This window comes from Nonomuraea sp. NPDC003707 (assembly GCF_053587055.1).
The window spans coordinates 1-56350 of record NZ_JBSFNK010000007.1; the positions used below are offsets into that span (position 1 = coordinate 1).

General features: G+C 72.2%; 48 protein-coding genes and 2 pseudogenes (1 of these 50 cut by a window edge). 23 read left to right on the forward strand and 27 right to left on the reverse strand.

Annotation, left to right across the window (positions count from 1 at the left end; all coding sequences use genetic code 11):
• The 3 genes and pseudogenes from ACWDRB_RS19660 to ACWDRB_RS19670 all read left to right on the forward strand — a co-directional run.
• The coding region (locus tag ACWDRB_RS19660; RefSeq protein ID WP_449895625.1) for a non-reducing end alpha-L-arabinofuranosidase family hydrolase at nt 1–1934 on the forward strand (1934 nt) is incomplete at its 5' end.
• A gap of 87 nt (nt 1935–2021) precedes the next feature.
• Complete coding sequence (locus tag ACWDRB_RS19665; RefSeq protein ID WP_449895627.1) at nt 2022–3053, forward strand: LacI family DNA-binding transcriptional regulator; 1032 nt, start codon at nt 2022–2024, stop codon at nt 3051–3053.
• 215 nt (nt 3054–3268) lie between these two features.
• Nucleotides 3269–3409: pseudogene (locus ACWDRB_RS19670) on the forward strand (cellulose binding domain-containing protein); the annotation flags it as partial.
• A gap of 196 nt (nt 3410–3605) precedes the next feature.
• Here the strand turns inward: ACWDRB_RS19670 and ACWDRB_RS19675 are convergent.
• Entirely contained in the window at nt 3606–5174 is a 1569-nt protein-coding gene (locus ACWDRB_RS19675; RefSeq protein WP_449895629.1) for a M28 family metallopeptidase, read from the reverse strand.
• Nucleotides 5175–5390: 216 nt separating this feature from the next.
• On the opposite strand from ACWDRB_RS19675, the gene ACWDRB_RS19680 reads away from it, so the two are divergent.
• Entirely contained in the window at nt 5391–6896 is a 1506-nt protein-coding gene (locus tag ACWDRB_RS19680) for a CehA/McbA family metallohydrolase domain-containing protein (RefSeq protein ID WP_364250195.1), read from the forward strand.
• A gap of 96 nt (nt 6897–6992) precedes the next feature.
• Here ACWDRB_RS19680 and ACWDRB_RS19685 read toward each other — a convergent pair whose 3' ends face one another.
• The 4 genes from ACWDRB_RS19685 to ACWDRB_RS19700 form a co-directional block, all read right to left on the reverse strand.
• Nucleotides 6993–7121, reverse strand: a complete 129-nt coding sequence (locus ACWDRB_RS19685) for a hypothetical protein (RefSeq protein ID WP_449895632.1) — start codon at nt 7119–7121, stop codon at nt 6993–6995.
• 83 nt (nt 7122–7204) lie between these two features.
• Nucleotides 7205–8470, reverse strand: coding sequence for an MFS transporter (locus ACWDRB_RS19690; RefSeq protein WP_449895634.1), 1266 nt, complete (start codon nt 8468–8470; stop codon nt 7205–7207).
• Nucleotides 8467–9555 carry a PLP-dependent cysteine synthase family protein gene (locus ACWDRB_RS19695; protein WP_449895636.1) on the reverse strand — a complete coding sequence of 363 codons (1089 nt, stop codon included), beginning with the start codon at nt 9553–9555 and terminating at the stop codon, nt 8467–8469. The genes ACWDRB_RS19690 and ACWDRB_RS19695 overlap by 4 nt, the downstream gene beginning before the upstream one ends.
• A gap of 93 nt (nt 9556–9648) precedes the next feature.
• Nucleotides 9649–10047 carry a hypothetical protein gene (locus ACWDRB_RS19700; protein WP_449895638.1) on the reverse strand — a complete coding sequence of 133 codons (399 nt, stop codon included), beginning with the start codon at nt 10045–10047 and terminating at the stop codon, nt 9649–9651.
• A gap of 202 nt (nt 10048–10249) precedes the next feature.
• On the opposite strand from ACWDRB_RS19700, the gene ACWDRB_RS19705 reads away from it, so the two are divergent.
• Entirely contained in the window at nt 10250–11527 is a 1278-nt protein-coding gene (locus ACWDRB_RS19705) for an aminotransferase class V-fold PLP-dependent enzyme (protein WP_449895640.1), read from the forward strand.
• A gap of 70 nt (nt 11528–11597) precedes the next feature.
• Here ACWDRB_RS19705 and ACWDRB_RS19710 read toward each other — a convergent pair whose 3' ends face one another.
• A complete protein-coding gene (locus ACWDRB_RS19710) occupies nt 11598–12422 on the reverse strand; it encodes an alpha/beta fold hydrolase (RefSeq protein WP_449895642.1) in 825 nt (274 codons plus the stop codon).
• A 145-nt stretch (nt 12423–12567) separates the two neighbouring features.
• Between ACWDRB_RS19710 and ACWDRB_RS19715 the strand changes: the two genes are divergently transcribed.
• A complete protein-coding gene (locus tag ACWDRB_RS19715; protein WP_449895644.1) occupies nt 12568–13461 on the forward strand; it encodes an NAD(P)-dependent oxidoreductase in 894 nt (297 codons plus the stop codon).
• Between the two features lie 99 nt (nt 13462–13560).
• Here ACWDRB_RS19715 and ACWDRB_RS19720 read toward each other — a convergent pair whose 3' ends face one another.
• The 7 genes from ACWDRB_RS19720 to ACWDRB_RS19750 form a co-directional block, all read right to left on the reverse strand.
• Entirely contained in the window at nt 13561–15804 is a 2244-nt protein-coding gene (locus ACWDRB_RS19720; RefSeq protein WP_449895646.1) for a xanthine dehydrogenase family protein molybdopterin-binding subunit, read from the reverse strand.
• Nucleotides 15801–16790 (reverse strand): FAD binding domain-containing protein, encoded by a 990-nt coding sequence (locus ACWDRB_RS19725; protein ID WP_449895648.1) that lies wholly within the window; start codon nt 16788–16790, stop codon nt 15801–15803. Before ACWDRB_RS19725 ends, ACWDRB_RS19720 begins: the two co-directional genes overlap by 4 nt.
• Nucleotides 16783–17256 carry a (2Fe-2S)-binding protein gene (locus ACWDRB_RS19730; RefSeq protein ID WP_449895650.1) on the reverse strand — a complete coding sequence of 158 codons (474 nt, stop codon included), beginning with the start codon at nt 17254–17256 and terminating at the stop codon, nt 16783–16785. Before ACWDRB_RS19730 ends, ACWDRB_RS19725 begins: the two co-directional genes overlap by 8 nt.
• Nucleotides 17257–17694: 438 nt before the next feature.
• A complete protein-coding gene (locus ACWDRB_RS19735) occupies nt 17695–18702 on the reverse strand; it encodes a GDSL-type esterase/lipase family protein (RefSeq protein ID WP_449895652.1) in 1008 nt (335 codons plus the stop codon).
• Nucleotides 18703–18875: 173 nt separating this feature from the next.
• Nucleotides 18876–19652, reverse strand: a complete 777-nt coding sequence (locus ACWDRB_RS19740; protein WP_449895654.1) for an Fpg/Nei family DNA glycosylase — start codon at nt 19650–19652, stop codon at nt 18876–18878.
• 34 nt (nt 19653–19686) lie between these two features.
• Nucleotides 19687–20601: an NADP-dependent oxidoreductase gene (locus tag ACWDRB_RS19745; protein WP_449895656.1), complete on the reverse strand. Its 915-nt coding sequence runs from the start codon at nt 20599–20601 to the stop codon at nt 19687–19689.
• Nucleotides 20602–20615: 14 nt separating this feature from the next.
• The gene (locus tag ACWDRB_RS19750) at nt 20616–21101 is read right to left on the reverse strand and encodes a luciferase domain-containing protein (protein ID WP_397373786.1); all 486 of its coding nucleotides are present in this window, start codon (nt 21099–21101) and stop codon (nt 20616–20618) included.
• A 109-nt stretch (nt 21102–21210) separates the two neighbouring features.
• On the opposite strand from ACWDRB_RS19750, the gene ACWDRB_RS19755 reads away from it, so the two are divergent.
• From ACWDRB_RS19755 to ACWDRB_RS19775, 5 genes are all read left to right on the forward strand, one after another.
• Nucleotides 21211–21570 carry a winged helix-turn-helix transcriptional regulator gene (locus ACWDRB_RS19755; RefSeq protein WP_350739470.1) on the forward strand — a complete coding sequence of 120 codons (360 nt, stop codon included), beginning with the start codon at nt 21211–21213 and terminating at the stop codon, nt 21568–21570.
• Between the two features lie 91 nt (nt 21571–21661).
• Entirely contained in the window at nt 21662–22033 is a 372-nt protein-coding gene (locus ACWDRB_RS19760) for an ArsR/SmtB family transcription factor (protein WP_449895659.1), read from the forward strand.
• Entirely contained in the window at nt 22030–22707 is a 678-nt protein-coding gene (locus ACWDRB_RS19765; protein ID WP_350739464.1) for a cation transporter, read from the forward strand. Before ACWDRB_RS19760 ends, ACWDRB_RS19765 begins: the two co-directional genes overlap by 4 nt.
• A 92-nt stretch (nt 22708–22799) precedes the next feature.
• Complete coding sequence (locus ACWDRB_RS19770; RefSeq protein WP_449895662.1) at nt 22800–23264, forward strand: SPW repeat protein; 465 nt, start codon at nt 22800–22802, stop codon at nt 23262–23264.
• 207 nt (nt 23265–23471) lie between these two features.
• The gene (locus ACWDRB_RS19775) at nt 23472–25427 is read left to right on the forward strand and encodes an endo-1,3-alpha-glucanase family glycosylhydrolase (RefSeq protein ID WP_449895664.1); all 1956 of its coding nucleotides are present in this window, start codon (nt 23472–23474) and stop codon (nt 25425–25427) included.
• A gap of 58 nt (nt 25428–25485) precedes the next feature.
• Here ACWDRB_RS19775 and ACWDRB_RS19780 read toward each other — a convergent pair whose 3' ends face one another.
• From ACWDRB_RS19780 to ACWDRB_RS19795, 4 genes and pseudogenes are all read right to left on the reverse strand, one after another.
• On the reverse strand, nt 25486–26715 hold the full coding sequence (locus ACWDRB_RS19780; protein ID WP_449895666.1) for a hypothetical protein: 1230 nt from the start codon (nt 26713–26715) through the stop codon (nt 25486–25488).
• A pseudogene (locus tag ACWDRB_RS19785) lies at nt 26712–27379 on the reverse strand (ABC transporter ATP-binding protein). Before ACWDRB_RS19785 ends, ACWDRB_RS19780 begins: the two are co-directional and overlap by 4 nt.
• Nucleotides 27372–27878 carry a PadR family transcriptional regulator gene (locus ACWDRB_RS19790; protein ID WP_449895668.1) on the reverse strand — a complete coding sequence of 169 codons (507 nt, stop codon included), beginning with the start codon at nt 27876–27878 and terminating at the stop codon, nt 27372–27374. Before ACWDRB_RS19790 ends, ACWDRB_RS19785 begins: the two are co-directional and overlap by 8 nt.
• Nucleotides 27879–27940: 62 nt before the next feature.
• Nucleotides 27941–28507 (reverse strand): TetR/AcrR family transcriptional regulator, encoded by a 567-nt coding sequence (locus tag ACWDRB_RS19795; protein WP_350739447.1) that lies wholly within the window; start codon nt 28505–28507, stop codon nt 27941–27943.
• A gap of 80 nt (nt 28508–28587) precedes the next feature.
• On the opposite strand from ACWDRB_RS19795, the gene ACWDRB_RS19800 reads away from it, so the two are divergent.
• The 8 genes from ACWDRB_RS19800 to ACWDRB_RS19835 all read left to right on the forward strand — a co-directional run bounded on the left by ACWDRB_RS19800 (nt 28588) and on the right by ACWDRB_RS19835 (nt 35367).
• A complete protein-coding gene (locus ACWDRB_RS19800; RefSeq protein ID WP_449895670.1) occupies nt 28588–29319 on the forward strand; it encodes an SDR family NAD(P)-dependent oxidoreductase in 732 nt (243 codons plus the stop codon).
• Between the two features lie 106 nt (nt 29320–29425).
• A complete protein-coding gene (locus ACWDRB_RS19805) occupies nt 29426–30001 on the forward strand; it encodes a tripartite tricarboxylate transporter TctB family protein (RefSeq protein WP_449895672.1) in 576 nt (191 codons plus the stop codon).
• Nucleotides 30001–31512: a tripartite tricarboxylate transporter permease gene (locus ACWDRB_RS19810; RefSeq protein ID WP_449895674.1), complete on the forward strand. Its 1512-nt coding sequence runs from the start codon at nt 30001–30003 to the stop codon at nt 31510–31512. The genes ACWDRB_RS19805 and ACWDRB_RS19810 overlap by 1 nt, the downstream gene beginning before the upstream one ends.
• A 27-nt stretch (nt 31513–31539) precedes the next feature.
• Nucleotides 31540–32532, forward strand: a complete 993-nt coding sequence (locus ACWDRB_RS19815; protein ID WP_449895676.1) for a tripartite tricarboxylate transporter substrate binding protein — start codon at nt 31540–31542, stop codon at nt 32530–32532.
• A gap of 12 nt (nt 32533–32544) precedes the next feature.
• Nucleotides 32545–33135: an RraA family protein gene (locus ACWDRB_RS19820; protein WP_350739434.1), complete on the forward strand. Its 591-nt coding sequence runs from the start codon at nt 32545–32547 to the stop codon at nt 33133–33135.
• A gap of 37 nt (nt 33136–33172) precedes the next feature.
• Nucleotides 33173–33934 (forward strand): IclR family transcriptional regulator, encoded by a 762-nt coding sequence (locus tag ACWDRB_RS19825; protein ID WP_363972768.1) that lies wholly within the window; start codon nt 33173–33175, stop codon nt 33932–33934.
• Between the two features lie 37 nt (nt 33935–33971).
• Nucleotides 33972–34745, forward strand: a complete 774-nt coding sequence (locus tag ACWDRB_RS19830; RefSeq protein WP_449895680.1) for a DUF1932 domain-containing protein — start codon at nt 33972–33974, stop codon at nt 34743–34745.
• Between the two features lie 37 nt (nt 34746–34782).
• Nucleotides 34783–35367 carry a putative glycolipid-binding domain-containing protein gene (locus ACWDRB_RS19835; RefSeq protein WP_449895682.1) on the forward strand — a complete coding sequence of 195 codons (585 nt, stop codon included), beginning with the start codon at nt 34783–34785 and terminating at the stop codon, nt 35365–35367.
• Between the two features lie 236 nt (nt 35368–35603).
• On the opposite strand, the gene ACWDRB_RS19840 is transcribed toward ACWDRB_RS19835, so the two are convergent.
• Nucleotides 35604–36491 carry a slipin family protein gene (locus ACWDRB_RS19840; protein ID WP_449895684.1) on the reverse strand — a complete coding sequence of 296 codons (888 nt, stop codon included), beginning with the start codon at nt 36489–36491 and terminating at the stop codon, nt 35604–35606.
• Nucleotides 36492–37281: 790 nt separating this feature from the next.
• Between ACWDRB_RS19840 and ACWDRB_RS19845 the strand changes: the two genes are divergently transcribed.
• Nucleotides 37282–37623 (forward strand): histone-like nucleoid-structuring protein Lsr2, encoded by a 342-nt coding sequence (locus tag ACWDRB_RS19845; RefSeq protein ID WP_449895686.1) that lies wholly within the window; start codon nt 37282–37284, stop codon nt 37621–37623.
• 78 nt (nt 37624–37701) lie between these two features.
• On the opposite strand, the gene ACWDRB_RS19850 is transcribed toward ACWDRB_RS19845, so the two are convergent.
• Nucleotides 37702–38892 carry a serine hydrolase domain-containing protein gene (locus tag ACWDRB_RS19850; protein ID WP_449895688.1) on the reverse strand — a complete coding sequence of 397 codons (1191 nt, stop codon included), beginning with the start codon at nt 38890–38892 and terminating at the stop codon, nt 37702–37704.
• A 122-nt stretch (nt 38893–39014) separates the two neighbouring features.
• Here ACWDRB_RS19850 and ACWDRB_RS19855 point away from each other — a divergent pair, with 122 nt between their 5' ends.
• A complete protein-coding gene (locus tag ACWDRB_RS19855) occupies nt 39015–39566 on the forward strand; it encodes a TetR/AcrR family transcriptional regulator (protein WP_449895690.1) in 552 nt (183 codons plus the stop codon).
• A 206-nt stretch (nt 39567–39772) separates the two neighbouring features.
• Here the strand turns inward: ACWDRB_RS19855 and ACWDRB_RS19860 are convergent, their stop codons facing one another.
• Nucleotides 39773–40870: a hypothetical protein gene (locus tag ACWDRB_RS19860; protein WP_449895692.1), complete on the reverse strand. Its 1098-nt coding sequence runs from the start codon at nt 40868–40870 to the stop codon at nt 39773–39775.
• A 67-nt stretch (nt 40871–40937) separates the two neighbouring features.
• On the opposite strand from ACWDRB_RS19860, the gene ACWDRB_RS19865 reads away from it, so the two are divergent.
• Nucleotides 40938–43472: a LuxR C-terminal-related transcriptional regulator gene (locus ACWDRB_RS19865; protein ID WP_449895694.1), complete on the forward strand. Its 2535-nt coding sequence runs from the start codon at nt 40938–40940 to the stop codon at nt 43470–43472.
• A gap of 7 nt (nt 43473–43479) precedes the next feature.
• On the opposite strand, the gene ACWDRB_RS19870 is transcribed toward ACWDRB_RS19865, so the two are convergent.
• The 7 genes from ACWDRB_RS19870 to ACWDRB_RS19900 form a co-directional block, all read right to left on the reverse strand.
• On the reverse strand, nt 43480–44838 hold the full coding sequence (locus ACWDRB_RS19870) for a hypothetical protein (RefSeq protein WP_449895696.1): 1359 nt from the start codon (nt 44836–44838) through the stop codon (nt 43480–43482).
• A complete protein-coding gene (locus ACWDRB_RS19875) occupies nt 44838–45842 on the reverse strand; it encodes a hypothetical protein (protein WP_449895698.1) in 1005 nt (334 codons plus the stop codon). Before ACWDRB_RS19875 ends, ACWDRB_RS19870 begins: the two co-directional genes overlap by 1 nt.
• A complete protein-coding gene (locus ACWDRB_RS19880) occupies nt 45839–46816 on the reverse strand; it encodes a hypothetical protein (RefSeq protein WP_449895700.1) in 978 nt (325 codons plus the stop codon). The genes ACWDRB_RS19875 and ACWDRB_RS19880 overlap by 4 nt, the downstream gene beginning before the upstream one ends.
• On the reverse strand, nt 46806–48641 hold the full coding sequence (locus ACWDRB_RS19885; RefSeq protein ID WP_449895702.1) for a hypothetical protein: 1836 nt from the start codon (nt 48639–48641) through the stop codon (nt 46806–46808). The genes ACWDRB_RS19880 and ACWDRB_RS19885 overlap by 11 nt, the downstream gene beginning before the upstream one ends.
• A gap of 2 nt (nt 48642–48643) precedes the next feature.
• Entirely contained in the window at nt 48644–51754 is a 3111-nt protein-coding gene (locus ACWDRB_RS19890) for a tubulin-like doman-containing protein (protein ID WP_449895704.1), read from the reverse strand.
• A gap of 7 nt (nt 51755–51761) precedes the next feature.
• Nucleotides 51762–53921, reverse strand: a complete 2160-nt coding sequence (locus tag ACWDRB_RS19895; RefSeq protein ID WP_449895706.1) for a vWA domain-containing protein — start codon at nt 53919–53921, stop codon at nt 51762–51764.
• Nucleotides 53922–54223: 302 nt separating this feature from the next.
• On the reverse strand, nt 54224–54841 hold the full coding sequence (locus ACWDRB_RS19900) for a TetR/AcrR family transcriptional regulator (protein ID WP_449895708.1): 618 nt from the start codon (nt 54839–54841) through the stop codon (nt 54224–54226).
• Nucleotides 54842–54915: 74 nt separating this feature from the next.
• On the opposite strand from ACWDRB_RS19900, the gene ACWDRB_RS19905 reads away from it, so the two are divergent.
• On the forward strand, nt 54916–56350 hold the 5' portion of the coding sequence (locus ACWDRB_RS19905) for an FAD-dependent monooxygenase (RefSeq protein WP_449895710.1). The gene runs 44 nt beyond the window's last position; 1435 of the gene's 1479 nt are visible here — the first part of the coding sequence; its start codon is at nt 54916–54918; the stop codon falls past the right edge of the window.

Genomic DNA, 56350 nt, shown 5'->3' on the forward strand with positions numbered 1-56350 from the left:
AGGCCTTCGCCGACGGCAACTCCGGCGGCCGGCGCGACTCCAACCTGCAGCGCACCGGCAACGACTGGATCGAGGTCGCCTTCCGCACCGCGCGCACCGCCGACCCGGCCGCCAAGCTCTGCTACAACGACTACAACATCGACAACTGGACCTGGGCCAAGACCCAGGCCGTCTACACCATGGTCCGCGACTTCAAGCAGCGCGGCGTGCCGATCGACTGCGTCGGCCTGCAGTCGCACTTCAACAGCGGCAGCCCGTACAACAGCAACTACCGCACCACCATCTCCAGCTTCGCCGCCCTCGGCGTCGACGTGCAGATCACCGAACTGGACATCCAAGGCGCCTCCGCGCAGACCTACGCCAACGTGACCAACGACTGCCTGGCCGTGCCGCGCTGCGCCGGCATCACGGTGTGGGGCGTGCGCGACACCGACTCCTGGCGCTCTGGCGACACCCCGCTGCTGTTCGACGGCAACGGCAACAAGAAGCCCGCCTACACCTCGGTCCTCAACGCGCTCAACGCCGCCGGCCCCGGCCCCACGCCCACAGCGACCCCCACGACACCGCCCGGCGGCAACGGGCAGATCAAGGGGGTGGCTTCCGGCCGCTGCCTGGACGTGCCCAACTCCAGCACCGCCGACGGCACCCGGCTGCGGCTGTGGGACTGCTCCGGTGGCGCCAACCAGCAGTGGAGCTTGAGCTCCGCGGGTGAGTTCAAGGTGTACGGCAGCAAGTGCCTGGACGCCGGCGGCAGCGGCAACGGCGCGATCATCCAGATCTACGGCTGCTGGGGCGGCGACAACCAGAAGTGGCGGGTCAACTCCGACGGGACCATCGTCGGCGTGCAGTCCGGGCTGTGCCTGGACGCCGTCGGCGCGGGCACCGGCAACGGCACCCAGCTCCAGCTGTACTCCTGCTCGGGCGGTGGCAACCAGAAGTGGACCTGGGGCGGCGGCTCCGATCCCAACCCACCCGGGGGTACGCTGCCCGCGAGCCTGCGGTGGAGCTCCAGCGCTCAGCTGATCGCGCCGAAGCCGGACGCCACGCACAACATCGCGGGCATCAAGGACCCGTCGGTGGTTTACCACAACGGCAAGTACCACGTCTTCGCCAGCACCGCCAACGCCTCGGGCTACAACCTGGTGTACCTGAGCTTCACCGACTGGTCGCAGGCCGGCTCGGCCACGCACTACTACCTGGACCGCACTCCGATCGGCACCGGCTACCGGGCCGCGCCGCAGGTGTTCTACTTCGCGCCGCAGAACCTGTGGTACCTCGTCTACCAGACCGGTAACGCCTCGTACTCCACCAACCCCGACATCAGCAACCCGAACGGGTGGAGCGCGCCGAAGAACTTCTACTCCGCGATGCCCGACACCATCCGGCAGAACATCGGCAACGGCTACTGGGTCGACATGTGGGTGATCTGCGACGACGCCAACTGCTACCTGTTCTCCTCCGACGACAACGGCCACCTCTACCGGTCGCAGACGACGCGGGCGAGCTTCCCCAACGGCTTCACCAACACCGTCATCGCCATGCAGGACGCCAGGAACAACCTGTTCGAGGCGTCCAACGTCTACAAGGTGCAGGGCGCCAACCAGTACCTGCTGCTGGTCGAGGCGATCGGCTCGGACGGCAAGCGCTGGTTCCGGTCCTGGACCTCCAGCAGCATCGCCGGGTCCTGGACGCAGCTGGCGGCCAGCGAGAGCAACCCGTTCGCCCGGGCGAACAACGTCACCTTCAGCGGCACCGCCTGGACCCGGGACATCAGCCACGGCGAGATGATCCGCGCCGGCAACGACCAGACCCTGCCCATCAGCCCCTGCAAGATGCAGTACGTCTACCAGGGCCTGGACCCCGCCGCCGGCGGCGACTACAACTCCCTGCCCTGGCGGCTGGGCCTGCTGACCCAGACCAACTCCACCTGCTGACCCCGCTGGGGAAGGAGGCCCGCGGTGCGGCGCGACCCGCCGCGCCGCACCCCCGGGCGGCCCACGTCGATGTCCTAAACTACGGCCATGACCGCCACCGGGGAGTCGTCCGGCGCACAGCCGCTGACGTTGGCGGAGCTGGCCCAGCTCGCCGGTGTGTCCGCGGCGACCGTCTCCAAAGTGGTCAACGGCCGCTCCGCGGTGGCGCCCGAGACGCGCGCGCTGGTCGAGGGCCTCATCCGCGAGCACGGCTACCGCAGGCAGCGGCGGCGCGTCGACCCGGCCGCCGCGGTGGAGCTGGTCTTCCACGAACTCGCGGGCGAATACCCGACGGAGATCATCAGGGGAGTCGGGCAGGTGGCGCGCGAGCACCAGCTGACCGTGTCGGTCTCCGAGCTGCAGGGCAGCCACATCCCCGAGAGCGACTGGCTCGAAGGCGTGCTCAGCCACCGCCCGACCGGCGTCATCGCGGTCTTCTCCGGCCTGACCGAGCTCCAGCGGGAGCGGCTGGCCCGCCGCGAGATCCCCCTCGTCCTCCTCGATCCGACCGGCGACCCCGGTCACCGGATGCCGTCCGTGGGCGCGGGCAACTGGACCGGTGGGCTCTCGGCCACCCGGCACTTACTGGAGCTCGGACACCGCCGGATCGCCGTCATCACCGGCCCCGACCACGCCCTGTCCAGCCGGGCGCGGCTCGACGGCTACCGCGCCGCCCTGGACACCGAGCGCGTGCCCGTGGACCCGGAGCTGATCTGCCGGGGCGACTTCCAGATCGAGGACGGCCTGGCCTGCACCCATCGGCTGCTGCGCCTGCCCGACCCGCCCACCGCCATCTTCACCTGCAACGACGGCGAGGCCTTGGGCGTCTACCGCGCGGCTCACGAGCTCGGGTTGCGCATCCCGGACGACCTCAGCGTCGTGGGCTTCGACGACCTGCCCTCCATCCGCTGGGCCGTCCCGCCGCTGACCACGATCCGGCAGCCGCTCACCGAGATGGCGATGGCTGCCGCCAGAATGGTCGTGGCACTCGCCCAGGGCACACCGCTGCCGCAGCACCGCGTCGAATTCGCCACGGAGCTCATCGTCCGCGGCAGCACCGCTCCGCCGAAGCGTCGGTGACGGTCGGCGCGGGGTGAAACTTTCAGCCGCGATCACGCCCGCGTAAACGCAGATGGGAACCTCCGTCGTGAGCAGCGGCGGTAATGATCCACAAGCCGGATGCTTGACGGTGCCGAGCCGCCGTCCGACTCATTGGGTGCGCGAAAGTTACCGTCAAAACGCTCATAACTTACGTAGCGCAGCCCGTGGGGAGAAGCATGTCTTCAAAGTAGGCCATGGCCGCCGCCGCGCTGCTCGCCGCGGCGGGCCTCCTGGTCGCGCCGAACGCCCAGGCCGCGGCCGGTTGCCGGATCGACTACAGCGTGACCAACCAGTGGGCGAACGGGTTCGGCGCCAATGTGAGCGTTACCAACCTGGACGATCCGTCCCTGGGCCCGGATTCACGCTCAACAACGCCTGGCAGTTCTTCATGGGCTATCGCTTCGCCGTCTTCGACTACGCCGCCCGGGCACTGGGGGGAGCCGTCACCGTGAAGCGGTTCGAACTGGCGACACCGTGAGGCGCCGCCCCCAGGTCGGCCTCGGTCGACCTGGGGACGGCGCGCCCGTTCGCTCAGCCCTTCGACCGGCCCTGGAGGTCGGCGCCGGCGCTGGTGGCGGCGCGCTTGGTGGTGGCCGCCGCGCGGGTGTCGGGGCCGGGCAGGTCGGAGGTGAAGCCGTAGACGACGGTCGCCGTGGCGATGGCGCCGGTGTTCAGCGCGAGCGCCTTGTCGTTGATGTTGGCGATGGTGTCGCAGGCCTGGTGGTAGCAGGGGTCGTACGGTTCGCCGGCGGTGCCGCCGAACAGCGCGGCCTCTTCGGCGGTCTTGATGCCCTCGGCGCCGGTGAACAGGCCACCCGCCGGGATGCCGGTCGCGATGAACGGTCCGTAGTCGGAGCGGCCGTCGAAGTCGGTCCCGTTGTGGCCCTGGCGCAGCGTGTCGAAGTACTTCTCGAAGAGCTTCTCGATCTCGTCGGATCCGGGCGGGCCGGCGGGGGAGCCGACGGCGTCGCTGTTGTCACCGTCATAGATCTTGAACGCGTAGTTGGTGGAGCCGATCATGTCGTAGTTGAGGTACAGCTTGATCTTGGCCAAATCGGCGGCCGGCAGGGTGTCCACGTAGTCGGTGGAGCCGAGCAGGCCCAGCTCTTCGGCGCTCCACCAGGCGAAGCGCAGCTTGTTGCGGGTGGGGACCTTGCCGAGCGCCTCGGCCACCGCGAGCGTCGCGGCGCTGCCGGAGCCGTCGTCGTTGATGCCCGGCCCGGCCGGTACGGAGTCGAGGTGGGCGCCGGACATGACGACCTTGTTCGGGTCGCCCCACTTGGAGTCGGCGATCACGTTGTGGGTGGTGCGGATCTCGCTGATGGTGTCGGTCTTGAGGTGCACCACGCTGGTGGCCGAGGCGAGTTCCTGGCCGACGGCGAAGCTGGTGCCCAGGACGGGGATCGACACGGGTTCGCCGAGGTTGCCGAGCAGGGTGTCGGTACGGCCGGGCTGGCCCTCGTTGAAGATGATCGCGGCGGCGGCTCCGGCGGCCTGGGCGTTCTGCGCCTTGACGACGAAGTTGCAGGTGCCGCGCTGGAGCAGGGCGATGTTGCCGGGCGTGAAGCCGGCGAAGTCGGAGGCCTCGCAGCCGGAGCTCGAACTGCTGGGCGTCGGGCCGGGGGGCAGGACCAGGTCGACGTTCTGCAGGGTCCCGGTCACCTCACCGGAGCCGGAGTAGGTCATGGTGGAGAACTCGCCGGTGGAGGAGCCGTCGGGCGGGGTCGGGGCGAAGACCCGCGGGTTGGGGGAGGTCCGCTCCAGCAGGGCGGTCGACTTCTCCTCGAAGAAGGCGAAATCGAACGGCTGCACCGTCACGGTGTAGCCGGCCTTCTTGAGCTTGCTGACGACGTAGTCGCGCGAGGCCGCGTGCCCGCTCGTGCCGGCCGCCCGGTTGCCGCCGTTGGCGTTGGCGATCGTCTGCAGGGCCTGCAGGTGCTTCTTGACGGCGGGCGCGGTGATGGAGTCGATCAGCTTCTTCTGCGCCGTGTTCGGTCCCGGGTCCGCCTGCGCCGCGGCGGGGACGAGCGCGAGGGGTAAGGCGAGCGCCGCTGCCATGGTGAGGACGCGGTACGCACCTCGGCGCGAGGTGATGCGCATGTGAGCTCCTTTGACTCGCAGGAATCGGTGCATTCTGCCCGAATCGGCGGCATAGGAGAACGTAGACCGCCATACCCGCCCTCGGGAAGACCCGAATCGCACAGCCGCCGGTCTCCGACTGTTCTTCTCGAGGCCGAGGATCCGTTGATGGCGCGTCACGTGTGATGGATGGACTCGTGCGGACATATAGCGCCCTTTTGAGAGGAACTATCCTCGATGTCCGCTTCTCCAGAGAACGAGCTCGTGACACGACGGCGGTTGCTCGCCGTTACCGGCGGACTGGTCGGCGCGGTCGCCGTCGGCGGCCTGACCGGTCCGGCCTGGGCCGACGACCGGCGCCCCGGCGGGAGCCGCCGGCGCTGGCTGCCCGGCGACCACCATGTGCACAGCGAGTTCAGCGTGGGGTACGACAACTCCACCACCCCGCCCAAGCCGATCATCGGCGGGGACGCGATCTACCCGTTGTCGGTCAACGCCACGCACGCGCAGCAGTTCGGGCTCGCCTGGATCGTGTCGACCGACCACGGTGGCCCGCTGCACTCCAAGCTGGACGCGGAGCAGAGGTACCCGAGCCTGCTGGAGGCGCGCCGGTCCGTGCCGCGGGTGCTGCAGTTCTACGGCATGGAGCTGGACACGCCCGCGGCCGACCACTCCAGCCTGATCATCCCGAAGGTGTCCTCCGAGCGCGACATCCTGTTCCAGCTGGAGAGCCGCTTCTCCAAGCGTGACCCGTTCCCCGCGGACCCGACGTTCGACACCGAGCAGAAGATGCTGGAGGCGCTGCGCGTGATGCGGCAGCTCCCGCACAAGCCGCTGCTGTTCGCGAACCACCCCGCTCGCTCCGCCTCCGGGCTGGGCGTCTACGGCCAGGACACCCCGGCGGAGTTCCGCAACTGGAACGACACCGCGCCGGAGATCGCGCACGGCTTCGAGGGCGCCCCCGGCCACCAGGCCGGCACGCTCAGGAAGGACGGCAGCATCGACCCGGACGGCGAGCGCGGCGGCTACGGCAACTACCCCACGATGGGTGGTTTCGACCAGATGACCGCCCGGCTCGGCGGCCTGTGGGACTCGCTGCTCGGTGAGGGGCGCCGCTGGTGGATCACCTCCACGTCCGATTCCCACCGGCACTACAGCGACGGCGGCAGCGACTTCTGGCCGGGCGAGTACTCCAAGACGTACGTGCACGCCGGCTGGGACTACGCCGACATCCTCGACGGTCTGCGCAGCGGCCGGATCTTCGTCGTCATCGGCGACCTGATCGACCAGCTCGACCTCACGGTCTCCCGCGCCGGCCAGGCGCAGGGCCAGGCCGAGGGCAACACCGTCAGCGTCGGCGAGACCCTCACGCTGCGCGGCAACGACCGTGACGCCGAGGTCGAGGTCCGCTTCCGCGTGCCGCGTACCGCCAACGCCAAGGGCCAGCGGCCGCAGGTGAAGCGGGTCGACATCATCACCGGCCGGGTCACCGGCCCGGCCAAGGACCGCTCCTCCGACACCAACCCCACCACCAAGGTCGAGGCCCGCTACGGCGCCGGCCAGTGGCGGCGCGACGGTGACGAGATCGTCGTCCGTCACACGGTGCGCGACATCGACGGCCCCATGTACGTCCGCGTCCGCGGCACCAACACCGACGAGCTCGAGCCCCAGCCCGACCCGAAGGGTTCCGACCCGTGGGCCGACCTGTGGTTCTACTCCAACCCGGTGTTCATCGAGCGCTGACACCAAGCTGGGATGACCGGGCGCGGCGCGGCGCCCGGTCATCCCGCCACCGGCCTCGACCCCGTCGTCAGAGGGTGACGCGGACCGGTCAGGCGATCACGGCGCGGATCCGTTCCGCTCACCCAGCGCCTCCCGCAAGGCGGCGGCCACCTCCGGCGTCACCGTGCCGACGAAGCGCTGCACGGCCGCCGAGACGTCGCCCGCCTCGTCCAGCGCGGCCCGCATGGCCTCGGCGACGAACGCGTCCTTACCGGCGGCCGCACCGTCGCCCCCTGCCGTGTTCTGCGCCGGCTAGCAGATTACCGCCCCTATGCCGCCTGTGGCCGGTCGCCGAGCACGGCGGTCCGGCAGGCGGGGGAGAGCCGGCCGCGCCGGTCCAGCCGCCGGACGGCCGCCGCGGAGGCCAGCCCCGCGACGGCCAGGAGCAGCCACGGCAGGCCGGCCCACCCGGTGGAGCGGGCCGTGTCGACCAGAGCGCCGGCCACGAGGTTGCCGGCCAGGATCCCCAGCCCGGACAGCAGGTTGTACAGCCCGTAATAGGTGCCGATCAGCCGATCTCCCGCCATGTCGGCGATGGTGGCCATCTCGAACGGGAAGGCGACCAGCGTGCCCAGGGTGAGCAGGAGCACGCACATCACGACGGGCACCATCGCCCACGCCGGCGCGAGAGCCGGCTGGGCGAGCGCCGCGGGCGGCAGGAAAGCGACCCCCATGAGCGCCAGGCCGCGGCTGATCGCCTGGCCGCGCGTCCACCGGGCCGAGCTCCAGGCGGTCAGGCGGACCTGGCCGGCGATGCCGAGCAGCGCCGAGAGGGCGTACAGGGCCATCACCCCCGCCTCGCCGCCGCCGAGGCGCTGCACCTCGAGCGGCAGGGCCAGATACATCTGGTACGACAGCGCGTACGAGGCGATCATCGCCGCGGCGAAGGACACGAACGCCCGGTCTCCGAACGCCCGCCGCCACTCCCGCAGCACCGGCTGCCGCTCCTCCGGCACGGGAGCGCGCCGGGCCGGAAGGCACAGCCCCTGCAGGACGGTCAGCACCGCGAAGATCGCCGCGGCGGACAGGCACACGGCGGTGAACCCCGTATGCAGCAGGGCGAGGCCGGCCAGCGGTCCCAGCAGGATGCCGCCCTGGTAGAAGACGTTGAACACGGCGAAGGCGGCGACCTTGCGCTCCCCGGCGGCGCAGGCCAGATAGGCCCGCGCGGCGGGGTTGAACAGCGCGCCCGCGAAGCCCGTCACGGCGGCGGCCAGGACCAGCAGGGGCAGCGAGGTGGTCAGCCCGAACAGGGCGAATCCGACGGTCCGCAGCGCGCACCCGAGCATGATCATCGGCTTGTGGCCGAGCCGGTCGGCCAGGGTGCCGCCGATCAGGAACATGCCTTGCTGGCTCATGTTCCGCAGGCCCAGGATCAGCCCGATCGTCCAGGCGGCCAGGCCGGCGCCGGCCGAGAGGTGCTGGGCGAGGTAGGGCATGAGCATGTAGAAGCCGAGGTTGATGCCCGCCTGGTTGATCTGCAGGAGCTGGATCGGCCGGTCGAAGGAGCGGAACTGCCGCAGCGTGTCCCTCATCGCCGGCCTGCCAGGGGGTCCGTCACGGTGGCGCAGCGCGTCCAGCGGTGCACCTCCCGCTCGGCCGGCTCGCGCAGGAGGTCGGGCTCCTCGGCCGGGACCGTGCCGAGCAGGCCGTTGGCGTGGCAGTAGTCGTCGTCGAAGATGCTGTTCCAGTAGCGCCACGGCCCGTCGGGGAAGACCGCCACGACGGTCTGGTCAGGCGCGGTGCGGGCCAGCCAGCGCGCCACCAGGGTGACCGCGCCCGTGCTCCAGCCGCCCGAGACGTAGTGACCGGCGGCCAGGGCTCGGCAGGCCCAGACCGCTTCGGCCGGGCTGACCCAGTGCACCTCGCTGAAGGCGTCGTAGGCGACGTTGCGGGGATGGATGCTGGAGCCGAGCCCGCGCATCAGGCGGGGCCGGGCGGGCTGGCCGAAGATGGTCGAGCCGACGGTGTCGACGCCGACCAGCTTCAGCCGGGGGAAATGGCGGCGGAGCACGCCGTGGATGCCGGCGCTGTGCCCGCCGGTGCCGACGGAGCACACCAGCGTGTCGATGTGCGGCAACCGGCCCAGCAACTCGTGAGCGAGCCCCGCGTAGGCGTCGGCGTTGTCCGGGTTGTTGTACTGGTCGGGGCAGTAGGAGCCGGGAATGTCGGCCAGCAGGCGCCGCACCCGTTCCCGGCGGGCCTCCTGCCAGCCGCCGGCCGGGTGCGGCTCGCGGACGATCTCGAGGCGTACGCCGTAGGAGGAGAGCAGCCGGCACATGAGCGGCTCCATGCCGGGGTCGCCCACCAGCACGACCGGATGGCCGAAGACGATCCCGGCCAGGGCCAGGCCGAGCCCCAGGGTGCCGCTGGTGGACTCGATGATCGTCGCCCCCGGCCGGAGGTCCCCTCGGGCCCTGGCCTGGCGCACCATGTGCAGGGCCGGCCGGTCCTTGATGCCGCCCGGATTGAACCCTTCCAGCTTGGCCCAGAACCCTCCTCCCGGTACGAACGGCTCGGAGATGAATGCCAGCGGCGTATTGCCGACGGCGAGGGAAAGCGACGAGAAACCGGTGGGCGGCGTCTTCTGCGGGCGCGCAAAAGTAGCTTGTGATGACATTGGTGAAATCCCCGAAGTGAATGGCGTAATTCGCGGCATGACCGAATGGCCGCGAATCCGGGCGGACATGGACGGCTGATGGACGTCGCGGTCCTATATGCGCATCACGCAGAGATTTTCCAGAAACGGCGCGGCGGTCCCGGCGGCGCGCGCCGGGACTGTCGTGGCCGCCGCGGCGGCCTGCGCCGACGGGACGGACGAGGCCGTGGACATCGCCGCGAAGATCGGCGTGTCGGCCGGGTTGGTCGCCGAGCAGTCCTGCTCGGTGCCGTGCTGGTGGCGCGGCGGCAGCTCGCGGTGCAGGCATCGCGCGCTGTAGACGGCGGTGTTCTTCAGATCGACGCTGTGGGCGACCGGCTCCGACAGCTCCACGGCCGCGCACGCGCCGCCATGGGCGAACACCACGCCGATGAGCAGCACGAGCGCGAGCACCGCATGCGCCGCCGGCCGGCCGGGCGGACGGCGGGAACGGGTGGTCCGTGTCGTGAGCATCACCGGTGATAATGCCCGCGAGGCCGCCGGCCGCGCCCGGAGAATTCAAAGATTCCGGTAAAGCCGGTAGGCGCTTTATGGAGAGTGCGGGGCAATCCGCCGCACCTGCTGCCGACACGGGGAAATGAACCCGCGGTTTGCCGCGACCGACGCCACACTGGGGATTCGCGTGTCCCATTGATGTCAGGTGGTGAAGCCGTCCATGACCGTGTCGAGACGCCGGGTCGTCGCCGGACTCGGTGCGCTGGCCGCCGCTCCGGTCACCGCCGGACCGCCGGCCGTCCGGCGCGGCGTCACCGCCGAGCGGCTGGCCCGGGACGAGGATTTCTGGGCCGCCGTCGCCCGCCGGTTCCGGGTGAGCCCGGACTTCGTCAACCTGGAGAACGGCTACTACGGCGTCATGCCGGAGCCCGTACGGCAGGCGTACCACCGCAATGTGGACCTGCTCAACGAGCAGAACTCGCACCTGCTGCGCACCACGTACAAGGCCGGCGCCGACAGGATCCGCGATCGCCTCGCGGGCATGCTCGGCGTCACCAGGGACGAGATCGCGCTCACCCGGGGCGGCACCGAGGCCCTGCAGAACCTGATCTCCGGCTACCGCCGCCTGCGCCCCGGAGACCAGGTGATGTACGCCGACCTGGACTATCACAGCGGCCAGTACGCCATGAACTGGCTGAAGGACCGGCGTGGAGCCGAGGTCGCGCGGATCGTCATGCCCGAGCCCGCGACCTGCCAGGCGGTGCTGGACACCTACGAGCGCGCCCTGCGCGAGCACCCGAAGACGAAGCTGCTCCTGCTCAGCCACATGAACAACCGCACCGGCCTGGTCACGCCGGTACGCCGGATCGTCTCCATGGCCCGCGACCGGGGCGTCGACGTGATCGTGGACGCCGCGCACTCCTGGGGGCAGCTCGACTTCACCCTCCCCGACCTCGACGCCGACTTCGCCGTCTTCTCGCTGCACAAGTGGATGGGCGCGCCGCTGGGTGCCGGGTTCCTCTACGTCCGCGAGCAGCGCCTGGGCGACATCGACCCGCTCTACGCCGACGAGACCTACACCGCCACCGACATCCGCTCGCGCGTCCACTCCGGCACCATGAACGTCGCGCCCTTCCTCACCGTCGACGCCGCCCTGGACTTCCACGACGCCCTCGGGGCGCAGGTGAAGCAGGCCCGGCTGCGGTTCCTGCGCGACCGCTGGGTGCGCCCGCTCCGCGACGTCCCGAACGTGGAGATCCTCACCCCGGACGAGCCCGGCATGTACGGCGCCATCACCGCCTTCCGCCTGCGCGGGCTCACCACGGAGGCCGACAACATCGCCATCGCCGACCGCCTGATGCGCGACCATCGGATCTTCACCGTCGCCCGGACGGGCATGGCGGGCGGTGGCGGCGTCCGCGTCACGCCCGCCCTGTTCACGTCCGCGGCTGACATCGACCGGCTCACGGCCGCACTGCGCGACCTCCGCGAACCCTGACCTGCCGGCCCGCCTGTCCGATCCGAACCGGCTCGCCGGACGGCGGGCTGTGCGACGGCCGGACCCGCCGTTACGAGGAACTGCCTGACGGCTTCCGCCGGCCCTGGGCGAGGATCAGGCCGGCCACGCCGGCGGGGTCGTCGGACATGGGGACATGCCCGCTGCCGGCCAGCCTGACGTGGCGGGCGGCGGGGAGCAGCGTCCGCGCCCGGCGGGCCTGGCCGCCGATGAGCAGCAGGTCCCGGGTGCCCCAGGCGATCGTGATCGCCTCCTGATCGATGCCGCGGCCGTTGCCGAAGAGGTAGCGCCGGCTGTACGGCAGGATCGCCCGCACTCCCGGGGCGTCGGCGAAGGCGCGCATGGTGCGCAGGGTCTCGTCCGCGCTGAGCCGGAGCGGGTGGGCGAAGTACAGGCCCATCGTCGTGGCGCGTACCACGCTGCGGCGCACCAGCGCGGGCAGCAGCGGAGCGAGCAGGCGGGCCAGGCCGCGGGAGCCGCGCAGCGCCGCCACGACGTAGGCGACCTCCAGGCGCGACCAGAATCCGATCGGCGCCAGCGCGACCACGCCTCGGGCCCTGCCCCGGCGCGCCAGTTCCAGCGCGATCGCGCCGCCCAGGGAATTGCCGGCGATCAGCGGGGAATCGAGGTGGAGCTCGTCCAGCAGGCGTTCCACGCGATCGGTCAGCTCGATGACCCCGAGGGGGCCGCCGCCGGGGGAAAGCGGCGAGCCGCCGTGGCCGGGAAGGTCGGCCAGCACGAGCTCATGGTGGGGCGTCAGCCGATCCGTCACCGGATCCCAGCCGTGGCGGTCGTGCCCGATGCCGTGCAACAGCACCACCGGCGGCCCTTCCCCTCGCCGTTCGAAGGCGAGCTGTCCCGCGTGGCCGGTCGTCATGGCGCCCCTCCTGGAATGCGTTCCGCACCGTTCGAGGATCATAACCTGAACATCGATGTTCAAGTTAGCGTGCGCGCCGCCGGGAAGGGTAGCCGGGTACGGATCCTCGTCCTGAACCGGCACGACAAGAGAGAAAGGCGACGTCATGACCGACAACCTCACCGTGAGCGTTCTGGGCACCGGGATCATGGGTGCCGCGATGGCCCGCAACCTCGCCCGCGCGGGCCACGCCGTGCACGCCTGGAACCGCTCCAGGGACAAGGCCGAACCGCTGGCCGCCGAGGGGGTGCACGTCGCCGGCACCCCCGCCGAGGCTGTGCGCGACGCCGACGTCGTCCTCACCATGCTCTACGACGGTGCCGCCGTGCTGGAGGTGATGCGGCAGGCCGCGCCCGCCCTGCGCCACGGCGCCGCCTGGGTGCAGTCGACCACCGCGGGCCTCGACGCGATCGGCGAAATGGCCGCCTTCGCCCGCGAGCACGGGCTGGTCTTCTACGACGCGCCCGTCCTCGGCACCCGCCAGCCCGCGGAGGCCGGGCAACTGCTCGTCCTGGCGGCGGGACCCGGCGAGGGCCGGCAGAGCGTGACGCCGGTGTTCGACGCCGTCGGCGCCCGCACCGTGTGGACCGGCGAGGACGGCGCCGCCGCCGGCGCCACCAGGCTCAAGCTCGTGGCCAACAGCTGGGTCCTCGCCGCCACCAACGCGGCCGGCGAGGTCCTGGCCCTGGCCAAGGCGCTCGGCGTGGACCCGCAGAGCTTCTTCGACGCCATCGAGGGCGGCCCTCTGGACATGGGCTACCTGCGCATCAAGACCGGCCTGGTGCTGGAGGGCCGCCTCACGCCGCCCAGCTTCGCGGTCACCACCGCCGCCAAGGACGCCCACCTGATCGTCGAGGCGGGGGAGCAGCACGGCGTCCGCCTCGACGTCGCCGCCGCCGGCGCCGCACGCTTCGACCGTGCCGCCGCGCAGGGTCACGGCGACGAGGACATGGCCGCCGCCTACTACGCCAGCTTCGACGACGATCCCGCTACCGCCTGAGCGTCCCCGATCGCCGGCCCCGTGCGTCGGGCCCGTGCGTCGGGCCCCGGCGTCCCTGGGCAAAGATCCACACGCTCACCCCTCTCGGCGCGGACCTGCTCAGGGCCGATTCGGGCCGTCGGCCGCCGCGACAGGCTGGAGGAGCCGGTCGATCGTGATGGGCAGCGAGCGGATGCGCCTGCCGGTGGCGTGGTGGACCGCGTTGGCGATGGCGGCGCCCATGCCGACGAGGCCGATCTCGCCGACGCCTTTGACCCCGACGGGGTTGAACCTGTCGGGGCGGCCGACGAAGCTCACCTGCATGTCGGGGATGTCGGCGTTGACGGGGATCAGGTAGTCGCCGAAGGTGGCGTTGGCGATACGCCCGGATCCCGGATCGGTGACCGTCTCCTCGAACATGGCCATGCCGATGCCGCCGACCGTGCCGCCGATGATCTGACTGGTGGCTGTCTTCTCGTTCAGGATGCGGCCTGCGTCGATCACCGAGACGACCCTGGCCACCCGCAGCAGTCCGAGATCCGGGTCGACCCGCACCTCCACGAACTTCGCGCCGAAGGGTCCCGCGGGCGCCAGGCCCAGCTCCCGCGAGTCGGCCGGGGTGCTGGCGCCGTGGGCGCTGAGCTCCGTCAGCCCGTGCGCGACGAGGATGTCGGTGTATGCCTCGCCGCGCTCGGGCGATCCCGTCCGGTGGATGCGACCGCGGCCGATGCTGACCTCGTCGACGGCGCACCCCGCCAGCGGCGAGGTGGGATCGTCGCGGACGGTGTCCAGGAATGCCTGCACGAGATTGCGGCAGGCGGCGTGGATCGCGCTGCCGAGGCTGGCCGTCAGGCCCGAGCCGCCCGCCACGGCCCCCGGCGGCAGGTCGGTGTCGCCGAGTTCGAAGGTGACGCGCGGCAGGTCCAGCCCGAGCAGCTCGGCCGACAGCTGGGCCATCACGGTGTAGGTGCCGGTTCCGATGTCGGTTACCGCGCTGCGCACCAGGGCCGTCCCGTCCCTGCGCAGCGTCGCGGTCGCCTCGCACGGCTTCTGGAACCAGAAGAACGAGACGCCGGCCAGGCCGTACCCGATCAGCCAGTCGCCGTCGCGCATCGAGCGGGGCTCGGGTAGGCGGCGCGACCAGCCGAACCGTTCGGCACCGACCTCGTAGCACTCGCGCAGGGCCTTGCTCGACCACGGGAGGCCGAGTTGCGGTTGGCTCTCGGCGTAGTTGCGCAGCCGGAGCTCGAGTGGGTCGATGCCGAGCTCGTAGGCCAGCTCGTCCATGGCCGACTCCAGCGCGAAGTTGCCCTGTGCCTCGCCGGGGGCGCGCATCGAGTTGCACCAGGTGACGTTCAGCCGGACCTGCCGGTCACGCGTGGAGACGTTGGGGCAGGCGTAGGCGTATGCCGTGCCGGAGGCGCACGGTTCGAAGTTGTCCCCCTCCATCTGCAGCGTCGTGGTGCTCTCGTGGTCGATCGCGGCCAGCCGTCCGTCGCGGGTGGCGCCGATCTTGATACGCTGCTCCGTGGCCGTGCGGTGACCGACACCGGTGAACATCTCCGGGCGGGTCAGCACAAGCTTGACCGGCCGGCCCACCGTGCGCGCGGCCAGGGCCGCGAGCATGACATGCGGCCACACGCGCAGCCCCGCCCCGAAGCCGCCGCCGACGAACGGGACCAGCACCCGCACGCCGCTCTCCGGGACGCCGAACACCTGCGCGAGCGCCGTGCGCAGAGCGTCGGGCCACTGGGTGGAGTCGTGGACGGTGAGGGCCTCGCCGTCCCAGGCGGCCACGGTGGTGAAGAGGCCCAGCGGGTTGTTGGTGTTGTCGACCGTGGTGTACGTCGCCTCGAACGTCACCTCGGCCGAGGCCAGGGCGGCCCCGACGTCGCCGCGACTGGAGTCCAACTCGAACGGGTCGGTGAGCACCTCCGCCCTGGGGTCATGAAGGTCGAGGAGCGGCTCGGTCGCCTCGTACTCCGCCTCGACCCGGCGGGCCGCGGCCGTCGCCTCCTCGGCGGTGCCCGCCACGACCACGGCCACGTACTGGCCGTAGTGCAGGATCCGGTCCCCCTGCAACGGCGGCGGCGGGGCCGACAGGATCACCGTGTCGGACGCGCGCCCCAGCGAGGGCGCGTTCTGGTGGGTGATGACCGCCAGCACGCCGGGCGAGGCCTGAGCGGCGCTCGTGTCGAGCCGGCTGATCCGCCCGGCGGCCACGGTGCTGCGCACGAGCGCGGCGTGCGCCAGGTCGGGGAAGCTGAAGTCGTTGGGGTAGTGCGCGGCGCCGGTGACCTTCAAGGGACCGTCGACCCTGTCCACTCCCTCGCCGACCAGGTCGATCTGCTCGACGAGCGTCATGACGCACCTCCGGCGGCGGTTCGCAGGGCGCGCACCAGGGTGCGCTTGGCCAGCTCGACCTTGAAGGCGGTGCCCTCCACGGTGAACGGGTCCCGGACGGCGGCCTCGGCCGCCGCGGTGAAGACCTCCAGGCTCGGAGGCAGCCCCCGCAGAGCCTGCTCGGCCTCGGGCGCGTGCCAGGGAATCGTCCCGACGCCGCCCAGGGCGACGTGTGCCTCGCCGATCACGCCGCCGCCGAACCGCAGGGCCACCGCGGCGGAGGTGAGCGCGAACTCGTAGGAGACCCGGTCGCGGACCTTGAGGTACGTGGAGTGCGCGTCCGGCGGGAGCAGCGGGATGTCCACAGCGGTGATCAGCTCACCGTGGGTGAGCACGTTCTCCACGTCGGGCGTGTCCCCCGGCACGCGGTAGAACTCCGTCAGCGGGACCGAGCGCTCCCCGCCCGTCCCGCGCAGGTGCACGACCGCGTGCAGCGCCACGAGCGGCACTGCCATGTCCGAGGCGTGCACGGCGATGCAGTGCTCGCTCGCGCCCAGGATCGCGTGCATCCTGGCGGCCCCCCGCACCGCGGCACACCCGGAACCACGGTGCCGCTTGTTGCACGCGGGGACGGTGGGGTCGCGGAAGTAGCGGCAGCGGGTGCGCTGCAACAGGTTCCCGCCGATCGTCGCCATGTTCCGCAGCTGGACGGACGCACCCAGCAGCAGCGCCTCACGCAGGAACGGCAGGCGCTCGGTCACCGTGGGGTCGGCGGCCAGCTCCTCCATCGTGGTCAGCGCACCCACGCGCAGCACATCGCCGTCGCGGGTGACGCCGGCGAGCGGCAACCGGGTGATGTCGACCAGCCGGTCCGGCTCCAGGACGCCGTCCTTCATCAGGTCGATCTGAGTCGTGCCGCCGGCCAGATAGGACGCGTCGGGATCGGCGGTCACCGTCGCCACGGCCTGGCCCACCTCGCCCGCCCTGACGTACTCGAACTCACGCATCGCGGTCACCCGCCCCCATCCGGTCGCGGACCTCGCGGATCGCCTTGACGATGTTGGGGTAGGCGCCGCACCGGCACAGGTTGCCGCTCATGAACTCGCGGATCTCCGCATCCGAACCCGCGCGCCCCTCCGCCAGCAGGCACACCGCCGACATGATCTGCCCGGAGGTGCAGTAGCCGCACTGGAAGGCGTCGTGACGGACGAACGCCTCCTGCATCGGATGCAGGACGCCGTCGGCCGCGAGGCCTTCGACGGTGGTGATCGCCCGGCCCTCGCACTGCGCGGCCAATGTCAGGCAGGACAGGACCCGCTTGCCGTCCGCCATCACGGTGCACGCGCCGCAGGCGCCCTGGTCGCAGCCCTTCTTGGTGCCGGTCAGCCCCAGCCCGTCGCGCAAGGCGTCCAGCAGGGTCACGCGAGGGTCCAGGTCGAGCCGATGATCGACGCCGTTTACGGTCAAGGTCACCGCGACCCGCGCGATCGTCGGCGCGGGACTCCGGTGAGTCGTGTCATGAGCCATAACCCCTCGATTCCGGCACGGCACGAGCCGCGCCCTCACGGGGGGAGGTCCTCACCGACTATACGCCATAGAGGAATGAGTACGAACGATCGTACTATTTGTTTCGTGACCACTCGCGTAGAAGAGTCCGATCCCCACTGCCTGCCCACCGAGCGCGCCGCGGACCTGCTCGCCCGCGCGCCCTGGCGCCGCTTCGCCACCGTCGGCGACAGCCTGGCGGCGGGCACCGGCGACCCGAGCCCCGGATACGCTGGCCTGGGATGGCCCGACCCCGACGCGGCCGTCGAGGCCTCGATGGGGCGGGTGTTCGAGCCGGGCAGGCGGTGCCGGCCGCCGAGATCGTCAAGGGCCTCGCCCGCCTGCTCGGCGGGCAGGCGCCCTCCCTCAGAGCCTGGCGCTGATGATCGGCGCCAGGCGATCGGCGATGACCACGTGGCCGCTGTCGTTCGGGTGGACGTTGTCGGACATGTTGGCGCTGGTCAGCCAGCCCTCGGTGGGGACGTAGTAGACCTTGGCGTCGCCCGCGGAGTTGCGGGCGGTGACCGCGGCCCGGGTCTGCGTGGCGTACCGCTTCGTGAAGGTCTCCAGCGCGAAGATCGCCGCCCCCGGGTAGGCCGCCCGCGCCTCCTGCAGCAGGTGGGTGTAGGACGCCTGGAAAGTGGTGGTGCTCACGCCGTGCCCCACGTCGTTGGTGCCCAGGTTGATCACGACCGCGTTGGCCTGGTAGCGGGAGAAGTTCCAGTCCGGGGTGGCGGCGTTGGGGTTGAGCTTGGGGAAGCGCGCCTCCAGGCCGACGCAGCCGTCCGCGGTCGCCACCAGGCAGGCACCGCCTTGGGCGACCTGGGTGTGCCGGGCCCCGAGGCGCTCGCCGATGAGCCAGCCGTACGCGGTCAGGGCGTTCTTGGAGGTGGTCGTGCCGACGGTGATGGAGTCGCCGACGAACTCGATCAGCTTGGACGGGGGCGCGATCGCGTACGTCGTGGCCCCCGGGTCGAGCACGAGGCCCTGGAAGACGGCGTCACCGTGGTAGGACCCGGCGACGACCCGGTAGGAGACGCGTAAGGTGTGGTTCCCCGCGGCCAGGGGCGTGGGGGTGAGGTTGACCGAGCCGCGTACGTTCTGGATGTAGACCCACGCGCCGCCGTCGACGCTGTAGTACAGGTCGATGGTGTTGCGCTGGTTCAGCCTGACCGTCCTGCCGGTGAAACCGGTGGTGAGGTAGGCGCCCGCCCAGTACGGCACGTATGCGGTGGAGGCGGTGGTGTCCCACCGCCCGGTGAAGGAGATGTTGGCGTCGGTGGGGGAGCCGTCGCCCGTCGCCGCCTCGGCCCGCGGCGTGACCGCTGTGACCAGGGCGATGACGAGCGTGCTGAGCAGCAGCCGTGTCCTCATCAGAGTCCGATCCTGGGGGCGACGATGGGTGCGAGCCGGTCGGCGACCGTGATGGCCGGCAGAGGGCTTGCCCACCAGTGGACTCTCGGTCATGAACGACCGTCAACGAGATCGTTCGCGCGGCGCGTTTCCGGGCAGGTCAGTGGCGCGTACCCGGTGAAAGGTTCATGCCTTCAGAGAGGCTGGCAAACCGGGCACCAGACGGTCGTACGGCCGGCGATCCGGCAGCGGGACAGGGGTGTGCCGCAGCGCGGGCAGGGGCCGCCGGGCTCGTCGCGCACGCCGGTCAGCCAGGTGTCACGTGCGGGCACGCATCCGGCCTTGATCGACACGCGCAGGACCCGGCGCATCGCCCCGTACAAAGCGGCGCGTGCGGCCTCGTCCAGATCTGCCACGGCACGCCGGGGATCGACGCCGGCGTGCCAGCAGATCTCGTCGGCGAGCAGGTTGCCCAGGCCGGCGAGGAACGCCTGGTCGATCAGCGCCGGCTTGAGCCGTCCCCGGCGGCCCGACAGCAGTCTGGCGAAGCACGCGTACGACACCTCGCGCGCGTCCGGGCCGAGGCCGCCGAGCACCCGCTCGGCCTGGGCCTCGTCGGCGGCGAGGCGGATGCCCTGGAGTTTGCGCATGTCCCGGTAGCGCAGCTCCCCGTCGTCGAACTGCCAGACGACCCGGTCATGCCGGTGCCACGGCTCCTCGGGGGAGTGCCAGGACAGCGAGCCGGTCATGCCGAAGTGCAGCATCAGCACCGGCCCGCCGGCGGGCGCGATCAGCCACTTGCCGTGCCGCCGCGGCCGCTCGAACCGGTGTCCGCGTAGCGCGGCGGCCAGCCGCCGGGCGCCGATGCCGCGCAGGACCCCGGGGTCGCGAACGCGCACGGCCCTGATCGGCTCGCCGGTGTGCTCCGACAGCACCTGGCGGAAGCCCTCCACGTCGGGGAGTTCCGGCATGGGGAAACCCTGCCCACCAGGGCCGCCTACCTGCTCAGATCGTGACGGCGAGCTTGCCGACGGTGCCGGTGGTGAAGTCGGAGACCGCGCGCGGCGCCTCGGCCAGCGGGTAGGCGCGGGCCACCGGCACGCGCAGGCGTCCCTCGGCCGCGTCGGCGGCGAGCCGGGCCAGGGTGTCCGGGTTCGGGTCGGCCATCACCGCCGTGGCCTTGAGGTCGCGGCCGGGTTCGTCGGGCACGTAGTGCAGGGTGGAGGCCAGCCGCCCGCCGTCGGCCAGCAGGGCGGCGACCGCCGGGCCGTCGCCCGCCAGGTGCAGCGCGGCGTCGACCCCGCCCGGCGCGATCGCGCCCACCTGCGCCGGCAGATCGGCGTGGTCGACGGCCCAGGTGGCGCCCAGGCCCGTGACGAAGGCGGCTTCGGCTCCGGGCCTGGCGGTGGCGATCACCCTGGCGCCGCGCGCGGCGGCCAGCTGGATGGCGAACGCGCCAACGCCGCCGGTCGCGCCCGAGATCAGGACGGTCTCGCCCGGTGCCGGGGCGACGGCGTCGACGGCGTTAAGCGCGGCGGTCCCGGCCAGCCCCAGCACGCCCGCGCGGGTGTGGCCGAGCCCTTCGGGGATCCTGGCCAGGCCGTACTGCTCGCTCACCACCACATATTCGGCGAAGCCGCCCTGGCCCAGGGTCGGGCGCATGACCACGCCGAACACATCCGCACCCGGCGTCAGGCCGGTCACGCCCTCCCCGACGGCCGCCACGGTGCCGGCGAAGTCCTTGCCGAGCACGACCGGGAACTCGTAGTCGTACACGCCCTTGAGATAGCCGCCCAGCACGCCCAGGTCGAAACCGTTGACCGAGGAGGCCAGCACCCGGACCAGCACCTCGCCGGGACCCGGTTCCGGCACGGGCAGGTCGGCGGCGGCCAGGTCGGCGCCGAAGCCGGTGAAAGCCATGGCACGCATGATGATCACTCCGTTTCCGTGGAAGCTGTGGTGGCCTGCCGCCAGGAGGCGCGCAGGACGGCGCGGGCGACGGCCAGTTCGGCCTCGTCGCGCGGGGCGTAAAGCATCACGATCGTGTCGGGCCACTCGGGGCGCCGGCTGATCGGATGCGGCTCGATCCACCCGGCCCGTTCGAGCGGATCGATGAGCGGCGCGGGCACCGTGAGGTGCAGGAAACCCGAGCGGTGGATGTGGCCGAACTCGTCACGGCTGGGGTGCAGGAACGCCGCCCACGGCCCGGCCGGCTCGCGCAGCCGCAGCGCGAGTGAAGCGGGCTCGGACACCTGGCTGGGGCCGGTGAACACGCCCGCCAACGCCTGCGCCTCCGCCACCAGGGCGGCCCTGATGCGCGGCGGGGAGAACTGGTCGAGCTGGTCGTGCGGGATCTCCAGACCCGTGGTCCGCGGGCGAGGGCCGGGCCGGGGTGGGGGATCGGTCAAGTCGATGCTCATCGCAACGGCACTTTCTGTGCGCTGGTTACTTCTTGTGCGTGCATCGAGTCTGATCCAGAATGCCGTCATGACGGAAGAAGGCACTTTGACCCGCGTTAGGCACATCGATGTGCGTGAGACGGTCGGCGAGCATCACCCGTCCTGCCAGTTGCGCGACATCCTCGACCGCGTCGGGGACAAATGGAGCGTGCTGGTGATGGACCTGCTCGGCGGCGGCCCCAAGCGCTACTCCGAGCTGCAGCGCGCCATCGAGGGCATCTCCCAGCGCATGCTCACCCTCACCCTGCGCAGCCTGGAGCGGGACGGGCTGGTGGAGCGCACCGTCACCCCCACCTCGCCGCCCCGGGTGGACTACGACCTGACCCCGGTCGGCCGGACGCTGTCGTCCCAGGTGGCCGGGCTCATCGAATGGGCCGAGCGGCACCGCGAGTACGTGGCCGCCGCCCGCGTGCGCTACGACGCGTCCTGACCGGGCCCTGCGCCGCGCGCTGACGGGTGTCGCGGCCGGACGGCCGGGTCACCTGATGACAGCGATCGCTCATCCGCGTTATCATCGCGATATGGCGATTGATAACGACGGTGGCCGCTGTGTCAGCACCGACATCGCCGCCGGGGTCCCTCCGGCGGCGGCGCTGTTCCACTCGCTGGCCGACGAGACCCGGCTGCGCATCGTGCAGCGCCTGGCCAGGGGTGAGGCGCGCGTGGTGGACCTGACGGCCGAGCTCGGGCTGGCCCAGTCCACGGTCTCCAAGCACCTGGCCTGCCTGCGCGACTGCGACCTGGTGGACTACCGGGCCGAAGGACGCCAGTCGTTCTACTCCCTGACCCGGCCCGAGCTGATGGACCTGCTGGCCTCCACCGAGCAGCTGCTGGCCGCCACGGGCCACGCGGTCACCCTGCGCCCCGCCCAGGTGGGGGAGGCCGGGTCGTGACCGCGCAGAACCTGGGCCCGGCGCCGGCCCGGCGCGCCGTGCTCCGGCGCCGGATCCGGCTGCTGGTCGCCGCCACCATCACCTACAACGTGATCGAGGCCGTCGTCGCCATCACCGCGGGGACCATCGCCTCCTCCACGGCGCTCATCGGCTTCGGGCTGGACTCGGTCGTCGAGGTCGCCTCCGCCGCCGCGGTGGCCTGGCAGTTCTCCGCCGCCGACCACGAACGCCGCGAACGGGCCGCGCTGCGCGTCATCGCGATCTCCTTCTTCGCCCTGGCCGCCTACGTCACCGTCGACGCCGTACGCGCCCTGCTCGGCGCGGGGGAGGCCGGACACTCCACCCCGGGTCTGATCCTGGCCGCCCTGTCCCTGGCCGTCATGCCGTTCCTGTCGTACGCCCAGCGCCGCGCCGGTCGTGAGCTGGGCTCGGCCTCGGCGGTGGCCGACTCCAAGCAGACCCTGCTGTGCACCTACCTGTCGGGGGTGCTCCTGGCCGGGCTCGCGCTCAACAGCGCCTTCGGCTGGTCCTGGGCCGACCCGATCGCCGCCCTGGTCATCGCCGCGGTCGCGGTCAAGGAAGGGCGCGACGCCTGGCGCGGAGACGCCTGCTGCGCCGTGCCCGCCGGCGCCGAGCCGGACGGCTGCGCCGACGGTTGCTGCTCGCCGTCGTAGGCGCCCCAAGCGATTTGGAGAAATGTTGACCCTGGTGGGCGCGTTGGCGTGACCGTGGGGGAAGGGGTTACGTATTCAAACCTCCACGCGGTATGGGGAAGGTGGTGTGGGACATGGCTGATAGTCCACTCCATCCGAAACTCGACATGGGTCAGCACCCGGACATAGCGGCCCTGCGAGCTCAATACGACATGGCTGCGCAGAGCCCGTCGGGGCAGTCCGTCAGCGGACTGACATTCCTGAGCGGTCTCTATCTCGCCATCTCACCATGGGTGGTGGGATTCTTCGGGCGCTCGACCCTGACCGTCAACAATCTGATCACCGGTATCGCCCTGGCGCTGCTGGCGGCCGGGATAGCCTCGGCGTACGGCAGGATCCACGGGCTGGCATTTGTCGTACCGGTCATCGGAGTGTGGACGATCATCGCCCCGTGGGTGCTGCCGCCGCACACAGCCAGCGCCGGCACGATCATCAACAACGTCATCACGGGGATCGTCATCGTCGCATGCGGCCTGGCCTGCGTCATGCTGGGCTCGATGTCCCTACGTCGGCATTGACGCCTCCGGGCGGACCGCCGGTCCGCACCGAGAAGCGGCACGCCGCCGACTGCGTCCCGTCTCCTGGAGGAGAAGGGGACGCAGTCGACTGTCCGGCACCTGTGAGTTATCCGAAAAGTGTGGATCCGACGCTTGAGCATGATCCATCCTTGGCCGTGCAAGACGGCCCCGCCGAGGCGGGGCCGTACCGTAAGGCAAGGGAGTTTCATGGCCAACCGATATCGGACGTTATTGGGGGCGGCGGCGGGCGTCGCCATGCTGGCGACAGCCGCTGTGGCCCCCGCGCAGGCGTCCGCCGTCGCCCCCGTCAGCGTGACGTTCGCCGCGGCGGAGGACGTGTTCGTCAGCCAGGCCGAGCCGGCCAAGAGCTTCGCGACCGCGACCTGGGTGAGCGTCTGCGGCACCGCGTGCGGCAGCGCCACCGCGGGGCAGCGCGCCGCCCTGACCCGCTTCAAGGTGACCGGCATCCCGCAGGACGCCGAGGACGTCAAGGTCACGCTGGACGTGGTCTCGGCCAGAACGACGGACACCACCGTCTCCGTCCGCCCGGTGACGGGCGCCTGGACGGAGGCTGCCACCACCTGGAACACCCGTCCGGCGCTGAGCGCGCCGGTCATCGGCTCGCACACCGGCTTCACCGCCGGCGCGACGGCCAAGCTGGACGTCTCGTCGGCCGTCAAGGGTACCGGGACGTACGCGTTCGCCCTCACCGGGACCGACGCCACCACGACCGTCCTGATGTCCTCGCGCGAGAGCGGGGACCGGGGGCCGAAACTCACGATCACCTATACCGAAGGCGCCGGGGACGAGCAGACCGACGGGCCGCTGCCCTTCACCCTGGCGGGCACCGCGGCGCTGCGGGCCTCGGCCAAGAAGGTGTTCGCGCACTACTTCAGCCCCTATCCGATCTCCCTCGACAACCAGGCTCCGGCGGGCGACTACTACGCCAGGAACTACCTCAAGCCGGACGGCGAGAGCGGCAAGCACGCCGCCTACGGCGGGCTGCTGCGCGACCGGCCGCTGGGACGCGACCCGATCACGGGCGACTACGCGCTGGCCGACCTCAAGACCGAGGTGCGGCAGGCCATCGCCGCGGGCCTGGACGGCTTCACCGTCGACATCCTCTCCGTGACCAGCGCGCAGTGGACGCGGGTGCAGAACCTCGTCAAGGCGGCCGAGGCCGTGGACCCCGGCTTCAAGATCGTGCTCATGCCGGACATGAACGGCCTGTCCTCGACCGACAGCGCCGCCCTCGCCACCGCCATGGCCAAGCTGGCCGCGTCGAAGTCGGTCTACCGGCTGGCCGACGACCGCCTCGTCGTCGCCCCCTTCAAGGCCGAAGGCCGCACCCCCGCCTGGTGGTCGGACTGGATGAAGACCATGGAGACGCAGCACGGCATCAAGGTCGCCCTGGTGCCCACGTTCGTCGACTTCAACAAGTACCGCGACGCCTTCGCCTCCATCAGCTACGGCTTCTCGAACTGGGGCAGCCGCAGCCCCGCCGCCAACGCCGCTCTGACGACGAACATCGACCGCGCGCACGGCATGGGCAAGATCTGGATGCAGCCGGTGTCCGTCCAGGACGAGCGTCCCAACCAGAGCATCTTCGACGAGGCGGGCAACACCGAGAACCTGCGGGCCACCTGGAAGGGGGCCATCGACGGCAAGGCGGAGTGGGTGCAGCTCACCACCTGGAACGACTACTCGGAGAACACCCAGTTCGCCCCTTCCAGGAACGCCGGCTGGACTTATCTGGACATCAGCGCCTATTACCTGACCTGCTACAAGCTCGGCTGCCCGAAGATCACCAACGACACGGCGTACCTGACCCACCGGGTCCAGCCGGTCGCGGCCGAGCCGTCGTACGCGCAGACCAAGCTCATGAAGCTGCGCGCGGGCAGCACCGCGGCCCGCGACACCGTCGAGGTGCTCACCATGCTGACCGCGGCGGGCAAGATGTCGGTCACGGTCGGCGGCACGACGCAGACCTACGACGCGCCCGCGGGGGTGTCCGCCAAGACGTTCCCGCTGAAGGCGGGCGCCGCTTCGGCCTCGGTCACCAGGAGCTCGGCCGTGGTGGCGAAGGTGGTCTCGCCGTACGCGATCAGCGCGACGCCGTACGTGCAGGACCTGCACTACCGCGCGGCCTCCAGCGAACGCTGACGCGGCGCGCCGGATCCCCGGGCCGGGTGCCCCCTGGGATCCGGCGCGCCGGCACCTCTCAGGCGCGCAGCCTCTCCAGGCGGAGCGTGTCGCGCAGCAGCGGGCGGGCCGCCAGGGCCACGAGCACCGCGGTGAGAACCCCGATGCCCGCCATGGCCACGGCCCTGCCGACCGCCCAGCCGAGCCACCCCACCTGGTAGTGGTCGGCGAGGGGCACGATCACCGCCACGATTCCCGCGACCGCCGCCACGACGCAGATCGGCAGCGCGGCGATGACCGCCTGCCGTACGAGGACCCCGCCCAGCGCCCGCTCCGGCACCCCGGAGGCGGCCAGCGCGGCGAACGAGCGGCGGTGATCGAGCAGCTCCTCGGCCTGGTGCACCACGAGGGCGGCCGCCGACGTCACCAGGGCCACCAGGAGCGCGGCGTCGACGAGCGCATGGGCGTGGTGGTAGCCGGCGGCCGCCTGCTGGGCCCCGGCGGCCGCGCCGAAGAACACCGTCAGGCCCACCACGGACAGGGCTCTGGCCCGGGCCCTCGGGTCCGCCTCGACCAGCCGTGCGGCCAGCAGCATCTCGGGCGAGCCGGCCCGCCGGGCGGCGCGGCGCGCGGACACCCTGATCACCCAGGTCGTGGCCAGCGTCGCCCCGAACAGCATGAGCACCGCCCCGGCCGTGATGGCCACAGCCGCCCCGTACTTCCCGGCGAGCGGGAAGCTCCCTTTCATCACGAATCCGAGAAAGAAGAGGCAGGCACCGGCCACGAAGCGGTACAGGTCCGCCGCTCTCGGCCCCCGCAGGCGTGAACGGCGAACCAGGCCCAGCGGTGAGGCGATGACGTTCCGGCCGGCGCGCGCCCCTGACAGGGCTCCGCCCAGCGCCATCACGGCCATGACCACCGGCACCTGGATCAGCGGCCCGGAGAGATGGGTGACCACGTAGACCGCGGCGCCGGCCAGCGAGCCGGCCAGCGCCAGCCGGCCGCCTTCCAGGGCGCCGAGCAGGCGCACGTCGTCCGGCGTGGCCCCGGCCAGCCGCAGGCCGGCCAGCCGCCGCTCCCTGGTGGCCGAGCCCAACCGGTTGGACTGGTGCACCAGGCCGGCGACCGGCAGGGCCAGCAGGGCCAGGGCCAACCCGGTCAGCGAGCCGCCCTCGTCCTTGTAGTCGGCCAGGCTGACGGCCGTGCAGACCAGGAACGTCGCCAGCCCCGTGCCGGCGGCGACCAGCCAGGCGCGGGCCCGCTCGGTCCGTGACCGTCCCCTGTTCAGCATGCGGATGACGGTGATCATTGGCTGATCCCCGTCAGCACGGCCCCGTCGCGCAGGGCGAGCTCGCGGTCGGCGTAGGCCGCCACCCGGTTGTCGTGGGTGACCAGGACCACTGCGGTGCCGCCGGCGCGGGCCGCGCCCAGCAGCGCGCTCATCACCTGCTCGCCGCCGAGGGTGTCCAGCGCTCCGGTGGGTTCGTCGGCGAAGACCACGCGCGGGCCGGTCACCAGCGCCCGCGCGACGGCCACCCGCTGCAACTGGCCCCCGGACAGCTCGCCGGGCCGCTGGTCGGCGCAGTCGGACACCTCCAGCCGGGCCAGCATGTCGGCCGCGGCGTTCATCGACTCCTGCCGGCCGTGCCGGTTGAACAGCATCGGTAACGCGACGTTCTCCGCCGCCGTGAGCTCGGGCACCAGCTCCCCGAACTGGAAGACCACGCCGAAGCTCTCGCGGCGCAGCTTGGTCAGCTTCGCCTCGGCCAGCGTGTCGATCCGCCTGCCGTCCAGGACGACCTCGCCGGACTCCGGGCGGATGATCCCGGCCAGGGGCAGTGCAGCAGGGTCGACTTGCCCGATCCGCTCGGCCCGGTGACCGCGAGGATCTCGCCCTCCGCGAGCTGGAGGGAGACGCCTGTCAGCGCCCTGGTCCTGCCGTACGACTTCACCAGGCCGCTGGCCTCAAGCATCGTTGTCCCCCTTCAGCCGCGACAGTGCGGTCTCGATCCAGCGCAGGTCGGCGTCGAGGTGCTGGAGCGCAAAGTCGGCCGCCAGCACCTGGGCGGGCGGGCTGGCCGCCTTCTCGGCGGTCAGCTCCCGCATGCGGGCCAGATGCGCCTCGCGCTGCCGCAGCAGATAGCCGTCGGCGTCTCGTCCCGCGACGGCGACCCGGGCGAACAGCGAGCTGGCGACATACGGCGCCGGCGGCTCCACGGTGTTCAGCCACCGGGCCAGCTCCTCCCGGCCGCTGCCGGTGATCGCGTACATGGTCCGCTCGGGGCCGCCCTCCTGCTGCGTCTCCGCCACCTCGGCGAAGCCGTCGCGTTCCAGCCGCTGCAACGTGGCGTAGACCTGCCCGTAGGCCAGCGGCTTGGCGCCGGCCAGGCGATGATCGTGCTCCTTCTTGAGCTCGTAGCCGTGTTTCGGGCGCTCCGCGAGCAGCCCGAGCATCACATGAGCCGTGGACATGATCGCAACTATACATTCAATGAATAGTCGGGCAAGCGGCGGACTTCGAGGAGGCGGACGGCTCAGCCCGCGAGGCCGTCGAGCAGGTCGTCCAGGGCGGACTTCACCCGCTCCACACCCGTCTCCCCGAGCCGGTGGGCCAGCAGCGGGGCGGCGAGGGGCGCGAGGAGGGCGTCGGCGAGGCAGTGGGCGTCCGCGCCGGGGCGGAACCGGCCGATCAGCATCGACAGGTGACCGTGGTAGGCGTCGTACGCGCCGCCGAAGCGGGCCAGCGGGCTCGCCGTCTCGGCCATGAGCAGCAGGTCGAGCTGCTCGGCCGTCCTGTCCGCCAGGGCCCGCAGGAACGCTTTGGCGCGCGCGGCCGGCTCCGCGCCGGGGCCGAGCGGCGGCGGCCCCTCGATGAACGCAGCCTGGAACTCCCGCTCCCGCCGGTCGATCAGCGCGTACGCCAGCCCGGACCGGTCGCCGAAGCGCCGGTAGAGCGTGCCGACGCCGACCCCGGCGGCCGCGGCCACGTCCGCCATCTGCAGGCCCTGCACGCCGCGGGCGGCCACGATGCCCTCGGCGGCGGCGAGGATCTTCGCGCGATTGCGGGCCGCGTCGGTGCGCTCGCGTGTCACGGCTCCCATCCTGGCACCTCTTGTCAACCGGAACTGATTCCGGTTACGTTGAAACGGAATTGATTCCGCTTCAACGGGATGGAGGACGCATGGCACGGAAGGTAGCCCTGGTCACCGGGGGTAGCAGGGGGATCGGCGCGGCCGTCGCGCGGCGGCTGGCGGGTGACGGGTTCGACGTGGCTCTCACGTACCGGAGCGCGGGCGACCGGGCGGCGGCGATCGTCAAGGAGATCGAGGCGGCCGGCGCTCGGGCGCTCGGGCTCCAGGCGGAGGCCGCCGACGCCGGGGCGCTGGTCGCGGCCGTGGAGCGGACGGTCCGCGAGCTGGGCCGGCTGGACGTCCTGGTCGGCAACGCGGGCATCGCGCCGTACGGGGCGCTGGAGGAGGTGACGCTGGAGGAGGTCGACCGGCTGCTGGCCGTGCACCCCAGGGCCTCGTTCGTGCTGGCGCAGGCGGCGGCGCGGCACATGCCGGACGGCGGCAGGATCATTCTCATCGGCAGCAGCCTGGCCGAACGCGTGCCCTACCCCGGCTGGACGGCGTACGCGATGAGCAAGTCGGCGCTGACCGGGCTCGCCAAGGGGCTGGCCAGGGACCTCGGGCCGCGCGGCATCACCGCGAACGTGGTCCACCCCGGATCCACCGACACCGAGATGAACCCGGCGGACGGGCCGGACGCGGACGAGGAGCGGCGCCACACGGCGCTCGGCCGCTACTGCTCGCCCGACGACATCGCCGCCACCGTCGCCCACCTGGCGGGGGACGGGGGCCGCGCCATCACGGGCACGGCCGTCTCCGTCGACGCGGGTGTCACCGCCTGACGCGTTACGTCACCTTCCGGTCATCGCCGGAAACCTCCGCGTAACCCTTGACATGTCCGCACGCCTCCCAGCACGCTTGTCATGAAATGGAAAGACTTTTCACTGTGTGAAAAGACTGGAAGGCGGCTACACCCCCATGAGCCATGAACAGGCGTTCGCCGAGCATGCCCCCGCCCCCGACGACGAGGCCGCGGCCGCGGCGGCGCGGGTTTCCGACGCGAGGCTGAGAGCGGGCGCGCAAGTGGTTCTTGTCGCGCTCTCGTGCTACATCGCCGTCGAATCCCTGGGGCTCGGCCTGTGGACCTCGTTCGGTCCCGGGCCGGGGTTCTTCCCGTTCGTGCTGGCCATCGCACTCGGGCTGCTCGCGCTGGCCTGGGCCGCCCAGACGAGGCGGGCCCGTGCGGACGAGGACGGCCCGGCCGAGCGCACCGACGTGGGCCACGCCGCCGCCGTGCTCGGCAGCCTGGTGGTGCTCGCGGCCGCCATGGACCTGGCCGGCTACCAGATCAGCGTGTTCGTGTTCCTCATGTTCCACCTCAAGTGGCGCGCGGGCCGGAGCTGGGCGCTGTCGCTCGTGCTCTCCCTCGCCGGCAGCGTGGGCATCTACCACGGCTTCGACCAGGGGCTGATGGTGCAGCTGCCGCCGTCGGCGATCCCGCTCCTGGCCGGCTGGGGCCTGTGATGGACGTCCTGGCCGACCTGCTCGGCGGGCTCGCCACGGCCCTGTCGCCGCAGAACCTCCTGTACGCGTTCATCGGCTGCCTGCTCGGCACCCTGATCGGGGTCCTGCCGGGCATCGGGCCCGTCGCCGGGGTGGCGCTGCTCATCCCGCTCACCCTCAACCTGGACCCGACCAGCGCCATCATCATGCTGGCCGCCATCTTCTACGGCACCCAGTACGGCGGCACCATCACCAGCGTCCTGCTCAACACCCCGGGCGAGGCCGCCTCCGCGATCACCACGATCGACGGCTACGCCATGACCAAGCAGGGCCGCGCGGGGGTGGCGCTCACCATCGCGGCGGTCGGGTCGTTCGTCGGCGGCACCGTCGCCACCGTCGGGCTCGTCGTCGCCGCCAAGCCGCTCGGCGACCTGGGCCTGCGGATCGGGCCGCCGGAGTTCTTCGCGCTCATGGTGCTCGGCATCTCCCTGCTCGTCGCGCTCGCCGGCCGCTCGATGACCAAGGCGCTCATCTCCGGCGTGCTCGGCCTGCTGATCTCGATGGTCGGCATCGACCCGGTGGCCGGGGCGCCGAGGTTCACCTTCGGCAGCGAACGCCTGCTCGACGGCATCAGCTTCGTCGCCGTCATCATCGGGCTCTTCGGCCTGTCGGAGATCCTCGTGGCGGCCAGGGGCGGCACCGCCCAGGCGGTGGCCCCAGGGCTGCGGGCGCTCCTGCCGGGCCGTGCCGACCTGCGGCGCAGCGTTCCGGCGATCGCCAGGGGCACCGGGATCGGGTTCGCGCTCGGGCTCGTCCCCGGGATGACCGGCTCGGTCTCCTCGCTGCTCGCCTACGGCGCGGAGCGCAGGTTCAGCAGGCACCGCGCCGAGCTGGGGTCGGGCGCGGTGGAGGGCGTCGCGGGGCCGGAGACGGCCAACAACGCGCACGCGAACGGCGCGCTCGTGCCCCTGTTCACCCTCGGCATCCCGGCCTCACCGACGATCGCCGTGCTCATGGGAGCGTTCCTGCAGCAGGGGCTGACGCCGGGGCCGACCCTGTTCGCCGAGCACGCCGACGTCGCCTGGGGGATCATCGCCAGCCTGTTCGTCGGCAACGTCATCCTGCTGGTGCTCAACGTGCCGCTGGTGCGGGTGTGGACGTCGATCCTGCGCATCCCGTACCCGGTGCTGACCGCGCTGATCCTCACGTTCATGGTCGTGGGCGCGTACACGATCAACTTCTCCGTCTTCGACGTGTTCGTCATGGTCGCCTTCGGGCTGCTCGGCCTCGTGCTGCGCCGCCTGGACATCCCCCTGGCGCCCCTGGTGCTCACCCTCGTGCTCGGGCCCCTCATGGAGCGTTCCCTGCGCGAGTCGCTGGAGCTGTCGCAAGGCGACCTCACCGTCTTCCTGACCCGTCCGATCTGCGTCGTCCTGCTGGTGATCGCGCTCGCCATCGCCCTGAGCCCGCTGCTGAGCCGGCTGCTGGGGCTGCGCAAACCCGCCGTCCTGGCCGAGGACCCCGAGGCCTGAGGCCGACACCCCCCATAAGGAGTCATCGTGAAAGTCAAGATCGCAGTCACGGCCGTGGCCGTGGCGACGGCGCTCGCCGCGTGCGGCGCCCAGCAGTCCGGCGGCGCCGCGGGCGCCTGGCCGCGCAAGGGGAAGCCGGTCACGCTGATCGTCTCGTTCGCGCCCGGGGCGGCCGTCGACGCGGCGGCCCGCGTGGTCGCACCCGTCCTGGAGAAGGAGCTGGGTACGAACGTCGAAGTGCTCAACAAGCCGGGCGCCGGGGGACAGATCGGCTACACCGCGCTCACCAAGGCCAAGCCCGACGGCTACACCATCGGCGCCACCGGCTCGCCGTCCGTCGTCGTCTCGCCCCTCGACCCGAGCCGGGGCGCCACCTACACCCGGCAGAGCTTCCTGCCGCTGGGCATGCAGGTGCTCGACCCGATGCTGGTCGGGGTCGCGCCCGGCAGCCCGTACAAGGATCTGAAAGCCCTGATCGAGGCGGTCAAGGCCAAGCCGAAGAGCGTCACCGCGACCACGACCGGGGTGCAGACCGGCGAGCACTTCGCCCTGGCCGACATCCAGCAGAAGACCGGGGCGGAGTTCGCCCCCGTGCACTTCTCGGAGGGTGCGTCGTCGGCCATCGCCGCCTTCCTCGGCAAGCACGTCGAGGCGTACGTCGGCAACGTCAGCGACGTCAAGGACCTCGTCGCCCAGGGCAAGATCCAGGTGCTCGGCGTCATGTCGGCCGAGCGGAGCCCGTTCCTGCCGGACGCGCCCACCTTCGCCGAGCAGGGCTACCAGGTCGAGGGGGCGACCGCCCGCGGTTACTCGGCGCCCGCCGGGCTGCCGGACGAGGTCCGCGTCAAGCTCGAAGGAGCCCTGAAGAAGGCGATCGAGGACCCGGCGGTCGTCGCCAAGATGAAGGACCTCGGCCTGGCCACCGCGTACAAGTCCGGCCAGGACTACAGCACGTACTGGGCCGACCAGGAGACCACGGTCAAGCAGGCCCTCCCCCTCGTCCGCAACACCAAGAGCTGAAAGGCGCCTTCAATGAGCGAGACCTCCCAGGACGCGCTGGCCCGGCTGGCCGCCCTGCCCACCGCCAACATCGGCGACGCCATGGACCGCCTCGGCGTCCTCGACTCCCGGATCCGCCCCATCTGGCCGGGCGCCCGCGTGGCCGGGCGCGCCTTCACCATCTGGACCCGATCGGGTGACAACGCGCTCATCCACCAGGCGCTCGACGTCGTCGAACCCGGCGACGTCATCGTGGTCAACGGCGGCGGCGACGAGTCCCGGGCGCTGATCGGCGAGCTGATCGGGCAGCGCGCCAAGAACAAGGGCGTGGCCGGGTTCGTCATCGACGGGGCCGTCAGGGACGCCGACGGGCTCGGGGAGATGGGCATGCCCGTCTTCGCCCGCGCGGTGACGCCCGCGGGGCCGTACAAGAACGGGCCCGGCCACCTCGGCCGCACCGTCGCGGTCGGCGGCGTCGCCGTCGCGCCGGGCGACCTGATCCTCGGCGACGCCGACGGCGTGGTCGTCGTCCCGCTGGCCGAGGCCGAGCGGGTCGCGCAGGCGGCCGAGGCCGTCTTCGTGACCGAGGAGGGCAAACGGGCTGCCATCCTTGAATCCGCGTGACGACAGGTTCATCCGCGTGCGAGAAAGGGTTCCGCCGATGACCGCAGGACAGCCGCAGCCGTCCATGCGCTCGGTCGAGCGCGCGTTCGACGTGATCGAGGTGCTGGAGCGCAGCGACAAGCCGCTGCGGCTGTCGGAGGTCGCGCGGCGGGCCGGGCTGTCCCCGGCCACGACGCTGCGCCTGCTCGGGGTGCTGCAGCGGCGCGGGTTCGTGGTCGCCGGGCAGCAGGCCTACCACCTCGGCCCGGCCGCCCTCGCCATCGCGCACGGCTTCCTCGTCACCGACGGCCTCAGCCGCGCGGCCACCCCCGTGCTCCAGGAGCTGGCCGCCACCACCGGCCTGACCACGACGCTGCACATCAGGTCGGGCCTGGAGCGCATCGTCATCGCCCGTGTCGACGGCGCCGACCCGCTGCGCTACCAGCTCCCCATCGGCCGCCGGCTGCCGCTGCACCTGGGCGCGGGCAAGGTGCTCGCGGCGGCCATGCCGGACGACGAGCTCGACGCCCTGATGGCCGCGGTCCGCGACCTGGGCACCGCGGGCGGCAAGCCGGTCAGCGAGGCCGACCTGCGGGCCGAGCTGGAGCAGATCAGGGAACGCGGCTACCACTTCTCCATGAACGAACGCGTGCTCGGGAGCTCGGGCATCAGCGCGCCCGTGCCGGCCCCGGACGGCCACTCCATGGCGTCCGTGGGCATCTCCGGCCCCGCCGAGCGCCACCCCGAGAGCGAGATGCTCGGCTGGGTGCCCGAGCTGCGCCGCGCCGCCGCGGCGCTCGGCCGGGCGCGCGACCTTTAGCCATGGTTCACATATAAGAGGACTGAAGAGATTGATCATGCGTTGCGCCGTCATCGGACTGGGCGAGGCGGGCGGCGTCTATGCCGCCGCGCTCGCCGCCGCCGGGCACGAAGTGCTCGGGTACGACCCCGGCGACACCCCCACCCCCGAAGGCGTCACCAGAACGGCGACCCTGCGGGAGGCCGTCGAACAGGCCGCGTACGTGCTCGTCCTGACCGGGGCCGCCGCGGCCCCCTCCGTGGCCGAGCAGTGCCTGCCCCACCTGGCGCGGGGCGCCTGCTACGCCGACTTCACCTCGGCCTCTCCGGAGGTCATGGAGCGGCTCGGCCGGATGGTCGGCGAGCGTGCCGACTTCGCCGACGTGGCGATCCTGGGCCCGGTGCCGTTGCACGGGCATCTGGTCCCGCTGCTGGCCAGCGGGCCGGGGGCGGGCGCGATCGCCCGGCTCGTCCGCCCGCTCGGCGGCCCGCGCGAGGTCTCCGTGGAGGTCCTCGACGGGCCTCCCGGGGCGGCCATGGGCCGCAAGCTGCTGCGCAGCGTGTTCATGAAGGGACTGGCCTCGGTGGTCTGCGAGGCCGTCGCGGCGGGGCAGGCGGCCGGGGACGAGGACTGGATCAGGGCCGAGATCGCCAAGCAACTCGCGGGCGACGGCCAGGCCGTCATCGACCGGTTCCTGACGGGCACCCGTACGCATGCCGTACGGCGGGCCATGGAGATGCGCGACACCGGCGCCTACCTGGACGTCCTCGGCGTGCCCGCCGAGATGACCCGCGCGGCCGAGCAGACCCTCCGCCGCCTGTCCACCGGCTGACGCGGCTTTTGTCGGTGGGCGATGACATGATCCGGCCATGACGACCTTCGCGCCACCGCCCGGCACCGCGGCCTGGCGGCACCTCGACGCGCGCACCGGCTTCGAGGTGGTCTACTTCCGGCCGCTCCCGGACGGGCACCGCGTCGAGGGGTGCACGACCGCGGTCGAGGAGGGCCGCACCTGGGTCGTCGACTATGTCATCGAGCTCGACGCGAGCTGGGCCACCCGCTCGGCCCGGCTCGCGAGCCGTTCCGCCGGGGGCAGGCGCCAGATCCTCCTGGAGACCGACGGCGCGGGCCGCTGGCGGGTGGACGGCGCGCCGGCGTCCTGGCTGGACGGCTGCCTCGACGTCGACCTCGAGTCGTCGGCCCTGACCAACGCGTTCCCCGTGCACCGGATGCGCCTCGGCGTGGGCGCCGCCGCACCGGCTCCGGCGGCCTTCGTCCGGGCCGCCGACCTGGCCGTCGAGCGGCTCGAGCAGCGCTATGCCCGGCTGGCCGACGAGGAGGGGCGGCAGCGCTACGACTACGCGGCGCCGGTCTTCGACGTCGCCTGCGACCTGGTCTACGACGCGTCGGGCCTCGTCCTCGACTACCCGGGCCTCGCCGTCCGAGCCGCCTGAGCCGCCTGCTTCGGCTCACCCTTCGGGCTTCGGCTCGCACTTCGGGCGGACCGGCTGACGGCGGCGACGGGGTGGCGGTCTGACGGTGGCGCTCTAACGGCGGCGGGCTGTCGGCCTGGCGGTGGCGGCCTGGCGGCGGCGGTCGGACGGTGGCGACGGGTCCGCGGCGACGGGCTGCTGCCCTGGCGGTCGCGACCGGCTGGCGGCCGTGGGTTTGGTCGTCGGTCGCCCTGAGGTCAGGAATCGGGGCGGGTCGCCGTCTCGTGCAGGCCGAGGATCTTGGTGAGCTCGTCCGGCGGCGTCAGCTGCGCAGGCGGCGCGCTCTTCTCGGCCGCGACCGGCCCCGCTGACTCCTCCCGCGCCGGGGAGCCCTGCTCGCCGCGGTCGAAGAAGCGCAGCACCTCCACCGGCAGCGGCATCACCAGCGTGGACGTCTTCTCGGCCGCCACCTCGACGACCGTCTGCAGGAGCCGCAGCTGCAGGGCGCTCGGCGTCTGAGCCATGATCGCGGAGGCGTCGGCGAGCTTCTGGGCGGCCTGGAACTCCCCGTCCGCGGTGATCACGCGGGCGCGGCGCTCCCGCTCGGCCTCGGCCTGGCGGGCCACGGAGCGCTTCATGGACTCGGGCAGCTGCACGTCCTTGATCTCCACCCGGTCGATGTGGATGCCCCAGCCGAGCGCCGGGCTGTCGATCATGAGCGCGAGGCCCTTGTTCAGCTCCTCGCGGTTGGAGAGCAGATCGTCCAGCTCGCTCTTGCCGATGATGGAGCGCAGCGACGTCTGCGCCACCTGCTCCACCGCGAACAGGTAGTTCTGCACCTCGACGGCCGCCCGCAGCGGGTCCTGCACCCGGAAGTAGGCGACGGCGTCGACCTGGACCGACACGTTGTCACGGGTGATGCCCTCCTGCGTGGGCACCGGCATCGTGACGATCTGTACGTTCACCTTCTTCAACCGGTCAACTCCCGGGATGAGAAAGGCGACTCCCGGCCGGCGGATCTCCTTCTGCGCCCGGCCGAAGCGGAACACGATGCCGCGCTCGACCTGATTGACGATCCTGACGCCCCCGAACCCGGTCAATATGGCGATGGCCGCGAGGAAACCCAGGATGATCTCGGTAACCATAATGGCCTCCCTCCCATACTTCGAGAGTAGGCCTGCTCGAACGGAAGAGCGTACCGAGCCGGCCGGACCTCCCGGGCGCCGGGGTCCGCCGCTTCCGGCGCAACGGCCACGGTGCCGTCAACCGTCAACCGCGATCGTGCGGGGCGCGGTGGCCCGAAACAGTTGGAAATCTACTTTGTAAAGGGCGGATCCTGCTGAGCCGGCGGATGCGTATCTGGTAAACGTCAGTGCGGTGCGTCAGGATCGAGTTGCGGTTCTTGGCCAATACCTGATATGGCCCGGCAAACCTTTGAATCGAACTTCAACATAGCGGATTCATAGCTATTGACCGCGGGGCGGACGCACTTGCGACTAGGTTGCTGACAGCGGAGCCGGGGCGCAGGATCGGCGCGGGTGCGGGCGGTCCGGGGCAAGGGCGTCCCGCGCTCGCGAGGGCGCGCTGCGCGCGAGAGGAGGCGGGAGGGCGGCCGTGGTCTTGCCATGCCGGGGATGTCGCCGGTTGTTGATGGCTTATCACTGGTGAGAAGGGCAGAAGGGATCTCGTGCAGGTCTTTGGGCGAGCCTCGCGCAGGTCGGGTCCCGGTATGTTCCCCGCCCGGCCATGGGCCGGGGCGGCGTCGATGAATGCCGGGCACGAGAAGCGCGAAAACCGCGTCACAACAGCGAAAGGCGTTGTAGTGCGAGACGCGATCGTGAAGTTCGATTGTGTCAGCACGGCGCCGCAAGGAGGTGCGTGATCTGCTGAAGGGGGCTACAGTACCTGCAACCATAACGTAATCGGAGCAGCATCATGGCGAAACGCATTGTTGAGTCCTTTGTCGATGACATCGACGGCAGTGACGCCGAGGGGACCACAAGGTTCGCTCTCGACGGCACCAGCTACGAGATCGACCTGTCGGGCTCTAACCGGGAGAAGCTGGAGAAGGCTCTCGCTCCCTTTATCACCAAGGCTCGCGCGGTCCGCGCCGAGCGGGGTGTTCGGGGCCGACGCGGTGGCGCCGGCGCTTCGCGGGCCGTCACCCGTGAGAAGTCCACTGAGATCAGGCGGTGGGCGAAGGCCCAGGGGCTGCCGGTGAGCGAGCGTGGCCGCATCGCCGCCACTGTCGTGGAGCAGTACGAGGCGGCCCACTGAGGGAGCGATCCGGCTTCCGGTAGGTCTTTTCAGGACAAGAGCACGGGCGGTCGGGTCCTGGCCGGCCGCCCGGCTCGGTCATCGAATGTCGTCCAGCGCCGCGTACAGCGTCTCGACCAGGGAACGGACGCGGAAGTCGCCGCCTTCCAGCAGTTCGGAGCCGCGGTTGGGGACGTAGCCGAAGGCGAGGCCGCGGTCCGGGTCGGCGAAGGCGAACGAGCCGGTGGCGCCGCCCTGGCCGAACAGCCCGGTGATGTGCCCGGGCGCGGGCCAGAAGGGGCCGCCGGGCACGGCGAAGCCGATGCCCCAGGCGGTGTGCACCCGCAGGGTCTGGTCGATCCCGTCGGCCTGCGGGGTGCGGATCCGGTCGACGAGTTCGGGCCCGAGCAGGCGGATGCCGTCGACCTCGCCGCTCAGGGCGGCGAAATAGCGGGCCAGGGAGTGGGCGGAGGCGACGCCGTCCATCGACGGGCTCTCCACCTGGTACGTACGGGGATCGTTGGTGCTGTCCCAGCCGATGGCGACGCTGCCGTAGAAGGCGCGGTAGGACAGGGTGGCGGGGTCGTTGAGCGCTTCGGCGAAGTCGGCGAGTTCGGGGACCTCCATGCCGAGCCGCATGGTCTCGGCGTCGGGGACGACCATGGTGGCCATGCGCGGCATGGCGCTGTCGGGGACGCGGACGTGGCAGTCGAGGCCGAGCGGGCCGGTGATCTCGCGTTCCAGGAATTCGCTCAGCGTGAGCCCGGAGACGCGGCGGACGATCTCCCCGGCGAGGTGGCCGATGCTGACGCCGTGGTAGCCGTGCGCGGTGCCCGGGGGCCATTCGGGGGTGGCGGCCGCGAGGGCGTCGGTGATGGGGGTCCAGTCGCGCAGGTCCTCCCAGGTGATGGGGTGGGTGTCCAGGGTTGGCAGGCCGGCGCGGTGGCCGAGCAGCGTCCGTACGGTGATCTCGCCCTTGCCGTTCTGGGCGAACTCGGGCCAGTAGCGGGCCACGGGGGCCTCCAGGTCCACCTCGCCGCGTCCGGCCAGCACCAGCGCGGCGCCCGTGGCGAACGTCTTGCAGGTGGAGGCGATGGGGGCGATGGTGTCGCCCCGCCAGGGCCGGCGTGTCTCCGGGTCGGCGTGGCCGCCCCATAGGTCCACGATCGGGGTGCCGTGCCGGTAGACGGTGAGCCCGGCGCCGACCTCGCCTCCGTGTGTGAAGTTCCGTTCGAACGACTCGCGCACCGCCTGGAATCCGTCGGCGGTGGTTCCTTCGATCTGTGCCATCGTCGCGCTCCTCACGTCAGAGCCGACCTACCGGTCGGTCGGGTGGCTGGGACGCTAGCCTACCGACCGGACGGTTGGCAACCGGGGTATGCTTTCAGCCTGAACCGAGAGAGGGACGGCGATTGGCACCGAACGAAACCTCCGACACCCGGCTGCGCATCATCGAGGCGGCGCGGGAGCTGTTCACCGCACAGACCTACCGTGCGGCCAGCATGCGGGACGTCGCCGAACGGGTCGGCATCAGCAAGCCCTCCCTCTACCATCACTTCCGCAGCAAGGGCGAGATACTCGACTGCCTGGTGCGGCCCCCGATCGACCGGCTCGACGCGACGATCCGGGACGCCGCCGCCGCGCCCACCCTCGCCGAGGTGCGGCAGCGCGTGCTCGGCGGCTGCGTCGACGTCATGCTCGGCCACCGCGAGACCATGGTGTTGCTGCTGCGCGACGCCTCCGTCTACGGCGACGAGACCACCGAGCTCATGTCGCGCGTGGTGGGCATCACCAGCCGGGCCGTCGAGCTGCTGGCCGGCCCCGATCCTGACTGGCGCCGACGCGTGCGGGCCGCCCAGGCCTTCGCCGCGGCCACCGACCCGATCAGCCATCTTCCGGACGTTCCGGACGACGAACTCCGGGACGAGCTGCTGCGTGGCGCGACCGCGATCCTGTCGCCGTGACGGCAGCAGCGGCAACCGGCTACGGCCTGTCGCCCGGCTTGTCGACGATCCCGGCCTCCAGGTGCGCGGTCCATCCGACGGGGGTGCCCGCCTTGACCTCGCGCGGTTGTCCGGCCGGGTAGGTACGGGTGGCGACGGTCTCGCTGTACGTCCCCAGGAAGCGGTAGTCCTCCGGGCTCAGGATGATCTCGAAGCGCCGGCCGCGCCTAAGGGAGCAGGGAGCGTCCCAGGTCGACGACGAACCGGGCGAGCCGGGCCCGCTTGCGGAACAGGTCGTGCAGCTCGGGGGTGGGCGCCTGGCCCAGGCGTTCGAAGGGGATCGCGGTCCAGGCGCTGCGCAGCACGAGGGTGGCGGCGTAGCCGAAGGAGACCTCGGCGGGGTCCGCGAGGCCGGCCACCGCGGCGGTGTACGCGGCCTCGATCGTCTCGTGCACGGCGGGCAGGTCCGCGGGGTCGAGTTCGCCGGTGTGGGCCCGGCCGACGAGGAGCTGGCCGAGGTCGAAGCCGACGGCCGCCGGGTACGGCCAGCTCCAGTCGATGGCCACGAAGTCCGCCGAGCCGTCGGCCGGGATCAGCAGGTTCGAGGGGCTGGCGTCGCCGTGGACGAGGGTGTGGGGGAGGCGGTCGAGGGCGTCCAGCAGCGGGTCGATGTGGTCGGCGAGGGCCAGCAGGTCGGCCTGCAGCAGGGGGTCGGCGTTCGCGGCGACCAGCGGGTGCCGCCACGTGGCAGGGTCGCGCAGGGTGGGCAGGAACAGGTTGGCGAGCGGGCCTTCGCAGTAGTAGCGCAGGCCGTGGTTGAGCGGCTCGCGCGGCGCGGACGTACGGCCCGCGACGGGGTGTGCGGTGGCCAGGTCGCCGAGCCGGCGGGCGGCGGCGCGGTAGCGGTCCAGGTCCCAGGCGGCGGGCGCGACCCGCACGTCCTCCAGCCACATGACGAGCCGGTCGTCGCCCAGGTCGTCCAGCCGGTACATCCGGGGCAGCCGCAGCCCGCCGGGGAGCCGGGGGCGGGCCAGGTAGACGTCCGCGTCGGCCCGCCAGGGGAAGTGCGCGAGCGCGGTGGCGCGCAGCGGCTCGGGGATGTCCGCGTACCAGGGCGAGTGCCTGATCTCGTGGATCGCCTTGACGAAGAACGACCAGGTCACGCCCCCGGTCGTGGTGCCGCGCACGCGGTGCAGCGAGGTCGTCGACAACGCCCCCGGGCCGGAGTCGAGGAGGTCGACGTGCTGGTCCGCGATCTCGGCGAGGGGGTCGCCGAGGCTCTCCCGTACGAGGTCTGTCAGGCCGGTGGTCAGCGCCATGGTCATGGGCCCCAGCATGGCGGGCGGGACAACTCGCTCGCATGAGCATGGCCTACTCAAATACGCTTTCGCCGTGGCAGGCTCCTGGCCGTTCATCGGGCGTGTGACGCAATTGTCGGAGATCAGGTCCGCCTCCAGGGGCGTGGTCGTGGCCGGTCCGCCGGGCACGGGCAAGAGCCGGCTGGCGGCGCAGGCCGTGCACGGTCTCGACGGGGTCGCCTGGGCGCGGGCCACGGCGGCCGCCGCGGAGGTCCCGCTGGGCGCCTTCGCCCCGCTGCTCCCCGCCACGCCGCCCGCCGGCAACCCGCTGGGCTGGGCGGCCGCCGCGGTGCGCGTGCCGGTGCTGGTGGTGGACGACGCCCACCTGCTCGATCCGGTCTCGGCCGCGCTCGTCCACCATCTGGTGACGCGGGACGGCACCCGGGTGATCGCGACGCTGCGCAGCCGGACGCCCGTGCCGGACGCGGTGCTCGCGCTGTGGAAGGACGACCTGGTGCCGCGGCTGGAGCTGGAGCCGTTCTCCCTGGAGGAGACGGCGGCCGTCCTGGAGGCCGCGCTGGGCGGCCGGGTGGAGTCGGCGACCGTGGCCCGGCTGTGGCGCGTCAGCCAGGGCAACGCCCTCTACCTGCGCGAACTCGTGCTGTCCGGGATGCTCGCCGCCGACGGTGGCGTGTGGCGGTGGAGCGGGCCGCTGACGATCACGCCCACGCTGCGCGAGACCATCGCGGGCCGCATCGGCGAGGTGACCGCGCGGGAGCGGGAGGCGCTGGAGCTGCTGGCGTACGGCGAGCCGCTCGGCGCCGACCTGCTGGCCGCCTTGGGGTCGCTCGACGCCGTCCAGCATCTGGAGGACCGGCAGCTCGTCACGGTGCAGCCGGACGGCCGGCGGCTCCAGGTGCGGCTCGCGCATCCCCTGTACGGCGAGGTCATCAGGGACGGCTGCGGCGTGCTGCGCGCCCGTACGATGGTGCGCCGGTTGGCGCAGGCGGTCTCGGAGGCCGGGCTGCGGCGGCACGAGGACGTGCTCAGGGTGGCCGTCTGGCGGCTGGACGGCGGTCTGACCGGCGATCCCGGGCTGCTGCTGGCCGGCTGCGAGCGCGCCAGGGTCATCCGGGACCTGGAGCTGGCCGTACGGCTGGGGCGCGCGGCCGTGGCCGCGGGCGGCGGGACTCCCGCGCTGGCCGCGCTGGGCACGGTGCTGTTCTACACCGACCGGTACGCCGAGGCCGAGGAGGTGTTCGCCACCGCCTGGGCGGCGGAGATGGGCGAGGGGGCCCGGACCGACCTCGGCGTGCAGCGGGCCATGAACCTGGCCGTCGGGCTCGGGGACGTCGCACGGGCGCGAGCCGTCCTGGAGGAGACCGGCGGGCTCGTCCACGAGGTTCAGCCGCGGCAGGCGACGCTCATCATGCGGGCCGTCCTGGCCGCCCTGACCGGCGACATCGCCGCCGCCGAGGACCTGATGGCGCGGGCGCGGGACATGGGCCCGCTCAGCCCGCACGGCGCGCGGATGATCAGCGGGGCCGAGGCGGCCGTCCTGGTGGCGCAGGGGCGGGCCGCGGAATGCCTGGCCCACGTGGCGGAGATCGGCGCGGGCCTGGCGAAGGAGCCGGTCGCCATGCGCAGCCTCTCGGCCGCCTTGGCCGGCCATGCCACGCACGCCGCGCTGCTGCTCGGCGATCTGGACACCGCCGAGCGGTTCGCCGGGCAGGGGTACGGCCTGGAGGGGCCCTTCCACACCTGGACGCGGGCGAACCTGGAGTTCGGCACGTGGACGGCCCGCGTGCTGCGGTTGCGCGGCCGGCTCGCCGACGCCCTCGCGTGGGCCCGCGACACCGCCGCGCGGCTGCCCGATCGCAGCGTGCTGGCGGGGTCGTGCCTGGGTGAGCTGGCGCACGCGTACGCGCTGCTCGGCGAGGTCGCGGCGGCCGAGCAGGCGGTGGAGCGGGCGGAGGCGACGGGGACGCCGATCGGCCCGTCCGTCGTCGTGCCGCTGCGCCTGGCCCGGGCGTGGACCCTGGCCGGTCGCGGCGACGCGGCCGGGGCCGTGGAGCTCTGCCTGGAGACCGCCGAGGACGCGCTGCCGTGCGACGTGCCGTTCCTGCTGCACGACGTCGTCCGGCTGGGCCGCGCCGACCTGGTGTCCGCGCGGCTGGCCGCGCTCGACGTGGAGGGCCCGCTGGTGGCGCTGTTCGCGCGGCACGCCGCCGCCCGCGACGGCGCGGAGCTCGACGCGGTCTCGGAGGGCTTCGAGCGGCTCGGCCTGCTGCTGTACGCGGCCGAGGCGGCGGCGCGGGCGGCGGCCCGCTACCGCGAGTCCGGGCTGGTACGCGGGGCGCGGGCGGCGCAGACCCGGGCCTGGCGGCTCTCGCAGCGCTGCCAGGGCGCCCGTACGCTCGCGCTGATGGACCTCGACGTGCCCAGCCTGACGCCGAGGCAGCGCGAGATCGCGGTGCTGGCCGCGCAGGGGCTGACCAACCGCGAGATCGCCGCGCGGCTCGTCGTCTCCGTCCGCACCGTGGCCAACACCCTGTACGCCGTCTACGACAAGACCGGCGTCAACGACCGCGCCGCCCTGGCCGCGCTCCTGAACCGGCTGGCCGGTTGACCGGTGGTCAGCGCAGGATCGTCGTCACGACCTGGAGGACGAGCACGACCAGCAGCACCGCGGCCAGGACGAGCCAGCGGGGATCGAGCCAGGCGGACCTGACGGCCTCGGCGGGGGCGTCGGGGTCCAGCAGGTCGCGCAAGATCGGGTTGACCTCGTCGTCGGGCAGCAGCCGCTCCAGCTCGGGCACCAGTGCGTGCAGCCGGGAGCGTACGTCGGCCGGCGGGCGCGTCCGCGCCCAGGCGTGGACGTCCCTCAGGATGCCCCGGGCCGCGCCTTCGGTGGTCGCCTCCGCCAGTTCCGTCAGGAAGTAGTCGAAGGCGTCGCGCACCGCGACGGGCTGCGGGTCGGGGCGGGCCTGCGGTGTGACCGGTGCGCGGGGCTCCGGCGCGGGCGTGGGGCGGGGCCGTTCCGCGGGCACCCGCCTCCGCGGGCCCGACGTCACCGCGGGCGCCGGTTCTGGAGGCTCTGAAGGCTTGGGAGGCTCCGGCGGAGGAGGCGTCCAGGGCTCGTCCGGTACGGGCTTCGGCGGCTCGCGCAGCGCGGCCCCGAGCAGCTCGACCCGCTCCTCCAGCGTCATCCCGTCGTTGATCCGTAGCCGCTTGACCAGCTCCGGCAGCCGCCGGCCCGCGTACGCGTCGACGACCATGGCCGCGATCTCGCCGTGCAGGTCGCTCTGGTCGGGCGCCCGCAGATCCACGCGCCGCCGGTGCGAGGCCCGCGACGACGGCCCCGGCCACTGCTGCAGGAAGATGACCTCGGCCCCCTGCTTGAGGTCGTCGCTCTCGTAGGTGGAGAACGTCTCCGGATAGCGCCCCAGCACCAGGTCCAGGATGTCCACCAGCCCCCACAGCTGCACGACGGCCTCCCCCTGGGCCACCACCGACAGCGACTCCCGGTGCCCGCGCAGCGCTTCCGAGACGATCGGCGCGAGCGTCGCCGCCTCGGCGCGGGCCCGCCGGTCGAGTGCCGCGCTCGCGTCGGCATAGGGGCGCAGCAGCACGGCCAGGTCGAGCGGCTCCGGGTCGGCGGGCAGCAACGAGCTCCAGCCGGGGGCGAGCGCGAGCGCCTGGCGGACGTTCGGCATCGCCGAGGCGTTGGCGGCCGAGCCGCCCAGGTACGCCTGGACCCGGATGGTCCGCCTGCTGTCCGAGCCGCCGGTGCGCGTGCGCGAGAGCACCACGACGCGACCGTCCACCGTGAGCCGGCAGACGCTGACCCCGGGCGCGGGACCGGGGTCGAGCCAGGGGCCGAGCTGGTGGTACCAGCCCCGGGTGTCCTCCAGGGAGGAGCGCACGGGGCCGAGGCCGGTGCGGCGCTCGTCCCACTCGAACAGGATCCAGTCGACGCTGGAGTAACGCCCCATCAGATCCCCACCTCCGGATAGCCGCGCAGGACACCGGTCATCGCGAGGAGCGAGATCAGGGGCGCCAGGACGCGTCGCGGCCGCACGCCCCTGGGGAAGCGCCCGTCGGTCGGGGCGCGGCCCGTCGCCGAGACGAAATGCAGGGTGCACTTGCGGCATTTGTCGTAGGGGCTGAGCCACGCCTGCGCGCCGCGCCCGTGCAGGAAGGCGTAGACGTCGCGGCTCTCCCGCAGGACGTCCACCTGGTCCAGCCGGTCGGGCTCGTCGTACAGCCAGGTGTCCACCGGTGCCTCGAAGCGCACCGAGTCGCTCTTGGTGACCGCGATGACGGCGGGGATGTCCAGCCGCCCGCCGCTCTTGGGCAGCCGGTCGAGCACGGCGCGGAAGGACTCGTCGCCCATCCTGGCCGACCTGGTGGCGGCGTCGATCACGAAGAGCAGCCCGCCGACGGCCGGCACGAACCTGGTCGCCTCGTGGGTGGAGCTGCGCAGCAGCTCGCCGGCGATGTCGAAGAACGCCACCGCGGTGGTGTGCCGGCCGTCGTTGACGAGCAGCGCGTCGGCCGGCTCGGCGGTGGCCCGGTGGGTGGTGCGCGAGAGCGCGGTCCGCTCCACCATCAGCGGATGCACGTACGTGTTGACGTACTCGGCGTGCCGCTCGATGTCCACCGCGTCCGCGGTCAGCCCGTACGGCCGCAGGCCGCCCTGCTCGATGGCGCCGATCATCGAGGCCAGCAGGTGGGTCTTGCCCGTCTCCGGCCCGCCGACCAGCCCGATCACCAGCGGGCGGCCGTGCCGTACGTAGGTGTAGGGCAGGTGGTGTTCGAGGCTCGGGTCCGCCACCGGCGCCGGGCAGCGGACGTGGGCGGCGCGCAGCAGGTCCTCGCGGCGGGCCCCGGTCGTGTTCTCCAGGGAGAGCGGCTGGTAGTGGCCCGCCGGGGTGCGTTCGTAGAGCTCGTCCTCGCTCCAGTCGAACTCGTGCAGGCAGATCGGGCAGAGGATCACCGGATCACCATCCAGACGACCACGACGAGGGCGGCCAGCACGGCCAGCGGAAGCCAGCGGGCCCACCACTTCTGCGGCTGCTCCTGCTGCACCTGCTCGATCCGGGTGACGGGCGGAGGTTGTTCCGTCTCCTGCTCACGTTTGGCTTCGTGGGCCCGGTCGAAGGCGACGCGGCCCTCCTCGAGCCGGAGGTCCGGTTCGGCGGGGATGGACCGCATGGGGTCCGGCTCCCGCAGCCGGTCGAGCACTTCCAGCGCCGACGGCGGCTGACCGGAGAAGACGTCGTGGATCGGCTGCAGCGCCGGGGCGGCGGTGAGGTCGGGGCGGTCGGCGACCTCGCGGGCGGTGACCGTGCGGTAGATCACCATTCCGGCGCTCCAGAGGTCGTCGGCGGTGGATGCGCGGCCGGTGCCCGCGCGCTGATCCGGGGCGGCGTAGGGGGCCTCACCCAGCCGCAGCCGGCGGCTGCCGGCCAGCGTGGCGTGGCTGAGGTTGGTGAGCTGTACGGCGGTGCCGTCCCAGCGCACGGTGCCCGGGTCGATGCGCCGGTGGACGATGTCGCAGGCCGACAGGATGCGTACGGCGCGGAAGAGGCTCGCCTGCAGGGCCCGCTGCTCGGCGATCAGGAGCGAGCCGGCGAAGCGGGTGACCGGCTCGCCCCGGTGGTCGGAGAGCAGCACGAACGGCTCCTCCTCGTCCAGGCTGTAGCCCATCAGCCGGGGCAGCTCGACGGGGTAGGCCCGCCGCAGCCGGGTGAGCAGCCTGGCGCCCATCCGGGCCTCGTTCTCCAGCAGCTCGTAGAGGTGGTCGCGGTCGCGCCCCTCCGCGCGGGGCACCCGCCGCTGCACGATCTTGGTGCCCGGGACGACGAGGGTCAGCCGGCGCTCGAAGGGGTCGTGGTCCGGCTCCGCCTCCACCTCCCAGGTCACGAGGTCGCCGTCGGGAGTGAAGAAGGTCAGTGGCTCAGGTTCCATCCTCGCTCCAGTTCTCCTCGACCGTCCCGGGGCGCAGCGGCACCAGGCGCAGGGTGCCGGCGTACTGTCCTGACCGGGTCCACACGACGTCGGGCGGGTTGCCCTGCCCCCGCACGGCCCTGGGCGCGAAGCGCACCGCGTACGCCTGCCGCAGCAGCATCGCCAGGTCACGGTCGCCGCACAGTTGCAGCATCTGGCCGTTCGCCTGGGCCCGCAGCGCGCGCACGACCTGCTGGGACTGCCGCCAGACCGCGTCGACGAGCTCCTGGCGGCCTGTGTCGCCGGTGCCGAAGTCGGGGCGTTCCTGGACGCCCCGGTGGGTCAGGTGGTAGCGGTACTGCCGCAGCGTCTCGTCGACCCGGCGTTCCAGCCCCACCTGCGCGTCCCGGTAGGCGCCCTGTTCGAGGGAGGTCCAGGCGGGCTCCAGCCAGCTCGTGACCGCGTCGACGAGGTCGCCGGTGATGACCTCGCGCAGCTGGCCGCCGCGGTCGCGCAATCGTACGGTGACCTCCTCGTCGAGCGCCGGGCTCGCGGCGGCCTGGCCGGTCTCGGCCTTGCTCCAGTCGGTCAGCGTCCAGGACACCTGCGCGCAGATCTCGTTCAGCGCCGCCGCCAGCGTGCGGGACGCGTCGGAGGTGTGCATGCGGGCCTGGCCGAGCATCCACTCGCTGGCCGCGACCCGTTCGAGCATCGAGCGCAGGTCGTCGAGGGCGGTCCTGGCCGGTCCGAGCGAGAGCTGCTCGCGCCACCACGCCCGCGAGCGCCGCCAGAAGACGAAGCGGGGCAGGAACGTGGCGGGGAACTCGGCGGGCGCGTGCAGCGCGTTGAGCAGCTCGTCCGGGCAGGCCCGCCAGAGGTCGCCGACGAAGGCGCGGCTGCCGATGGGCGCGCTGTGGTCGGCCAGCAGGCGGTAGCGCGAGACCATCCGCTGCATGCTCTTGCGCTCGGCCAGGGCCGCCTCCAGGTCGGCGCGCAGCTCGCCGACGATCTGGGCGTGGCCCATGTCGGCGGGGACGGCGAACCTGATCCCGTGCGCGGCCAGCCGCTCGGCGGCGTTGTCGTCGGTGTGGTCGATCTCCTCGAAGAGCCGCGCGAGGGTGTCGCGGAACTCGGCGAGCGCCCGCCCCGCGGCGATCACCTTGTCGACGACCGCGGCCCGGGCGCGGGCGTTGTGGACGTAGCCGAGCTCGTCCAGGGCGCGGACCGCCTGGTCGATCCGCTCGGCGGCGCTCCGGTGGAGCCCATCCAGCGGGCCCTCCGGGACGAGCGCGTCGAGGAGGTCGGAGGGCAGGTCGACGGTGCCGCTGAGCACGGGCAGCGCGGTGGCCAGCGGCGAGCTGAAGGTGGCCGTGTCCTGCTGGACGGGCCCGTCGAAGCGTTCGGCCACCTCGCGGAAGGCCTGGCCGAGCACCTCGGGGTCGATCCGGCCGGCCACGATGCGCCAGCCGGGCGAGGCGGTGCCGTACGGGATGTCGCCCAGGCTGTTGACCACCTCGTCGAAGACCTCCGGCTGGGTGAGCAGGTCGATCAGGATGGCCTCCGCGCTCACCCCGGGCCCGTGGGCCGCCTCGCCGGTGTCGGCGTTCCACAGGATGCCGCAGGGGTCGCTCACCCAGAGCACCCTGCGGCTCTCCCCGTCCAGGACGGGGGGCAGGCGCAGGTCGGGTCCCACCGCCAGGACGAGCACCGACCTGACCAGGCGCGAGCTGAAGACGTCCTGGAGCACCCGCTGGGCGCCGGCCAGGCGTTCGGTGTCGGCCACCACCAGGACCTGGGCGCCGAGCCGCTCCAGCTCACCCTTGCGCAGGTCGAGCACGACGACCATGCTCACTCCCCGAGGAGCGCGTCCAGGTCGCGCAGGTTGTAGGCGACCGCCTCGGCGACCCGCTCGAACGGCAGGTCCAGGGCGGCGGGCAGGGTGTGCGCCCAGAAGGCGATCAGCTGGTCGGCCCGGTTGCGCGCGCCCGACGGCAGCTTGGGCACCATGATCTCCAGCAGGCCGAGCTGGTCGGCGGACATGCCGGTGACGAGGTGGTAGAGCGGGTCCGGCACGGTGGGGGCGCCCGCCAGGCCCTTCGGGGTGGCGTTCATGAGCTGCTCGCTGACCAGGCTGCGGAACTCCTCGTCGCCGCCGATCACCCATTGCTCGTAGGCCCGCAGCATGCTCGGCCAGGAGGAGGCCTTGCCGTACCCGGTCAGCGGGAGCGTCATCGAGCCGCCCTCGACGTCGATCCGGATCCGCGCCGGCGAGCTCAGCTCGCCCTCCACCACGCTGACCCGGCCGTTCCACAGCAGGCAGAGCAGCCGGTGCAGGATCCGGACCCGGTGCTCCTCGGTCGTGGCCAGGTAGCCGAAGTCGTAGCCGAGCCGCTGGCGCCACTTCAGGTGGTCCTGCGGCCGTTCGTCGCGCAGCGCGTCGGCCCAGCTGTGCAGCACCTCGCGCAGCTCGCGGACCTGGGTGACGCTCATCGAGGTACGCAGTTGCACCACGGTCACCGAGTCGGCGTCGATGTTGCGGTAGTCGGGCACGCCCGGCAGATCGATCCGGTCCTTGAGGAACCGTTCGAGGGCCGGGTCCTTGGCCGGCGCCGGATAGGAGACCAGCACCTTCAGGTCGCCGGTGCCGTCGGGGGTGAAGCCGCCCGGCACCAGGTCGGCCAGCTTGAGCTGGAACTGCCGCACGTGCGGGTCGTCGCCGCCGCCCGAGGCGGCCTGGGCGAGGATGTCGGCCAGGGAGGGCAGCAGCGGTTGCTCGCCCAGCGCGGCGGCCTCGTCCTGGTCCTTGAAGAGCTTCTTCACCTCCAGCTTGATCCGGTCGCGCACCCAGGTGAGCGCGTCGGCCGGCTTGCCCGTGCGCCAGGCCAGGTCGTAGGCGTGCCGCCAGCCGTCCGGGCCGATCAGCGCGTTGGCCACGGCGGCCTCCCCGTCGGTGGGGCGCAGCAGCTGCCGGGAGACGAAGACGTCGACGAAACGGCGGACGACCGCGTCGTAGAAGGACTCCGCGCCCGCGGGCGGCAGCAGGTGGTAGACGCCCACGCGGGTCTCGTAGAGCTCGCCGGCCCGGCGCGCGAAGCGCTCGGCGTCGGCCTCGGCGTGCTCGACGAAGACCTGCGTGAACTCGCGCACCTCGCGGATGAGCTGCTTGCGGCGCGGCTCCCAGCGGGGCATCTGGTCGGCCCACGCCCGGTGCCAGAGCCCCTGGCTGCGCCACAGGTACCAGGTGTCCTGGTCGGCGATCGAGGCCTGGACCTCGGGGTCGGTCCACTGCACCTTGCGCAGCAGCCGGTCGCGCATCGGCCGGGGCTGCGGCGGGGCCTCGGTCATGTTGTCGTACGGCTTGCGCGGCTGCGCCCTGCGGTGGTCCAGGAGCCCGGCGAAGCCCAGCCGGTCGGCCTCGTGCACGTCGCCGGGCAGGCCGACCACCACCCGCCGCAGCCGGAACGGGTCGACCTGGCCGAGCGCTTCGAGCGCGCCGCGGCGCACGTCCAGCTCCTGGGCCAGGGTCGGCACGACGCGGTTGAGCTGCCGTTCGAGTGAGGCCAGGTTGTCCTCCATCGCCCGCATCCGGTTGGCCAGCGACTTCTGGATCTCCGCCGCGCCGGTGGCGGGGCGCACGTCCGGCAGCGGCAGCGGCTCGCGGGTGTTGAGCGGCTCGAGGTTGGTGGTGGTGAACATGCGCCGGATCTCGTCGATGTTGCTCTCGGCGGCGCCCGGCGGCACGGCTTCGAGCTGCGTCACCGCGCGGGCCAGCAGCCGGGAGCTGACGAGGTCGGCCAGCTCCTCCACGGGGACGGTCATGGAGGAGACGAAGGCCGTCGAGACGCCCCGGTTGCCGATGCCGGAGGCCGCCGCCACCTCGCGTTCCACGGCCCGGTTGATGAAGTCGTCGGCGAAGGAGGACTCGCCGCGGTCCTCCATGCCGCCGCCGTCGCCCGTGGCGTGCGGCTGGGTGCCGGCCAGCGAGACGATCAGGGAGGCGATCGAGCGGTGCAGGTCGTCCCGCTCGACGCCGGGCGGCATGGTGAACAGGAACGCCGTCTGCACGGTGCCGGTGGCCAGCCGCACCTCGCCCCTGCCCGGGTAGCGCACGCCGAGCTCGCCGGCGATGCCCTGCTCGTCGATCTGCGTGCCGGCGTGCGGCGCGTTCTGGTCGTCGACCAGCCGGAACAGGTCCAGCAGGCCGGCGCCGGCGTTCAGGCGGGCCCGGCGGCCGCCGCCCTTGCCCTCGGCGAAGGCCGACGGCATGACGACCAGCGGGTAGATCCGCGCCCTGATCTGGTTGCGGGCGAAGGCGTCGCCGATCAGGTGCAGATAGTCGTAGAAGATGCCGCTGCCGGTGCCGCCCGCCACCGAGTAGGCCACGAAGACGTCGCAGGTGCGTCTGAGCCGGCCGCCCAGCCCGGCGAGTTCGCCGCCCGAGTTGCTGATCGCGCCGATGGCGTCGTCGACGCCCTGCACCACCGGCCCGGGGCCGTGCCGCATCCGCTCGAACAGCGCCGCCCTGGCCACGGTGGGCAACTGCCCGGCGCCGCGCATCAGCGGGGCGACCAGCGGCTCTTGCTCACGCGGCGGCAGCCAGTCCTTGACGTGGTCGCTCAACGTCGCCCGCAGGCTGCGGGCCACCTCCGGGTAGGAGTCGAACTTCGGCACCACGTCGTGGATCAGGTGGGCGGTCCGGGCGGCCGCCGGGAACTCCCGCTCGGTCGGCACCACCCGGCGCCGGGTGCGGGTCAGCTCGGCCTCGTTGAGGTCCACGTAGACGAACTGCAGGCAGGAGGGCAATTCGTAGGGTTGGTAGTTCTGCCAGCTGAAGTTTCTGATCAGGTCCATGCCGTCCGGACCGCACAGCTCGTCCCGCAGCCGCCGTTCCAGTTCCACTCCGACCCGGCAGCCGGTGCCGCCGAGCCCCACGAACATCATCGGATCGAAGATCCTCATGCGCCCCTCAAATCAGGTCGTCGCCTGGCATAGGTCTGTGGGTCCTGCTCTGGGACGGCTCCCGTGAGCCGTACACGGGTTGTTCCGCGCCCTTGCCCCGGTCGTCGTCGACGCCGAGGAACTTGCCGCCGGTCAGCGGGATCGGGCGTCCCGGGCGCAGCGGCTCCAGCTCCTGCCCGGACGGGTCGCGGACCAGGACGGTCTGGCCGCCGCCCCGGCGGGCCGTGTAGCCGGTGCCGAACGTGCGCACCAGGCGGCCGGCGGAGATCTCGAAGGTGAACTCGGGTCCCTCGCCGAGAGGCGCCTGCATCTTGCTGACGTACGGCTCGCCCGGCCGGTCGAAGAGGTAGAAGGTCAGCTCGCTCGGATCGGCCGCCCGCATCCGCGCGCGCCTCCTGAGGAGCAGCAGCGGCAGGGCCACCGCCAGGATCAGCAGGAGGACCAGGAGGGCCTGGAGCAGCCGCTGCCACAGCGGCGTGGGCGGCTGCACGTCGACGTCGACGAACTCCTCGGCCACCACCTGCCCGGCCGCGTCGACGACCTGGACCGAGCCGCCGACCTGGCCCTTGGGCGCCTCCGCGCCGATGCGCAGCTTGAGGGCGTGCTCGGAGGCGCCCGCCGGCGCCTGGAGCCGCTGGACGGACAGGCTCACCGTGCCCGGGACGTCGACGAGCCGCAGGGCGAGCTGGGCGGGCTCGGCGTCGTTGGTCACGCGTACGGTGCCGGCGACCTCCCCGCCCGGCTCGACGGTGGCCGCGTCGAGCTGCACCTGGGCGCGGAGCCGGTCGGCGGGCCCGGCGACGCGCGTCGCGTAGGGGCGCTCGTCGCCGGCCACGCCCGGGCCGGTGACCTTGCCCAGAAAGGACAGGGCGCCGGTGGCCGTGGCCGGGATGGTGACCTGGCCGGAGTATTCGCCGTCGCTCTGGGCGCGGTCGGGGCCGTCGCCCGTGTCGCGCAGGTCGACGGGGAGCTCCTGGAAGCCGTCGCCGGACATCCGGGCGGTGAAGCGCAGGCCCTCCAGCGCCGCCGGGTCGGTGATCGTGCCGGTCCTGGTCTGCAGGCGCAGCCGGACGGCCACCTGCTCGCCCGGACGCGGCCGGGGGTTGCTCAGGGAAATCGAGGCGCGCAGCGCGCCCTGCCAGACGACGGTCGCGCTGACGTCCTGGCGGCTGACGCCCGGCGGCGAGGTCAGCTGGACCCGCCACTTGCCGGGCAGCGGGTTGCGGATGCGCAGCGACTCGACCGGGCCGGCCTCGCCGGCGACCTGGAAGGTCGAGTCGTTCTGCTCGCCCTGTTTGGGCACCTGGTTGCCGTCGGGGTCGAAGTAGGTCACCCGGATGCGCCGGTCGCGCTTGACCACGACGATCGAGCCGTCGGTCGCGATGATCGGGATGTTGACCTGGAGGTCGACGGTGGCGTTCGGCTCGAGGGAGTCGGTGACCGACTGCTCGATGCCCGCGCACCGGGCGTAGGCGAACGCCTCCAGCAGCGATCGCTCCACGTCCGCCGAGGTCGCGACCACCCTCGCGCGGGGCGTGGCCGTCTCCTGGTCGCCGCAGGGCTGCCGCCAGCCGCCCGCGGCGAAGGCGTCGAGGCTCGTCTTGTCGGCCGAGCCGAAGCCCAGCGGCCAGATCTGCACGCGCGCCTTCTCGGCGTCCCGCAGGCTCCGGTCGATCTGCGCCCGGGCGTTGCGGTTGCGCGCCTGGGCGTCGGCGCCGTACTGCGGGCTGTTCCTGACGTCGAGGACGCCGTCGGTCAGCAAGAAGACGATCTTCGCCCGCTGCTGGTCGTCGGGCGCGTTCATGATGTCGAGCGCCTGCTCCAGGGCGGCGGCGTGGTCGGTGTCGCCGCCCTCGCCGCTGTTGCGGCGGCGCAGCTTCTCCACGCACCGGCTCAGCGACTCGCGGTCCTGGGCCGTCTCCACTCCGGTCAGCGGGCAGGCGATGTCCACGGCCGCCTGGCCCGGGCCGTTGGAGCTGCCGAAGCCGACCACGGCCACCTGCGACTGGGGCGAGAGCTCGCTGAGGGCGATGAGCTGGGAGGCGGCCCGTTCACGGGCGACGTCCTGGCCGGACAGGCTGCCCGACTCGTCGACCAGGACGACCACGCGGACGGGTTTGACGTCGGAGGGCTGCGAAGCGCTCGCGGCCGTAGGTAAGAGCGCCACGGCAGCGGTCATGGCCAGGGCGAGAAGGGACCTGAGGGATGAAGTGACGCGCACATTTCCTCACAGTTGCCGTTTTACCTATCCGCAGAACGGAGAGAGGCCACCAGAAGTTTCTGCCGCAGTTATGGACGCAATGGAAGTCTGATTAATGGGGTCCGAAATTTAGCCTCGACGCAGACATATGGCAATCCTAAGGGGAGAAATGGCGGGTCAGGCGGCAGATGAGCGATGTGTGAATCCGCTGGTCACATTAGCCACATTAGTCACTTGACTCACAAAACCGACATAAGGGGCATTTCCTGTCAGGGGCGGTGGGCGCGGATGATGAGGTCGGCGGCGTCGGCGGCGATGGCGTGCCGCCGTTCGGGCCGCAGCGGCAGCATCCCGTACGCCGTCTCGACCCGTCCCTCGGTGATCACCAGGTACGAGAACTGGCGCGCCGCCCTGGCCGGGTCCGGGACCCGCAGCCGGCCGTCGGCGTCGCAGTCGCGCAGGTAGTCCACCACCGCGCGGTCAGCCGACGCCGAGCTGCCTCGCCAGGTGCGCTGGAGCTCCGGATGGTGCGCCACCTCCGCGATGGTCAGCCGGTGCAGCGCGGACACGCGGGGTGAGAGCGCGATGTCGAGGATCCGCCCGCCGAGCGCGGTGAGCCCCTCGCGCGGATCCCCGCTCAGGACGATGTCCGCCGTGCCGTCCGCGTCGCCTGCGCTCACCGCCGACCTGGCCTCCTGGATCGCGGCCAGGAACAGTTGCTCCTTGTCCCCGAAATGGCCGTACACCGTCTGCTTGCCCACCCCCGCCACCGCGGCGATGGCGTCCACGCTCGCCCGGGCGTACCCCTGGTCGGTGAACACCTTGATCGCGGCGTCGAGGATGGCCCGGCGCTTGGCCGGGGAGCGTCGCGGGCCGTGCTCGGCCATGGTCTGTACCCACTTTCTCCGGATGAGGGCTAGTCTACGAGACGAGACGGTCTAGTCTAGTTTAGGGAGCGACGATGGACGCCGACGTCATCGTGGTCGGGGCCGGGCCCGTGGGGCTGCTGCTCGCCGCCGAGTTACGGCTCGCCGGAGCCAGGCCGCTGGTGCTGGAACGGCTCGCCGAGCCGAGCGCCGAGCCCAAGGCGCGGGGGATCGGCCCGCTGGCCGCCGAGGCGCTGCGCCGCCGGGGGCTGGGCGGGGCCCTGGACGCGTACCGGGAGCAGGGGCTCGCCGACAAGGCGCGCGACCACGGCAGCGAGAAGGGGCACTTCGCCCAGATCTTCAAGATCGACCCCGCGCTGCAGGAGGAGCCGGACCGGGTCGGCGCGCCGATCTGGCAACGGGACCTCGAACGGGTCCTCGCTTCGCTCGTTGGAGACGAGGGCGTCGTGATGCGTGAGTGCGAGGTCGTCTCCCTGGCCCAGGACGACTCCGGCGTCACCGTCACCGTCGCCACCCCGGCCGGGGAGCGGCGGTTCTCCGCGCCGTACCTGGTCGGCTGCGACGGGGGACGCTCGACGGTGCGCAAGCGGGCCGGGTTCGACTTCCCCGGCACCGAGCCCACGAGCGTCGTACGGCGGGTCCTGACCGACGCCCCCGGTCTCGACCGCCTCCCCGCGTCGGGCTGGACCTCCACGGGCAGGCTGATGCGGGCGCCCGGGATGGTGGCCACGATCGAGTTCGACGGGTTCCCCGAGGATCGCGGGCTGCCGCTGACCGCCGGGGAGATGCGCCGGAGCCTGCTCAGGGTGACGGGAGTGGACGTCGAGATCGCGCGGGTGCGCGGCCCGCTGCGGTTCACCGACGGCGCGCGCCAGGCGGCCACGTACCGGATCGGCCGGGTCCTGCTGGCCGGCGACGCCGCCCACGTCCATTCGCCGAGCGGCGGCCAGGGGCTCAACCTCGGCCTCATGGACGCCGTCAACCTGGGCTGGAAGCTCGCCGCCACCGTCGCCGGGCGCGCCCCCGAGGGGCTGCTCGACACCTACACGGCGGAACGCCACCCCGTCGGCGCCGCCGTCCTGCACAACACGCGCGCCCAGTCCGCGCTGTCGTTGCCGGGAGAGCACGTGGCGGCCATGCGCGACATCGTGTCGGACCTGCTCGACCTCCCGGACGTCAACCGCTACTTCGGCCGGATGCTGAACGGGCTCGGCACCCGGTACGCGTTCCCGTACCCGGCCACGCACCCGCTGACCGGCCGCTCCTGCCCGGATCTGCGGCTGGTGACGACTCCGGGGGAGACCCGCACGATCTCGGAGCTGTGCGGGGGCGGGCGGGCGCTGCTCGTCCACGCGCCGTCGCAGCCGGAGGTCGAGCGGGTGGCGGGGCCGTGGCGCGGGGCGCTGGACGTGGTCGAGGCGACCGTGAAGGATCGCGACGATCTGGCGGCGGCGCTCGTCCGGCCGGACGGAGCGGTCGCGTGGGCGTCCGGCCCCGGTCCCGCCGACA

Coding starts and splice junctions, on each gene's coding strand:
- ACWDRB_RS19740 (WP_449895654.1), bottom strand. CDS start 19,652: ATGCCGGAACTCCCCGACGTGGAGGGCTTCCGCCAGGTGCTGTCGGAG.
- ACWDRB_RS19840 (WP_449895684.1), bottom strand. CDS start 36,491: ATGGTTACCGAGATCATCCTGGGTTTCCTCGCGGCCATCGCCATATTG.
- ACWDRB_RS19775 (WP_449895664.1), top strand. CDS start 23,472: ATGGCCAACCGATATCGGACGTTATTGGGGGCGGCGGCGGGCGTCGCC.
- ACWDRB_RS19890 (WP_449895704.1), bottom strand. CDS start 51,754: ATGAGGATCTTCGATCCGATGATGTTCGTGGGGCTCGGCGGCACCGGC.
- ACWDRB_RS19835 (WP_449895682.1), top strand. CDS start 34,783: ATGACGACCTTCGCGCCACCGCCCGGCACCGCGGCCTGGCGGCACCTC.
- ACWDRB_RS19770 (WP_449895662.1), top strand. CDS start 22,800: ATGGGGAAGGTGGTGTGGGACATGGCTGATAGTCCACTCCATCCGAAA.
- ACWDRB_RS19760 (WP_449895659.1), top strand. CDS start 21,662: ATGGCGATTGATAACGACGGTGGCCGCTGTGTCAGCACCGACATCGCC.
- ACWDRB_RS19870 (WP_449895696.1), bottom strand. CDS start 44,838: ATGGGGCGTTACTCCAGCGTCGACTGGATCCTGTTCGAGTGGGACGAG.
- ACWDRB_RS19705 (WP_449895640.1), top strand. CDS start 10,250: ATGACCGTGTCGAGACGCCGGGTCGTCGCCGGACTCGGTGCGCTGGCC.
- ACWDRB_RS19665 (WP_449895627.1), top strand. CDS start 2,022: ATGACCGCCACCGGGGAGTCGTCCGGCGCACAGCCGCTGACGTTGGCG.
- ACWDRB_RS19845 (WP_449895686.1), top strand. CDS start 37,282: ATGGCGAAACGCATTGTTGAGTCCTTTGTCGATGACATCGACGGCAGT.
- ACWDRB_RS19695 (WP_449895636.1), bottom strand. CDS start 9,555: ATGTCATCACAAGCTACTTTTGCGCGCCCGCAGAAGACGCCGCCCACC.
- ACWDRB_RS19790 (WP_449895668.1), bottom strand. CDS start 27,878: ATGTCCACGGCTCATGTGATGCTCGGGCTGCTCGCGGAGCGCCCGAAA.
- ACWDRB_RS19750 (WP_397373786.1), bottom strand. CDS start 21,101: ATGAGCATCGACTTGACCGATCCCCCACCCCGGCCCGGCCCTCGCCCG.
- ACWDRB_RS19795 (WP_350739447.1), bottom strand. CDS start 28,507: ATGGGAGCCGTGACACGCGAGCGCACCGACGCGGCCCGCAATCGCGCG.
- ACWDRB_RS19715 (WP_449895644.1), top strand. CDS start 12,568: ATGACCGACAACCTCACCGTGAGCGTTCTGGGCACCGGGATCATGGGT.
- ACWDRB_RS19860 (WP_449895692.1), bottom strand. CDS start 40,870: ATGACCATGGCGCTGACCACCGGCCTGACAGACCTCGTACGGGAGAGC.
- ACWDRB_RS19710 (WP_449895642.1), bottom strand. CDS start 12,422: ATGACGACCGGCCACGCGGGACAGCTCGCCTTCGAACGGCGAGGGGAA.
- ACWDRB_RS19780 (WP_449895666.1), bottom strand. CDS start 26,715: ATGATCACCGTCATCCGCATGCTGAACAGGGGACGGTCACGGACCGAG.
- ACWDRB_RS19810 (WP_449895674.1), top strand. CDS start 30,001: ATGGACGTCCTGGCCGACCTGCTCGGCGGGCTCGCCACGGCCCTGTCG.
- ACWDRB_RS19700 (WP_449895638.1), bottom strand. CDS start 10,047: ATGCTCACGACACGGACCACCCGTTCCCGCCGTCCGCCCGGCCGGCCG.
- ACWDRB_RS19680 (WP_364250195.1), top strand. CDS start 5,391: ATGTCCGCTTCTCCAGAGAACGAGCTCGTGACACGACGGCGGTTGCTC.
- ACWDRB_RS19885 (WP_449895702.1), bottom strand. CDS start 48,641: ATGGTCGTCGTGCTCGACCTGCGCAAGGGTGAGCTGGAGCGGCTCGGC.
- ACWDRB_RS19820 (WP_350739434.1), top strand. CDS start 32,545: ATGAGCGAGACCTCCCAGGACGCGCTGGCCCGGCTGGCCGCCCTGCCC.
- ACWDRB_RS19830 (WP_449895680.1), top strand. CDS start 33,972: ATGCGTTGCGCCGTCATCGGACTGGGCGAGGCGGGCGGCGTCTATGCC.
- ACWDRB_RS19745 (WP_449895656.1), bottom strand. CDS start 20,601: ATGGCTTTCACCGGCTTCGGCGCCGACCTGGCCGCCGCCGACCTGCCC.
- ACWDRB_RS19685 (WP_449895632.1), bottom strand. CDS start 7,121: ATGCGGGCCGCGCTGGACGAGGCGGGCGACGTCTCGGCGGCCGTGCAG.
- ACWDRB_RS19825 (WP_363972768.1), top strand. CDS start 33,173: ATGACCGCAGGACAGCCGCAGCCGTCCATGCGCTCGGTCGAGCGCGCG.
- ACWDRB_RS19900 (WP_449895708.1), bottom strand. CDS start 54,841: ATGGCCGAGCACGGCCCGCGACGCTCCCCGGCCAAGCGCCGGGCCATC.
- ACWDRB_RS19800 (WP_449895670.1), top strand. CDS start 28,588: ATGGCACGGAAGGTAGCCCTGGTCACCGGGGGTAGCAGGGGGATCGGC.
- ACWDRB_RS19735 (WP_449895652.1), bottom strand. CDS start 18,702: ATGAGGACACGGCTGCTGCTCAGCACGCTCGTCATCGCCCTGGTCACA.
- ACWDRB_RS19690 (WP_449895634.1), bottom strand. CDS start 8,470: ATGAGGGACACGCTGCGGCAGTTCCGCTCCTTCGACCGGCCGATCCAG.
- ACWDRB_RS19850 (WP_449895688.1), bottom strand. CDS start 38,892: ATGGCACAGATCGAAGGAACCACCGCCGACGGATTCCAGGCGGTGCGC.
- ACWDRB_RS19880 (WP_449895700.1), bottom strand. CDS start 46,816: ATGGAACCTGAGCCACTGACCTTCTTCACTCCCGACGGCGACCTCGTG.
- ACWDRB_RS19725 (WP_449895648.1), bottom strand. CDS start 16,790: ATGCGTGAGTTCGAGTACGTCAGGGCGGGCGAGGTGGGCCAGGCCGTG.
- ACWDRB_RS19675 (WP_449895629.1), bottom strand. CDS start 5,174: ATGCGCATCACCTCGCGCCGAGGTGCGTACCGCGTCCTCACCATGGCA.
- ACWDRB_RS19720 (WP_449895646.1), bottom strand. CDS start 15,804: ATGACGCTCGTCGAGCAGATCGACCTGGTCGGCGAGGGAGTGGACAGG.